A 56,124-nucleotide genomic window follows, 5' to 3' on the forward strand; every position below is an offset into this window, starting at 1 on the left:
CGACTCGCCTTTCGCCATCGACGAAAAGGTGAAGCCGGTCGTGTCGCACACGGAGCCGCCGAGGCGCGCGAACGCCGCGCCGAAACTCACGCGCGTGCGCGTGCTGGCCTCGAAGAACAGATTTGCAAGCACCGCGCCTTCGAGCACGCGCGTGATTTTTTTGCGCCGCGCGATGGGCTGCATCATGTCGGCCGTGCGGAACAGCGCTTCAGCCGAGTCGCGCGAAAACTGGTCGATCGAAAGCAATTGCGGCCGGCCTTCGAAGTCGATGGCCAAATGTGCGCTTTGCGTATATGGGCCACCTTCCGGCAAACCGCCGAGAATCTCGCCGACATAGCGCGCGGCGATCTCCGGCATCGCGCGCGACTCCGGCGATTCGTCCGGCAGCAACCATGTGTCCAACGCACGCCGCGACACGCCGATGCGCGATGCGAACGCGTCGCGCGTCATGTTCAGACGCCGCATCGCATCGCGAAGAATCGTCTGCTGCTGAAGTTCCTGAGTCACCGTCACCGCTCCCGAAATATACGCGGTGCGTATATTAGGTCACTCACCGATCAGATGCAAGACGAGTTCGCGCTGATGCTGCGCCGTCCGGTGCTCGAACACGTAGATGCCCTGCCAAGTGCCGAGCACCATCCGGCCGGCCTCGACGGGAATCGAAAGCTGCACCGTGGTCAGCGCGGTGCGCAGATGCGCGGGCATGTCGTCGGGGCCTTCGGTGTCGTGCACGTAGCGGCCGGGCGCTTCCGGCGCGACCGACTCGAAATAGCGTTCGAGATCCACGCGCACGTCGGGGTCGGCGTTCTCCTGAATCAGCAACGATGCCGACGTATGCCGGCAAAACAGCGTGAGCAAGCCAGTGCGGATGTCCTGAAGGTCGATCCAGTGATCGACGTCGCGGGTGACTTCGTGCAGGCCGCGCGAGCCTGTCGCGACCGTCAGATGGTGGAGTGCCTGTTTCATGTCGGTCTCGGTGCGAGGAATGGGCGGTGCGCCACATCGTGAGTTTACCGGCTTCCCGCGTGGCGTTCGATTCGACGCGATGAACTATGCTGTCTGGACGATGGCTCCACGAAAGGCGCGCACGATGACACGAAACGCGGCTTACGGAACGCTCGCGCTGGCGGCTGTGCTCGCCGCGGCCCCGTACGGGACACACGCCGAAGAAAGGCGCGAGAACCGCGGCAACGATCCGTTTCTGCACGTTTCGAGCGCCATCGCCGATTGCGCCGCTCCGCGCGGCCCGGTCGAAACGCATCAGGAATGGCTCGACGAAGCGCATTACCGCATCGAACGCGGCAATAGCTGCTGGATCGCGGGGCGCTGCCGGCTCGCCAACAGCTACGACTACGACAAGGAAATCGCCGAAAGCGTGACGCGGCGCCTGAATTCGCTCAACGCCTCGCTGCAGTGGCGCGAGAAAACGAGTTTGTGGCTCACGTTGCAGCGCCGCTTCATCTATCTCGACGGCTGCGTGTCGGGCGACTTCGACACGGCGCGCTTCGTGAAAGAGCTCGGCGAAACGGCCGATGTCGAAAAGGTCATCGACCGAACGACGCGCCGGCCGTGATCTCGCAATTGACCTAAGCTAAAAGAGAGACCAAACACGAGGAACCGCCGCGCATATGCGCGTCCGGCTTTCGCCGATGAAAACGAACTTCGCTGACTGGCTGCGCAGACGCGTGCGCCACGCGCTGCTGCTGATGGCGTTCGCCCTCGTGCCGATGAGCGCCGTAGCCGCCGTGGCGGCGCCCGTCGTCGTGATTCCGCTGAAGGGCGCGATCGGGCCGGCGAGCGCGGATTACGTCGTGCGCTCGCTCGCCCGCGCCGCAGACGAGCACGCGCAACTCGTCGTGCTCGAACTCGACACGCCCGGCGGCCTCGATCTCTCGATGCGCTCGATCATTCAGGCGATGCTCGCGTCGCCGGTGCCGGTGGCCGCGTTCATCGCGCCGAGCGGGGCGCGCGCTGCGAGCGCGGGCACGTACATCACGTACGCGAGCCATATCGCCGCGATGGCGCCCGGCACGAATCTGGGCGCGGCGTCGCCGGTGCAGCTTGGCATCGGCGGATCGGAGCGCGAGGGCAAGGCGGCGTCGAACGCAGACGCGCAATCGACCGAAACGCGCAAGCAGATGCAGGACGCCGCCGCCTACATCCGCGGCCTCGCGCAATTGCGCGGACGCAACGTGCAATGGGCCGAGCGCGCGGTGCGCGAGGCGGTCGCGTTATCGGCGACGGAAGCGCTGGAGCAGAAGGTCATCGACGTGACCGCCAACGACGTTCCCGACCTGCTCGCGAAACTCGACGGCCGTCATGTCAAAACCGCGAGCGGCGATCGCGTTCTCGCGACGAAACAGGCGCCGCTCGTCGTGCTGCAACCCGACTGGCGCAGCCGCTTTCTCGCGACGATCACCGACCCGAGCGTCGCGCTCATCCTGATGATGATCGGCATGTACGGCCTCTTCTTCGAGTTCGCGAATCCGGGCATGGTGCTGCCGGGCGTCGCGGGCGCGATCTGCCTGCTCGTCGGATTGTTCGCTTTGCAACTATTGCCGATCAGTTTCGTCGGACTCGGATTGATCGTGCTCGGCATGGGCTTTCTCGTCGCGGAAATGTTTCTGCCGACATTCGGCTCGCTCGGCATCGGCGGAATCATCGCGTTCGCGATCGGCGCGCTCATGCTGATCGATACCGACGTCCCCGGCTTCGGCATTCCGGTCGGGCTCGTTGCCGGGCTCGCGCTCTTCACGGCGCTCTTCGTGTTCACCGTGTCGGGCGTCGCGTTGAAAGCGCGCAAGCGGCCCGTCGTGAGCGGCGGCGAAGCGATGCTCGGCACCATCGGCGTGATGCTGGCGCACGAATCCGGCAGCGGTTGGGCGCGCGTGCAGGGCGAACGCTGGCGCGTGCAGGCGGACGCGCCGCGAGCGTTGCCGCAAGAAGGCGCGCGCGTGCGGGTGATGTCGCGCCACGGTCTCACGCTGACCGTCGAGCCGCTCGAAGGCGAACGCGAGGCGGGCCATTCCTGAACACATCGACAACGAGGCTTGAAAATGGGGCTTACCTTCGGTTTCAGCGGCATTGTCATTGCGTTCGTCATCTTCATCGTCGCGTCGGCGGTGCGTATTTTTCGCGAGTACGAGCGCGGCGTCGTGTTCATGCTCGGGCGCTTCTGGAAGGTGAAAGGGCCGGGGCTCGTGCTCATCATTCCGGTCGTGCAGCAGGTCGTGCGAATGGACTTGCGCACCGTCGTGTTCGACGTGCCGCCGCAGGACGTCATCACGCGCGACAACGTGTCGGTGAAGGTGAATGCGGTCGTGTACTTTCGCGTCGTCGATCCGGAGAAGGCGGTGATTCAGGTCGCGCGTTTTCTCGAAGCGACGAGCCAGCTCGCACAAACCACGTTGCGCGCGATTCTCGGCAAGCACGAGCTCGACGAGTTGCTGTCCGAGCGCGAGCGCCTCAATACCGACATCCAGCGCGTGCTCGATTCGCAGACGGACGCATGGGGCATCAAGGTATCGAACGTCGAGATCAAGGACGTCGACATCAACGAAACGATGATCCGCGCGATCGCCCGCCAGGCCGAAGCGGAGCGCGAGCGGCGCGCGAAGATCATCCATGCGGAAGGCGAGTTGCAGGCATCGGAGAAGCTGCTGCAAGCTGCGCAGATGCTCGCGCAGCAGCCGCAGGCGATGCAGTTGCGCTATCTGCAAACGCTCACGTCGATCGCCGGCGACAAGAACTCGACGATCGTCTTTCCGGTGCCGGTCGATCTCGTGAGTTCCGTCATCGACCGGCTGACCAAAGGCTCGACGCAAACTTAGACGAGAGCAGGGAAGTCGATCACCGTGTCGTTCACGCGGTTCACGAGGTTCGTGAAATTGATGACGCTCATCGCAAACAGCGTGTCGATGACTTGCGCTTCCGAATAGCCCGCTTCGCGCACTTCGGTAAGACGCGCCGCGTCGATCGTGCCGGTCGTGCCCGCGACATGCCGCACGAAGCGCACGAGCGCATCGCGCTTTGCATTGCCGGTCGCTTCGCCCGCGCGAATTTGCTGCGTTTCCTTCTGCGACAGCCCGACCATCTTGCCGACGAGCGTATGCGCGGCGGCACAGTAATCACAGCCCGCGAGTTCGCTGACGGCGAGCTTGATCGCTTCGACATCGGCCTTGTCGAGGCTGCTCTTCGCGAGAATCGCATCGCCGTTGAGCGCTGCGCCGAGCGCGGCCGGGCTATGCGTGCCGATGGTCGCGTAAGCGTTCGGCACCTTGCCCGCGGCCTTCTTGATGGCGGCGAAAAGATCGGCGGTGACGCCCGTTGCTTCGTTGACGTTGATTTGGGAAAGACGTGACATGGTGTGCTCCTTCGTTCGGTGGTTGGCCATGTGGATGGCATGGGTTGAACTTTAGGCGCGTGCGTCTTTCGCGTGAATGCTCGCGCGGCTCGTAAAACCGCGCGATCGTCTCATCGTGCGAATGCGGCGGCTTCGTGCCATGATCGGGGCTTCCGCACGCATCGCGAACGCGCACATGGACTATCTGACGAGCCTGAAGGTGTTTTGCACGGTGGTCGAAGCGAAGAGCTTCGCGCGTGCGGCCGACATACTCGGCTTGTCGCCGCCCGTCGTATCGCGTGCCATCGCCGGCCTCGAAGACCGCCTCGGCAGCCGGCTCTTCAATCGCACGACGCGGCAGATCTCGCTGACGGAAACCGCCGAGCGCTTCTTCGCCGACTGCTCGCGTCTGCTCGACGAATTGCAGGCGATGGAAGAGCGCGCGTCGAACCGCGCGAGCGAAGCGACCGGCCTGTTGCGGCTCGTCTCGCACACGACCGTGATGATGAGCCGCTACGCGCCGCTCGTCGCGAGCTTCAGGCGCGCGCATCCGCATGTGCGCCTCGACGTGACGCTGACGGAGCGACCCATCGATCTCGTCGGCGAAGGCTACGATCTCGCCATCGTGCTGCCTTTCATGCTATCGACCGATACCGCCGTCACGCGCCTGCTGGAAACCATTCCGCTCGTGCTCGTCGCGAGCCCCGCGTATCTCGCGCAACGTCCCGCGCCGCGCCATCCGTCCGAACTCGCCGATCATGTGTTCGTGCCGATGTCGCCGTCGATCCGCAAGCCGGCGCTCACGTTCCGCATCGGCGGCGAGGAACTGCGCGTGCCGCTCAGTCACGACATCACGTCGAACAGTGCGGTGTTCAATCGCGAGATGGCCTTGCAGGGCTTCGGCATCGGCGTGTTGCCGACGGCGCTCGTGGCCGAAGAGGTCGCGTCGGGGCGGCTCGTCACGCTGCTCGACGCCTACGAGCGCGTCGATTCCGCGATCGAAATCCGGATCGCGTACAGCACGCGCGCGCTGTTGCCGGCCAAGGTGCGCGCGTTCGTCGAGCATGCCGTGCGCTTCTGCGCCGACGAGAGCCTGCGTCCCGACGCGCCGGCAAACCGTCTTCGCGCCTTGTAGCACAAGGCTCGGCGCGATTCTTTCCGTCTGCGTCATTCATTCATGCGCGCCGTGACGGTTGACTTGGTGCATATGCACAACTAGTCTTCCGGGCTATGACGGGCAATGGATTCAGGCCTTCCTTCAAACTTAATTGTGCATATGCACTTATCGCAAATGACGACTCCTACGACGAATATTCCTTCGGTAGCGGCGCCGGCGCTCGCGCGGCCCGCGCGCAAGATTCCCTGGATGCTGCTCGCGCTTGGCCTGGTCGGGCTCGTGCTGATCGCGGCGGCCACGTACTGGGCGCTCGTGCTGCGCTTCATTCAGACGACCGACGATGCCTACGTCGGCGGCGATGTCACCGTGCTCGCGCCGAAGGTGAACGGTTTCGTCACCGACGTGCTCGTGCAGGACAATCAGCCCGTTAAGGCGGGGCAAGTGCTGATCCGCCTCGACGCCCGCGATTACGATGCGCGCCTCGCTCAAGCCGACGCCGAATTGTCGGGCGCGCGCGCGGCGGTGGTCGAGTTGCAGGCGAAGGACGCGCTGCAGGCGGCCGTCATCAACCAGCAGCAGGCGGAAGTGCGCGCGTCGTCGGCGGAACTCACGCGCACCGGGCAGGACCGTTCGCGCTATCGCGAACTCGTGAAGGACGATGCGGTGTCGAACCAGATCGTAGAGCGCGCGGACGCGGACTACACGAAGGCGCAGGCGGCGGTGGATCGCAGCGGCGCGTCGCTCGTCGCGGCCAAGCGTCAGTTGAGCGTGATCGAAGCGCAGATCGCCGATGCGCAGGCGCGCGTCGCGACAGCGGAAGCGGCACGTCGTGTCGCGGAGCTGAACGTCGAATACACGACGATCCGCTCGCCGGTCGATGGCTATGTCGGCAATCGCACGGCGCGCGTGGGCGTGCTCGCGAACGTGGGCACATCGCTGCTGACCATCGTTCCGTCGACGGGCCTTTGGGTCGATGCGAACTTCAAGGAAGATCAGTTGAAGAAGATGCGCGCGGGCGACGAAGCCGACGTCGAACTCGACGCATCGAGCGTGCCGCTCACCGGTCACGTCGAAAGTCTCGCGCCCGCGACCGGCGCGACCTTCAGCGTGCTGCCCGCCGAGAACGCGACGGGCAACTTCACGAAGATCGTGCAGCGGGTGCCGGTTCGCATCCGCCTCGATGTGCCGAAGGGCATGGAAACGGTGCTGCGTCCGGGCTTGTCGGCGACGGTGAAGGTGCATCTCGCGAAGCAGTCGAACGGCTGAGGAGCGCGGCGATGACACACACCATTCCTTCCGATCCCGCGAGCCAGCCGATACGGCAACGCGTGTTCGCCTTCGCGCTGATGTGCCTCGGCTTCTTCATGGCGACGCTCGATATCCAGATCGTCGCGTCGTCGCTCAAGGATATCGGCGGCGGATTGTCGGCGAGCCAGGACGAGCTGTCGTGGGTGCAGACGTCGTATCTGATCGCCGAAATTCTGGTCATTCCGATGTCGGGCTGGCTCTCGAAAGTGTTCTCCACGCGCTGGCTGTTCGTCGCATCGGCAATCGGCTTCACGCTCACGAGCATGTTGTGCGGCATGGCGTGGGACATCAATTCGATGATCCTCTTTCGCGGACTGCAAGGCGCGCTCGGCGCCGCGATGATCCCGACCGTCTTCACGACCGCCTTCGTGCTGTTCCCCGGCAAGCAGCGATTGATTGCATCTACAACTATCGGCGCGCTGGCGTCGCTCGCGCCCGCAGTCGGACCGGTGATCGGCGGATGGATCACCGATCAATGGTCGTGGCACTGGCTCTTCTATCTGAACGTGGTGCCGGGTCTCGTCGTCGCGTTGCTCGTGCCGAAGTACGTGCACGTCGACGAGCCCAATGTTTCGCTGCTGAAGAAGGGCGATTACATCGGCATCGTGCTGATGTCGGGCTTTCTCGGCTGTCTGGAATACGTGCTCGAAGAAGGGCCGCGCAAGAACTGGTTCGGCGACGACGTCATCATCGTCTGTGCGTGGATTTCGGGGATCTGCGGCTTCCTGTTCCTCGTGCATGCGTTCACGGCGAAGGATCCGATCGTCGATCTGCGTGCGCTCGCGGTGCGCAACTTCGCGATCGGCAGTCTGCTTTCGTTCGTGACGGGCATCGGCATCTTCGTGTCGGTGTTTCTGACGCCCGTGTTCCTCGCGCGCGTGCGTGGCTTCGATTCGCTGCATACGGGTCTCGCGCTGCTTTCCGTCGGCTGTTTTCAACTGCTTTCCATCGGCGTGTACGGGTTCGCGTCGCGCTTCATCGACATGCGCGTGCTGCTCGCATTCGGTCTGATCTGCTTCGGCGCGGGCTGTTACTTCTATACGCCGCTGACGCACGACTGGGGCTGGCAACAGTTCCTGCTGCCGCAGGCGCTGCGCGGCATCGGCCAGCAATTCGCGGTACCGCCCATCGTGACGATGGCGCTCGGTTCGCTTCCGCCATCGCGGCTCAAATCGGCGAGCGGGCTGTTCAATCTGATGCGCAATCTCGGCGGCGCAATCGGCATCGCGGTGAGCGCGACGATGCTCAACGATCGCCTCAATCTGCATTACCTGCATCTGAACGAGAGCGTGACGATTGGCCGGCCGGTCGTCGACGACATGATCGCGCGCAGTTCGGCGCATCTCGCTTCCGTCGCCGGCGATGCGTTGAACGCGTCGCAAGCGGGGCTGGCATCGCTGCACGCGCTCGTGATGCGCGAGGCGCTCGTGCTGACCTTCGCCGATTGCTTCTACGTGCTCGCGCTGTGTTTCCTCTTCGGCCTGATGACGGTGATGTTCGCCAAGCCGATCACGAGCGCGCCGCCTTCGTCCGACGCGCATTGAAACGGGCCTTATCTGGATGCTTCGATCATGAAGAAACTTCTTGTCGCAATACTTTCCGGCGTGACCGCGCTGACGCTCGCCGCGTGCGCGGTGCAGCCTGCCACGCACGCCGATCTTCCCGCGACGGTCAACGCGACCGCGCCCACGGACTGGAGCGTCGATGTGCCGAGACAGGCCGTCGATCCCGCTGCATGGTGGAATCAGTTCAACGATCCGGTGATGCATGAACTCGTCGCGTCGGTGCTGAACGATAACCTCGATGTTCAAGCCGCCGTCGAGCGCGTGAAGCAGGCGCAAGCGCTCACGACGCAACGCCGCGCGGCCTTGCTCCCGCAACTGGATGCGAGCGCGGGCGGCGCGTACACGCGGCAGAACACGCCGCCGCCGCTCGGCTATGTGAAGCAGGCGGGCTTCGGCCTCGCGCTGAGCTGGACGCCGGACGTGTTCGGCGGCGAGCGGCTGGAACTGCTGGCATCGCAGGCGCAGCTTGTCGGCCGCGAACACGCCGCGGATCAGATCAGGCTCGCGCTCGCCGCGGATACGGCCGCTGCGTATGTCGACCTTCGCTGGGCGCAGGCGGAATCGAAGATCCTGCAAGACAATCTGCAGATTCGCGAACGCGCGTTGAAACTCACGCAACGACGCCTGCAATACGGTCTGTCGACTCAACTCGATGTCGCGCGTGCGCAGAATCAGTTGAGCGACCTGCAATCGCGCATCCCGCGCACGCAATCGACGATCCAGCATCAGCTGAGTCTGATCGCGGTGTATTCGGGCCGCACGCCGGAATCCATCGACAGGCTGATGCTCGCGGATGCGGGCGACGCGCCCGTGATTCCCGTTCCCGCCAGCGGCGCGCCGCAGATGTTGCCGTCCGATGCCTTGTTGCGCCGCCCCGATGTGCTCGTCGCGTATGCGACCGTTCAGCAGCGCGCGGCGGAAGTGGGCGTCGCGCGTGCCGAGCGTTATCCGAAGTTCTCGCTGCGCTTGTCGGATGGCTTGCTCGCCTCATCGTATCTCGGCTTGCCGACGCTGACCGATAACCTCTTTTCCGCCGCGCTCAACGCGACGAGCCCGATCTTCAACGCCGGACGCATCACGGCGGAGATCGAGCAGAACGAGAGCCGGATGCGCGAGTCGGAACTGCATCTGCGTCAGACGATGCTCGAAGCGCTGAAGGATGTCGAGGATACGCGCAGCGATCTCGTCAGCACGACCGAATCGACCGCGCGTCTCACCGAAGCGCTCTCGGCATCCGGTCAATCGCTCACGCTGTCGACGCAGTTGTACAAGGGCGGCGCGGCCAGCTTTCTCGATGTGCTCGACGCGCAACAATCGTATCTGCGCGATGCCGATGCGCTGAATCAATCGAAGCGCGAACACGCGCTTGCCGCGGTGGCGCTTTATCGCTCGCTCGGCGGCGGTTGGAGCGCGACCGGCGACGACGATGCGATCAAGACCGCCAGCGATAAAACGGAGACGCCGAAATGAGTTTGATCGAAGAAACCGCCGCCGGCCTCGACGGTCTCGCGCAATTGCGCAGATTGATCGCAAGCGGGCGCAAGCCGGGCATTCTGGTATCGCTGGATTTCGATTTCATCGAAGTGGAAGCGGGCAGGGCAGTGTTCGCGGGCGTCCCCGGCGATCACGCGTATAACCCGATCGGCACCGTGCACGGCGGCTATGCGGCGACGCTGCTCGATTCCGCGTGCGGCTGCTCGGTGCATTCATGCCTGACCGCGACGCAGGCGTACACGACGCTCGAACTGAAGGTCGCGTATCACAAGGCGCTCACGCGCGACTCGGGCGTGTTGCGCGCGGAAGGACGCGTGCTGTCGATCGGACGGCGCGCCGCGTTCGCCGAAGCGACGCTCAAGGACGCGAGCGGCAGATTGTTCGCATCGGCGACATCTACGTTGCTTGTCATGGAGCGATAAAAAGCCCGGCTTTCCATCGCAGGAAGCCGGGCCGCGAGCAACCGCAAAAGCCGCTTATTTCACGCTTTCCAGCGCCTTTCGCACCGTCGCGAAGATCTGATCGATCTGATCGTCTTCGATGATGAGCGGCGGCGAGAACGCGAGGATATCGCCGGTGTAGCGCACGAGCACGCCCGCCTCGAAGCACTTGACGAACACTTCATACGCGCGCGCGCCGGGTGCGCCTTCGCGCGGATCGAGCTCGATGCCCGCGACGAGGCCAAGATTGCGAATGTCCTTCACGAACGGCGCATCGCGCAGCGCGTGTGCGGCGCTTTCGAACTTCGCGGCCTTCGATGCCGCGCGCTCGAACAGCTTGTCGCGCTGATACAGATCGAGCGTCGCGATGGCCGCTGCGGCCGCGACCGGGTGCGCCGAATAGGTGTAGCCATGGAACAGTTCGATGGCGTTGGCCGCGCCCGCGTTGACGACCGTGTCGTGCACGTTGCGATGCGCGGCGACGGCGCCCATCGGAATGGTCGCGTTGTTGATGGCCTTGGCCATCGTGATGAGGTCGGGCGTTACGCCGAAGTATTCACTGGCCGTCGCTTTACCCAAACGTCCGAAGCCGGTGATGACTTCGTCGAAGATCAGAAGAATGCCGTACTTCGTGCAGATATCGCGCAGCTTTTGCAGATAGCCTTGCGGCGGCACGAGCACGCCTGTCGAACCGGCGAGCGGCTCGACGATCACGGCGGCGATCGTCGACGGATCGTGCAGCGCGATGATGCGCTCGAGGTCATCGGCGAGATGATCGCCCCACGCGGGCTGGCCTTTCGTGAATGCGTTGTGCGCGAGATCGTGCGTATGCGGCAGATGATCGACCGACGGCAGCAGCGCGCCCGAGAACGTCTTGCGATTCGGCGCGATGCCGCCGACCGAAATGCCGCCGAAGCCGACGCCGTGATAGCCGCGCTCACGGCCGATCAGACGCGTGCGCTGGCCTTCGCCGCGCGCGCGGTGATACGCCAGCGCGATCTTGAGCGCCGTATCGACCGACTCGGAGCCCGAGTTCGTGAAGAAGATGCGGTCGAGGCCTTCGGGCATCAGGCTCGCGACTTTGGTCGCCGCTTCGAATGCGAGCGGATGGCCCATCTGGAAGGTCGGCGCGAAATCGAGCGTCGAAAGTGCCTTTTGCACCGCATCGACGATCTCGTCGCGGCAATGGCCTGCGTTCACGCACCACAGTCCGGCCGTGCCGTCGAGCACTTCGCGGCCATCGGTCGAGCGGTAGTACATGCCCTTGGCGCTGTCGAGCATGCGCGGCGCGGCCTTGAACTGGCGATTGGCGGTGAACGGCATCCAGAACGACGAGAGGTCTTCGATCACGGGGCGAGCGGTCATCACGGGGTCTCCTGAAGAAGTACGGCCACTGTATTCCCCGGCAAAATTGCAAGGCATAGACAGTTGCTTCACTGCGCTGCCAACTGTGCTGGCAGAATGCTGCAAACTGTATTGGCCGGCGGACTTTCTCCGCGTTATTCTCGACGCCGTGATCGAACTCAAGCTGGAGCGCGGCGCGCGGCAGGCGCCGACGCTCGTCGAACAAATCGTGCGCGCGTTCTCCTCGGCGATCGAGGAGCAGACGTTGCGCGAGGGCGCGCTTCTGCCATCGGTGCGGCGTCTTGCCGAAGCCGAAAGTCTCAGCACATTCACGGTGACGGAAGCGTATGGCAGGCTCGTGTCGATGGGCCTCGTCACGGCGCGGCGCGGATCGGGTTATCGCGTGGCAATACGCGGGCGCAGCGAGCGCGTGCGCGCCGTCGAATGGCAGCCGCCGAGCCTCACCGCGACGTGGCTTTTGTCGGACGTATTCGCCGATCATTCCGTGCCGATCAAATCGGGCTGCGGCTGGCTGCCGAACGAATGGGTCAACGAGAGCGGTCTGCAGCACGCGTTGCGCGCGGTGAGCCGCGTACCGGCGGCGCGCATCGCGGATTACGGGCATCCGTACGGCTTCGCGCCGCTGCGCGAGCGGATCGCGGAGCAGATGGACCGCCACGGCTTGCCGATCGACGCCGCATCGAACGTGCTGCTGACCGCGGGCGCGACGCAGGCGCTCGATCTCATCGTGCGCACGCTGCTGCGTCCGGGCGATGCGGTCGTCGTCGAAGATCCGGGCTACTGCAATCTGCTGCAGATTCTGCGGCTCGCGGGTTTGCAGGTGCATGGCGTGCCACGCACGGCGGCCGGTGTCGATACCGACGTGTTCGAGCGCATCGTCGTCGAGCATCGACCGAAAGCGGTCTTTCTCAACACGACCTTGCAGAATCCGACGGGCGCGACCTTCGGCATGGCGTCGGCGTTTCGGCTGATGCAGATTGCGGAGCGGCACGGCCTGTGGGTCGTCGAGGACGATGTGAACCGCGAGCTCGCCGCGCCCGGCGCGCCGTTGCTCGCCGCCATGGAAGGGCTCAGCCGCGTGCTCTACGTCGGCGGTTTCGCGAAGACGATCACGCCCGCGTTGCGCTGCGGTTATGTCATCGCCGAGCGCGACGTATTGCGCGAACTGGCGCGCACGAAGATGGCGGTCGGGCTGACGTCATCGGAGGCGACGGAGCGCATCGTCGAGAAAGTGCTGACGGAAGGGCGCTACGCGCGGCATGTCGAATTCGTCGTGGAAAAGCTCAAGGATGCGCATGCGCTCGTCGAAGAACGCATGGATGCGCTGGGCGTCGAATTGTTCCGGCGTCCGCGCGCGGGGCTTTTCCTGTGGGGCGCGTTGCCGATCGATCCGGCGGATGGAAGCGACGTCGCGACACGCGCATTGCAGCACGGCATATGGCTCGCGCCCGGCTCTTATTTCCGTCCGGACGATGCTCAAAGCGCATGTTTTCGATTCAACGTCCCTTATTCCGTGGACGATGCGCTTTGGACATTTCTGGAAAGAACGATAAAAGGCTTTTAAAACGGACACTACAAAGTGAAATCATCGTGTCCGTTAATCGGATATTTATTGCGCCACTTGCGAAGAAGCGGAAGCCGAAACTTGCCCGCGTTGAATCTGCGCGGTGCGTTCCGTATTGCCGAAATCGCCGCGTCCTTGTGCGGCTTCTTCCGCAGCGAAGGTCTGCGCGCTGACGCCATGCTGCGAAGCCGGCGCACCGACATCGGGACGATAATGCGGCGCCGGTCCATAACCGCTTGCAAATGCCGAGCCGGCGAAAAGAGAACTCAATGCAATAGCAAAGCCCACTACGATTCGCTTGTTCACGAGGACGCTCCAACGAAGATATGAGGAGATGCGGTTGTCTGAAGCGACAACTGCAATCGGAGAAGCGAATCGTTGCTACGAAACGCCCCCGACATGTGAACGCAGTGTAGAAGGACTGAGCCTTTTTTTAATCGCACGAAAAGCCAATTGAGTTTTCGTCGATCTCAAACAATGGGATGACGTCAGGGTTTCATACGGAAGCATCGCCCGTTGTCGTGGATGGCGATGTTTCGGCACCGCCTGGTTCCGGCAATGCGGCTTTTGCCGCGCGTTTGCGGGGCGCGCTGCGCTTCACCGCCGGTTTCACTGCCGGTTTCGCCGCGACGGATTTCCTTGCTGCCGGCGCCGCTGCTTTCTTCTTCGCAGCAGTTTTTTTCGCCGCCGCTTTCCTCGCTACAGCCTTCGGTTTGACCGCGTTCTCCGCACTTTCCGCATCGATCAGAAACTTGCTGCGATCCTTCACGTTCGCGATCCATGCGGGCGGGCGCGCCCAGCCGCTCCACGTTTCACCCGTCTTCGGATTGCGATACTTCGCGGGCAGCTTGCCCTTCTTCGCGAGCTTGGTCATCGCTTCGTGACGGCCGGCGGGCGCGGGGTACGCGACCTGCGGCTTGCCCGCGCGTTTGGCCTTCTTGCCGTGACGGTCGATATCCGCGGTCGTGAGGCCGTGCCTTTCCATCAGCGCGCGAATATCGTCGAGTACGGCTTGCGCGCGTTTCGCGATCAGCTTCTCGGTCTGCGCCTGGAGCTTCTTCAACTTCGCCTGCATCTGCTTGAGCGTCGCCATCGTTGTCTCCTTGTTGTCGGTTATGTATGTGAGTCTAGGCGAGAGCGAAGCAAGCGGGATAACCTCGCCGCCCGCGCACGAAGTTATCCGCATTGGATGGATCGTTCGCGGGCAACGTATTCCAAATCACTCGCCGTAGATATCGAAGTCGAAGTACTTCTGTTCGATGCGCTTATACGTGCCATCCTTGATCATCGCGGCGATGGCGCCGTCGAGCTTATCCTTCAGGTCCGTATCTTCCTTGCGCAGGCCGATTGCCGTGCCCGGACCGAAGATCGCACTGTCTTCCAGCGCGCCGCCCGCGAAACCGTAGGGCTTGCCGCGCGGCGTCTCGAGAAAGCCGCGTTCGGCTTGCACCGCGTTTTGCAGGGACGCATCGAGCCGTCCGGCGAGCAGATCCTGATAAACCTGATCCTGATCCGCATAAGACACGACCTTCACGCCTTTCGCGCCCCAATGCACCTTCGCATACGTTTCCTGCATCGAGCCTTGCTCGACGCCGACAGCTTTTCCCGCGAGCGATTCCGCCGTCGGCCGGATGTTCGAATCGCGCTTGGCGACGAGGCGCGTGGGCACGTGAAAGAGCTTGCTGGAGAACGCGATCTGCTTGACGCGCGCGGGCGTCATCGACATCGTGGAGAGCACGCCGTCGAACTTGCGCGATTTGAGGCCGGGAATCATGCCGTCGAATGCATTTTCGACCCATACGCATTTCGCGTTGAGACGCCGGCACAGTTCATTGCCGACATCGATATCGAAGCCGACCAGCGTGCCGTCGGGCGCTTTCGATTCGAAAGGCGGATAACTCGCATCGACGCCGAAGCGGATAGTCGACCACTCTTTTGCATGCGCTCCGATCGATACGGCAAGCATCGAACCCAACAACACCGTTACCAGCCTCTTCACGATAGTCCCTTCTTTCTATGAGTATTCGAATGGTGGCGAATTTAACCGCCGTTGAAGATTATAGAGGCGTGCGCGCAGTGCAAAAGAAAAAGCGGCCGCGAAAAATCGCGGCCGCTCGAGGCAAAACTGATAACTTTTCCGATGCTTAACCCGCGCGTACTTCGACGCGGCGCGGACGCGCTTGCTCGCGACGCGGAATCGTGAGTCTCAGCACGCCATTGCTGAGATTCGCGTCGATCTTCGTCGTGTCGAAGTCTTCGCTCACCGTGAAGGCGCGTACGAAACGCGGCGCGCGCAGTTCGGCATGATGCACGCGCACCGTGCCCGGCACAGGCAATGCTGCTTCGGCTTCGATGGTGAGGCGCGCATCGTGCACCTTCACGTCGAGCTTCTCGCGCGACACGCCGGGCAGATCGGCCCACAGCGTGATGCCATTGCTATCCTCGACGATATCGACCGCGGGTGTGACCGTTGCGCGGCGTGCATTGTCTTCGTTCTTGCGCGCAGCGTCGTTCGTGTTTTGCGCGGCGACTTGAGTGTTCTCGGTCATGATGTGCTTCCTCTTACTGAATGGTGATCGCACGCGGCTTCGATGCTTCGCGCTTGCCGATGGTGATGGACAACGTGCCGTTCTCATAGCGCGCTTCGACCTTGTCCGCGTCCGCGTTTTGCGGCAGTTCGATCACGCGGCGGAAGCTGCCGGTGAAGCGCTCTTTCGCATACGTGCGCGCGCCTTCCACCGTTGCCTGCGCCTTGCGTTCGCCGCTAATGGTGAGCGTGCCTTTATCGACGGTCACATCGAGCGATGCAGGCTCGACGCCCGGCGCGAACGCGACGATATGAATCGCATCGTCCGTGCTGCCGATGTTCAGACGCGGGAAAGCATCCGCGCGGCTCGAACGCATGCTCGAAGGAAGATTGCCGAAGAGCGAGGACATCTGCCGCTGCATGCGGTCCAGTTCAGAGAAAACGTCGCCGCTGAAATAAAAGTCACTCATGGTCCAGTCTCCGATAGTGCGGCCAGCGCGGCCTGCAACAGGAAGTCGAATCGACGACGCGGTTATCGCCGTCAGTGCATCGAAAGTAGGAGCGAAGGCTATCGTTTCAATACCGCCGCCCTATGTTTCAAGCGCAATTTTTTTTCTCCGGGCGGCTCTTGAAAGAAGCCGAAGCGCGCTTACATCCGTCCGAATGCGCTTCTTGCAGGTCGTTCTGCTACCGTCGAATACAGCGCAACTGCTGCTGTTTTTCATCTCATGAAGCCGGCATCATCATCGCGTGAAAGATCGATACGGATTCAGGCGAAGGAGCCGCTCATGGAACTCTTGAAGATGTTGCGCATCGTGCTTTGGAGCTTTTTCGGCGTGCGCAAACGCGCTTCGCACAACGCAGACTTCGCGCAGGTCAGGTTGCCGCTATTGCCGGTCATCGCCGTGATGCTCGCGGGCGCATTCGGCCTGACGCTGCTGACGGTGGCGAAGCTCGCCACGGGCATCGCGCACTGAACGCACGAGCGCGCCGTCCCGCTCTTACAATGGCGATCGGATGATTGCCACGAGCGAGGACGGGAACGATGAAAGTATGCGTTTATGGCGCGGGCGCCATCGGCGGATGGATCGGCGTGAAGCTCGCGCAGGCGGGCTGCGATGTCAGCGTGGTCGCGCGCGGCGCGACGCTCGATGCGCTGAAGACGGAAGGGTTGCGGCTCGTCGAAAAGGACGCCACGCATGTCGTGAAGGTCGCGGCGAGCGCCGAACCCGCTGATCTCGGCGTGCAGGATCTCGTCGTGGTTGCAGTGAAGGCGCCCGCGATGGAATCCGTCGCCGCGCATATCGCGCCGCTGCTGTCGAATGAAACCCCCGTGCTGACCGCGATGAACGGCGTGCCCTGGTGGTTCTGCGACGGCCTTGGCGAACCGTTCACCGGCAAACGTCTTTCGTCCGTCGATCCGCAAGGCAAGATCGCCGCGGCGATTCCGGGCACGCAGACGGTCGGTTGCGTGGTGCACGCGAGTTGCTTCGTAGAAGCGCCGGGCGTCATCCGGCATCATCAGGGCAAGGGGCTGATTCTGGGCGAGGCGACGGGCGCACCGACCGCACGCACCGAATCGCTCGTTTCGCTCTTCTCGAAGGCGGGCTTCGACGCCACGCTCTCCGCGCAGATTCAACGCGACGTCTGGTTCAAGCTATGGGGCAACATGACGATGAACCCCATCAGCGCGATCACCGGCGCGACCACCGACCGCATTCTCAGCGACGATCTCGTGCGCGGCTTCGTCACGAACGTGATGCTCGAAGCGAAGGAAATCGGCGCGCGCTTCGGCATTCCCATCGAACAAAAGCCCGAGGATCGCCACGCCGTGACGCTCAAGCTCGGCGCGATGAAAACGTCGATGTTGCAGGACGTTCAGGCGGGCAAGGCGGTCGAGCTCGATGCGCTCGTCGCGTCCGTGCGCGAGTTGGGCGCGATGACCGGCGTGCCGACGCCGTTCACCGATGCGCTTCTCGGGCTCGCACGCCTGCATGCGCGCACGCTCGGGCTCTATCCGGCCTAAGCCGGCTCACCGCGCCACTCTGCCCGGCGAAGGCAGCACCTTCGCGCACACCCGACATCTTCAGAGGAACCCCATGGAGCAACAGGATCAGCGGGAAACCGCGAGCGAGCTCGTCGCAATGCGCGACATGCTGCGCGAGTTCGTCCGCGAGCGGGACTGGAGCCGCTTTCATTCGCCGAAGAATCTGGCTGCGGCGTTGTCGGTGGAAGCGAGCGAGTTGCTCGAACCGTTCACGTGGCTCGCCACCGGCGACAGAACCGAACTCGACGAATCGAAGCTGCAAGCCATTCGCCACGAAATGGCGGACGTGCTCGCCTATCTCGTGATGCTCGCCGACTCCCTCGACGTCGATCTGCATCGCGCGCTGATCGAGAAGATGGCGCTGAACCGGTCGAAATATCCGGTGCACAAAGTGAAGGGCGACGCGCGCAAGTACACGGAGTACGACGACTGACACCCGGACGAACGCCACTGGCGCACGATGCGCCCGCGCGGTTAAGCTTGGCGTTCAGCCCGTTCCCTTAGAGGATTGTCGATGGACTTTTCGCTTTCTCCGGAGTTGACCGATCTGCAGGCGCGCGTGCGCGCTTTCATCGCTGAAGAGATCGTGCCGTTCGAGCGCGATCCGCGTTGCACGCCGCATGGCCCGAACGAAGCGCTGCGCGCCGAGTTGATCGCGAAAGGGCGCGCGGCGAAGCTGTTGTCGAGCCACGTATCGCCCGAATTCGGCGGCCTGGGCCTGAATCACGTCGCGAAAGCCATTCTGTTCGAGGAGGCGGGCTATTCGCCGCTCGGTCCGGTCGCGCTGAACATCGCCGCGCCCGACGAAGGGAACATGCATCTGCTCGAAGCCATCGCTACGCCGCAGCAAAAGGAGCGCTGGCTGCGTCCGCTCGCGGCGGGCGAGATTCGCTCGTGTTTCTGCATGACCGAGCCGCCGCCGGGTGCGGGCGCCGATCCGGCGATGCTGCAGACCATCGCCGTGCAGGACGGCGACGACTACGTGATCGACGGACGTAAATGGTTCATCACGGGCGCGGAAGGCGCGGCGGTCGCGATCATCATGGCGAAGTTCGCCGACGGTCCCGCGACGATGTTCCTCGCCGATATGTCGAGCCCCGGCATCGTGATCGAGCGCGCGATGGATTCGCTCGATACGTGCTTTCCCGGCGGCCACGGCGTCGTGCGCTTCGAGGGCCTGCGCGTGCCGAAGGAAAACGTATTGGGCGAGCCGGGCGAAGGATTTCGCTACGCGCAGGTGCGGCTATCGCCGGCGCGTCTCACGCACTGCATGCGCTGGCTCGGCGCCGCGCAGCGCGCGCACGATGTCGCGACGGCGCATGCGCGGCAGCGTCAGGCGTTCGGCAAGGCATTGGGCGAGCACGAAGGCGTCGGCTTCATGCTCGCCGATAACGAAATGGATCTGCACGTCACGCGTCTCGCCATCAGGCATTGCGCGTGGGTGCTCGATCAGGGCGTGCTCGGCAAGCACGAATCGAGCATCGCGAAAGTGGTGTCGTCGGAGGCGCTGTGGCGGGTCGTCGACCGCTCGGTGCAGGTGCTCGGCGGGCAGGGCGTCACGCACGAAACCGTCGTCGCGCGGATTTTCGCGGATATGCGCGCGTTCCGTATCTACGACGGTCCGTCGGAAGTGCATCGATGGAGCATCGCGCGGCGCATCCTGCGCGGGCCGAAGCCGCGCGGCGAATCGGCCTGACGAATGCGCGCTTACTGCACGCGGGTTTCGCCGCGAGCCTGCCGTTGCGCGATGATGCGGCTCGCGCGCATCGCGTTGTCCGGGTAGTCCAGCCAGTCGTTCGGATCGTAGCCGACCGAGCGCCACAGCAGAAATTCCTGCCGGACCTGGTCGCGCGTTTTCGGCGCGTTTGGATCGGTGGTTTGCGCCGGCGGTTGCGCGAGCGCGGACGCGGCGCAGCACAAAGCGAGCGCGCCGAGGATGATGCGGGAAATGGATGTCATGACGAATACCTCACACCGCGTAGCACGGCGATTTCATTCTAGGTGACGGAACGAAAACGCGCAGAACACGTTGTTCGCGTTCGGCGCGTCGCGTTTCATATGTCGTGTGCTGACGAACCGCCCTATACTCGATTTCTTCGGGCGGGGCGTTCCGGCGATTCATAGAACCATAGCCTGAGCCAACGAATACACGACAAACAGGCCCAGTCATGAGCACGTCGAGCGTTGCCATCAGCAGCAGTTTTCCGGAGATGGACGAACTGAAAGCGATTCGCATCGCGGGCGGCGCGCGCTTCGCGTGGCACACGATCGGCGAAGTGCGCGCACGCGGGCATATGTTTCCGATCCTGACCGCGGCGATCGGCTCGGACGATCCGCAAGCGCCCGCGATCGGCTTTTTCGGCGGCGTGCATGGGCTCGAATGCATCGGCACGCAACTCGTCCTCGAATACATGCGCGCGCTGTTGCGACGGCTCGAATGGGACGACACGCTGCATCATCAACTGCGCGCGGTGCGGCTCATCTTCATGCCGATCGTCAATCCCGGCGGCATGTTCGCGCGCACCCGCGCGAATCCGAATGGCGTCGATCTGATGCGCAACGCGCCGCAAAGCGCCGAAGGACGCGTGCCGTTTCTCGCGGGCGGACAGCGCATCGGGCCGTGGCTGCCGTGGTATCGCGGCCCGGCCGATGGCCGCATGGAAGTGGAGAGCGCGGCGCTGCTTTCCGTTGTCGAGGAACAGTTGATGTCGCGGCCGTTGAGCTTCGCGCTCGATTGTCATTCGGGCTTCGGCTGGGACGACAGCATCTGGTTTCCCTACGCGCGCACCGAGCGGCAAATGGCGCATCTGCCGGAAATGTTTCTGCTGAAGACGATGTTCGAGGAGTCGTATCCGCATCATGGCTACGCGTTCGAGCCGCAGAGTCATCAATACCTGCTGCACGGCGATCTGTGGGATTTCGCGTATGACCGCTCGCGCGCACCCAACATCTTCCTTCCGATGACGCTCGAACTCGGCTCGTGGCGCTGGATTCGAAAGAATCCGATGCAGCTTTTCTCGCGCCTCGGCATCTTCAATCCGATCAAGGCGCACCGGACGAGGCGCGTGCTGCGGCGTCATCCGAACTTCTTCGATTTCCTCACGCGCGCGGCGTTCTCGTCGCGTCGCTGGCTGCCGAGCGGCGAATTCCGCGAGGACGTGCTGCGGCGCGCGCGCGAGCACTGGCAACGCACGGCCCTGCGATGAGCCAGTGGATCCTTCTGCGCGGCCTCACGCGTGAAGCGCGTCACTGGGGCGCGTTCGATGCGGCGCTCGCCGCGCATGGGCTCGCAGGCGCGGGCGAGCGCGCGATATGCATCGATCTGCCGGGCAATGGCGTCGAACGCGCGCATGGGGCGCCGCTTTCCGTCGTCAGGATGATGGCGTTCGTTCGCGAGCGCGCCGCCGCGCTGAACATACGCATGCCGTGCCGCGTGCTTGCGATGTCGCTCGGCGCGATGGTCGCCACTGCGTGGGCCGAACATCATCCCGACGAGATCGAGCGGCTCGTGCTGATCAACACCAGCATGCGCCCGTTCGCGGGCGTGTCCGAACGCCTGCGTCCCAATGCGTGGCCGATGCTCGCGCGAATCGCGATGACGTGGACGCTGCCCGAGCGATGCGAAACGCTCATCCACGCGCTGACGTGCAATCGTATCGACACGCGTGACGCGGATATCGCGCACTGGGCGCATCTTCGGCGCACGCGTGGCGCGAGCGCGGCGAACGCGCTGCGTCAACTCGCGGCGGCGGCGCGCTTTCGCGCGCGCGTCGATGCACCGCCATGTCCCGTATTGCTGCTATCGTCGGCGGCGGACCGGCTCGTCGATCCGATATGCTCGCTGCGCATCGCGGCGCAATGGCGTGCCTCGCACGCGGTGCATCCGTGGGCGGGCCACGATCTGCCTCACGACGATGCCAACTGGACGTGCGCAGCCATCGCCGCGTGGCTCGACGAGCGCAAGCGCACGCGTGACGTTTCCGTGACGAGTGCATGACACCCATTTGTTTCAAGGTCAATATGAAACCGCCGATCATCAATCTCGATGCGCTCGAACCGCAACCGCTGCCGCCGGAATTCGCGCCGACGGGTGCCGCCGCCGAACGTTACGCGCCGCGCATTGCGCGTATCGGCGGCATGCTCGGCGCGAGGAAGCTCGGCTATAGCCTCATCGTGCTCGAAGCGGGCAAGCGCGCGTTTCCGTTTCATCATCATCGCGTGAACGAGGAGATGTTCTTCGTGGTGGAAGGCGAGGGCGAAGTCCGCATCGGCCAGGAGACGCATGCGATTCGCGCGGGCGACGTCATCGCCTGCCCGCCGGGCGATGCATCGACGGCGCATCAGATCGTCAACACGGGCGCGCAACCGTTGCGCTACCTTGCGGTCAGCACGATGCAATCGCCCGAAGTGGTCGAGTATCCGGATACGGGCCGCCAGGCCGTGCTCGTCGCCGACGAGCCGGGCGTGAAGGGCTTGCGCGCCGTGTTTCGCGCAAGCGATTCGCTGCACTACTGGGACGGCGAATAGAAATGCAGCAGGCACGACGATGGCGAACACCGTCGTCGCTGCCTTCCATGCTTCGTCCATGTAACCGTCACGAATTTCCCGTTAGCGCATGTAACGGACGTGCGTTTCGCGCGACGCATAGGGGAAATCTCGTGTTGCAACGCAGCATCCCATTGCGTATGCTGTTCCTGGCAGGTGGCACAGGCCGCCGCCGCACGCATTCGAGCATCGACACGAACAATCAAACGCCGGCAAGCACAGAGCGTTTCATCGGGCGGGCCGGTAAGCATTACGGTCGTCAGCCTGAGGGAGCCGCACATATGGAACTGACCACATCGTCGCAACCGACGCTGCACGTCTTTCATCAGGAAGGAGGGTGGCATTGGGGCATCACCGTCGAGCGAGCGGCGGGAGGCGGAATGAAGGTCGTCGCGTATAGCGACGAAGGCTTCGGATCCGAGGAAGAGGCACGCGAGGACGGCGAACACGTCCTGCGCTCGGAAGACTGGCGCTCGCGCCAGAGTTTCAGCCGCAGCGAGCGGCGTCAAGGGTATTCCTGATCGGGGGCGGCACACGCTCGCCCCCGTTATCGTCCCACCGTTCTTTTTTCCCCTCGTTGCACCCACGCCTCGCTGCATCTTTCGCCTGCACCGGAAACGCGCGACACTGAACGCATCCGCATTCCGACAAGGCGCGTCCCATGCCGTCCGTTCCCTGTCCCTCGCACGCGACACCCGACGATCCCCGTTTCGCAATACGCCGCATGACGCCGCGCGATGTCGACATCGCGCTCGAATGGGCCGCGACCGAAGGATGGAATCCCGGTCTCGACGACGCCCGCTCGTTCTTCGCCGCCGATCCGCACGGATTTTTCGTCGGCACGTGGGACGGCGCGCCGGTCGGCTGCATCTCGGCGGTCGCATACGGCGATGCGTTCGGTTTCGTCGGCCTCTATATCGTGGTTCCGGAATGGCGCGGCAAGGGCTTCGGTATGCGCTTGTGGAACGAAGGCATGGCGTATCTCGGCGCGCGCACTATCGGGCTCGACGGCGTGCTCGCGCAGCAGCCCAACTATCGGAAATCCGGCTTCGTGCTGGCGTATCGCAACGTGCGCTATGAAGGCATCGCATCGGCGGATGAAGATCCTGCCGATGGAGCCACGATCACCGATGCGCTGAACATCCCCTTCGCGCGGCTTCTCGATTACGACACCCGCGTGTTCGCGTGCGAGCGCACCGCGTTCCTGCGAGCGTGGCTGTCGCAACCGCAGGCGCACGCGCGCGCACTCGCCGCGCTCGATGGCGACGCGGTGAGCGGCCTCGCCGTGATCCGGCGTTGCGGCGCGGGCCACAAGATCGGTCCGCTCTTCGCCGACGATCTGAGCACGGCGCGCGCGCTGTATCGTGGGCTCGTTTCCGTGCTGCCCGGCGAGACCGTGTTCCTCGACGTGCCCGAAATCAATCCTGCGGCGGTGGCGCTCGCGGTCGAACACGACATGACGAGCGTCTTCGAAACGGCGCGCATGTACACGCGTGCGGCCCCGGACGTGCCGCTCGCGCGTGTCTTCGGTGTAACGACCTTCGAGCTCGGCTGAGAACGCCAAAGACCGGTCAGGCCGGCGGCGTGCCGTCGTGAAAGAAGGTCTTCAGTTGCGAGCGCAGTTCGGGCGAATCCGTGTGCTGATGGACGGCGACGGCATGCTGCACGGCCGCTTCCATCAACTCGTCCTCGCTGTCGGCGGACAGGACGACGCTGCATTTCACGTCGCTCGGGCACTCGCGACAATCGATGTACTTGCGTGTCATGGCATCCTCCTCGCATGAGACGCTGAATCCAGTATAGGCGGCGCGCCGCGTCACGGTGACGAGGTTTGCGCGCGCGCGCACACTCCGGTAACGTGTGACGTCTGTGCCACGCGCGAGCCCGCTCATGAGCCACGATCATCCGCACCATCACGACCACGACCACGATCACGATCACGCCGGCAGTGAATTGCCGGAGATGGACCTGCGCGTGCGCGCGCTCGAATCGCTGCTGGTCGAAAAAGGGTATATCGATCCGCGAGCGCTAGACGTCTTCATCGAAACCTACGAGCACAAGGTCGGGCCGCGCAATGGCGCGCGCGTCGTCGCGAAGGCGTGGAGCGATCCCGCGTTTCGCACATGGCTTTTGGACGATGCCACCGCCGCCATCGCCTCGCTCGGTTTCACCGGCCGGCAAGGCGAGCACATGGTCGCGCTCGAGAACACGGAGGACGTACATAACATGGTCGTCTGCACGCTGTGCTCGTGCTACCCGTGGTCGGTACTCGGGCTGCCGCCGGTCTGGTACAAGTCGGCGCCGTATCGCTCGCGTGCGGTGATCGATCCGCGCGGCGTGCTGCGGGATTTCGGCGTCGAATTGCCGGAACAGGTCGAGTTGCGCGTATGGGATTCGACCGCCGAAGTGCGCTATCTCGTCGTGCCGATGCGTCCCGCCGACACCGATCATCTCGACGAAGACGCGCTCGCCGATCTCGTCACACGCGATTCGATGATCGGCACGGGCGTCGCGCTCGCGCCGTCGCAGGCAACGGGAGCATCGGCATGAACGCGGCGCACGACATGGGCGGCATGCAGGCGTTCGGCCCCATCGAAATCGATGCCTGCGACGCGCCGGGCGCATCGCCGTTTCACGCGGAATGGGAGCGCCGCGTGCTGGCCGTCACGCTCGCGATGGGCGCGACGGGCCAATGGAACATCGACACGTCCCGTGCCGCGCGCGAAAGCCTGCCGCCCGCGCAGTATCTCGGCAGCAGCTATTACGAAATCTGGTTCGAAGGCTTGAAGAAACTCTTGACGGCGAAGGGACTCGCGAGCGCCGATGAGATCGCGAGCGGCCGTTCGCAATCCGCCGCGAAGCCGAACGTGCGCGTGCTGAAAGCGGAGGACGTAAGCGCCGCGCTGTTGCGCGGTGCGCCGGTCGATCGTCCGGCTGCGTCGGCGGCGCGCTTTTCCATCGGTGATGAAGTCCGCACGAAACTGATGAATCCGCCGACGCACACGCGTCTGCCGCGCTATTGCCGCGGCAAGCTCGGGCGCGTCGTCGCGGTGCGCGGCACGCACGTCTTTCCCGATGAAAACGCGCTCGGTCACGGCGAGCATCCGCAATGGCTCTACACCGTGCGTTTCGAGGCGAAAGACTTGTGGGGCGCGGACACGACCGCGTCGTCGGTGTGTGTCGATTGCTGGGAGCCGTATCTCGAATGACCTCGACCGACGCTAAATCGAAGCTGAAAGAACTGCGCGCCGCGTTGCCCGAACTGCCTTTCGACGGCGACGGTCCCGTGTTTCGCGCGCCGTGGGAAGCGCAGGCGTTCGCGATGACGCTCGCGTTGCACGAGCGCGGCGTGTTCTCCTGGAAGGAGTGGGCGCACGCATTGAGCATCGCGATCGAGGACGCGCAGGCGGCGGGCGATCCCGATCACGGCGACACGTATTACGCGCATTGGCTCAGCGCGCTCGAACGCCTCACTGCCGAAAAGGGATGCGTGAGCGACGCGATGCTTGCGCAGCGGCGCGACGAATGGGACGAGGCCGCGCGCGCCACGCCGCATGGCCAGCCGATCGTGCTTGCGCGCGCATTGCCCGCCGCGACGCTCGATGCGTATCGCGCGGCGATCTATCGGATCGAAGCGCAGCCGGACATCGACATGAAGATCGGCGTCGCGAATCGCGATGTCGTTGCCTTGCTCGAAAAGCATGGCGTCGCAAGCGCGGTGTTCGTCACGGCGTTCAATCCGTTCGGTCATGTGCTCACGCCGCAAGAAAATGCGCTGCGCCAGCGGGCGCTGATCGAACGCGTCGGACAGATGGGATTGCAGGCGCTGGCGGGCGCGGGCGTCGATCCGCAGCATGTCTGGGTGGCCGAAGCGAGCCTCTTCGCGCTCGGCGCGACCCGCGACACCGCCGATACGCTGATGACGCAATTCGCGCAGAACGCCGTCGTGTATGTCGACCGCGCGGGCGTGCCGGAATTGCTGCTGCATCCGGATCATCGCTGAAACTAACCAACAGGAGAAACCCATGCCGCTCGTTCGCATCGATCTGCAGAAAGGCAAGGACAGCGCGTATCGCACGACTATCGGCGATGTCGTGTACGACGCGATGCGCTCGACACTCGACGTGCCCGAGAACGATCGCTTTCAGATCGTCGCGGAGCACGGCGCGACGGACTTCATCGTCGATCGCACGTATCTCGGCATCAGCCGCACGGACGATTGCGTCGTGATCCAGGTCACGCTCAACGAAGGCCGCGACCTCGCGAAAAAGAGCGCGTTCTACAAGGCGGTCGCCGATGGCTTGCACGAACGTCTCAAGCTGCGGCGCGAGGATGTTTTCATCAGCCTCGTCGAAGTGAAGAAGGAGAACTGGTCCTTCGGCAACGGCGAGGCGCAGTACGCTCCCAAATGACCGAAGCAACGATTCCCTTCGATGTCCGCCCGATGCCGCTTCCCGACCACGCGCCCGGTGACGTGCGCGTGTGGCTGCTTCATATCGATTTTTCGATGCCGCTCGACAGCGCCGTCTACGCCGTGATGAACGCGGATGAACGCGCGCGCGCCGCGCGTTTTCTGCGTCACGCGGATGGCGCGCGTTTCGGCGCGGTGCGTTGCGCGCTGCGACATCTGCTCGCGGCCGAAACGGGCGACGATCCCGCGCGTCTCGCGTTCGATGCCGTCGATCGCGGCAGGCCGTTTCTCGTTCGCCGGAACGCGCCGGATTTCAACGTGTCGCATTCGGGCGGCTATGGCTTGATCGCGATGTCGCGAGAAAGGCGCGTGGGCGCCGATATCGAGGAAGCGCGCGCGACGTTCGATTGGCGCGATCTCGCGCCCGCGGTGCTCGGGGATATCGACCGGCGCGAAATCGAAGCCTTGCCCGACGATGCCGCCCGAAACCGCGCGTTCTTCGACTGCTGGACGGCGAAAGAGGCGGTGCTGAAGGCGCACGGCGATGGCATCGGCAGCACGGATGTCGCGATGCACGGCTTTTCGGTTCTTCCGCGCAGGGACGTTCGCTATGCGGTGACGCGCGGCGCGGGCGCGTTCGACGCTATATCGCTCACCGCGCCCGACGGATACGCTGCCGCGCTAGCCTGGTCCTATTGATGCGCCGCAGCGACGCTCACGCCACTTTCGTGCGCAGCAAGTCGCGATGCGTGAGATAAAGCCGCAAGTCGAATTCGATCTGATGGTAGCCGGGCTGCATCAACTCGCACAGGCGATAGAAGGCCTTGTTGTGATCGCTTTCCTTCAGATGCGCGAGTTCATGCACGACGATCATCCGAAGAAACTCGGGCGCGGTGTCCCTGAAAAGCGACGCAATGCGGATTTCCTTCTTCGCCTTGAGCTTCGCGCCCTGCACGCGCGAGATGGCGGTGTGCAGGCCGAGCGCGTGACGCAGCACGTCGAGCTTGCTGTCGTAGAAGACTTTGTCGATTGCAGGCGCGACGCGCAGGAATTCCTGCTTCAGATCTGAGCAATATTCATAGAGCGCGCGATCGGACTGTACGGCGTGCCTGTTCGGATAGCGCGCGTCGAGATACGAACCCAGTTGTTGCTGGGCGATCAGTCGGCGAACCTTGTCCTGCAGCACGTTCGGGTAGGCGCTCAGGTATTTCAGGTGTTGCATGACGGCCAAATTCGATAAAAATGCCTGCGTGCGCAGGCGGGCGTGGGACGCATCGGGCAGCGTCCGCAGCGTGATTTGCGCAGCGATTCAGCAATCATTTTAGTCAACGCCGCGCGGCCTCGCCGACGCCGTTCGCACAAGCGTGTTTCGACGCACGCAATTGCGTAAGTTTATGTTTCAGGCCGGTTTCGACCCCAGCGACCGTGCGAACATGCGCCCTCTTCGGGCAAGGGCGACAAAGGCGGTTTCTTCATGGCATCGAGCAAGGCTCATCATGCGACGGGATGGGCGGCAGGCATCATCGCGGCGGCGATCGTGACGCATCCGGCCACGGCGGGCGGCGCGAACATGCTCGCGGGCGTTTTCGCGCTGCTCGCGGGCGTCGCCGGGGCGACCGCGCCGGACTGGCTCGAAGTCGCGTGGTGGACGCGCGCGCGCAAGCTCTGGATCACGCATCGCACGCTCACGCACTGGGGCATCGGCTGGGTTGCGCTGCTCGCGCTTTCGTATCACTTTCTCGGCCGGCATCCGGCGGCGCCCGTCGCGTTCGGCTTCGCGTGCGGCGGGCTCATGCATCTCTTCGCGGACTGGCCGAACCCGCTCGGCGTGCCTTGGATCGCCGCGCGCCATTCGCTCAATCTATGGACGAGCGGCCATTGCGATCTGATCATCGTCGCGGCTGCGTGGGCTGCAGCGCTTTTCGTCGTCGACGATGTCTGGTTTCATCATGTCTATGGCCGCATGCTGCTGAACGCACTACATATCTAGCACGACATCGCGAGGAGTCACGTTCTCATGCAACCGAATCCCATGCGCAACCGCTTCGCTTACTTCCTTGCCGCCTTTGTCGCGATGCTCGCGCTCGGCGGCTGCGCGGGCTTCTTCAATCGCGACGCGATGCGCGTGAGCGTCGCGGGCATCGAGCCGCTCGAAGGGCAAGGGCTGGAGATGCGTTTCGCCGTGAAGCTGCGCATTCAGAACCCGAACGACGCGCCGATCGACTTCGATGGCGTCGCGCTCGATCTCGATCTCAACGGCCGCGCATTCGCGAGCGGCGTCAGCGATCAGCGCGGAACGGTGCCGCGTTTCGGCGAAACGGTGCTGTCCGTGCCGGTGACGGTATCGGCATTCTCGATGGCGCGCCAGGCGTTCGGCTTCGCGAGCGGCGACACCGTCAGCAAGGTGTCGTACGCGGTGCGCGGCAAACTCGCGGGCGGCGCGTTCGGCGGCGCGCGCTTCGCCGACAGCGGTTATGTCGATCTGCCGGGCATGGGCGCGCCCGGCTACTAGGGCGCGGACGGCTCCCACGGATCGTAAGGCACGACGCGATCCGCCTCGTTGGCGTCGTTGCGGGCGATCACGGCGCGCGCTGCTTGCGTCGCGCTCAGATTGACCGGCTGATGCGGCACGCCCGGCGGAATGAATACGAAGTCGCCCGGCTCGTTGATGACCGATTCCGCCAGTCCCGGCCCATAGCGCGTCTCGATGCGTCCTTCGAGTATGTAGATGCCGGTCTCGTAGCCAACGTGGATGTGCGGCTCGCCGCGTCCGCCCGGCGGCACGACGACGATATGCATCGCGAGTCCGCGCGTGCCCGCCGTCTTCGCCGACAGCCCGATGAAATACGGCAGATGCTGAACCGTCGCGAGTTGCTCTTTCGGACGCACCGTGACGACCGTCTGCTGCGCTGTCTCTTCAGTGAAATCCTGCATGGCGATGCCTCCGTGAGCCGCTCTTCAGCTATCGACAATAGTCGAAAGCCGATGTCGCGCAAAGGTCATGCGATGCGGCTAACGTAGCCGGAATGCGCGCACCGTCTTTGTGCAACCGCACATGCCCGACCCGCGAGCGATGCGCCGGGGCGGCGCATAATCTCCTTGATTCGAAGCGCGAGCCGCAATCGCACCGCAACCGAAAGCCTCGGGAGGACACCATGCTGGTCAAGAACGAAGCGCGGGTCGAACATCTCATCAACGATCTTCTCGAGTTCGCGAGAGGGCGATTGCCGGAGCCAAGCTTCAAGGTCATCGAGCCGCTGCTTCGCTATTACTACGAGCAGGTCGATGTCGAGGATATCGCGAGCCGCGATGTCGCCGATCTCTACGGCGCCGCGATGGCGCACTGGCAGACCGCGCAGAAGTTCGTGCCGGGGCGCGAGGTGCTGCGCGTCTACAACCCGAATCTGGAGCAGCACGGCTGGCATTCGGATCACACGGTCGTCGAGATCGTCAACGACGACATGCCGTTTCTCGTCGATTCGGTGACGATGGAACTCAACCGCCTGGGGCTCGCGCTGCATTCGGCGATTCATCCGGTGTTTCGCGTCTGGCGCGCGAGCAAGGGCGCGCATACGGGCGAGATCGAGCGCATCGGTCAGGGTCATGCCGAAGCGGGCGACGGCAACTCCGAGCTCGAATCGTTCATCCATTTCGAAGTCAATCGCTGCGGCGACGGCGAGCGTCTCGACGAAGTGCGCGAGAACATCGCGCGCGTGCTCGGCGACGTGCGCGCGGCGGTCGAAGACTGGCCGAAAGTCACCGAGGCCGCGCGTGTAGCGATAGACGATCTGAAGGCGCGCGATACGACGCCCGACGGCATCGAGTCCCGCGCGTTCCTCGAATGGATGGTCGCCGATCACTTCACGTTCCTCGGCTGCCGCGATTACGAACTCGTCGAGCATGAAGGCGGCTTCGCGCTGCGCGGCGTGGCCGGCTCGGGCCTCGGCATTTTGCGCGAAACCTTGCGCGCGCCGTCCGACGGGGACGTGACGCCGCTGCCGCCGGGCGCGGCCGCGATCATCGAAGGCGCGGCGCCGATCTTTCTGACGAAGGCGAATTCGCGCGCGACGGTGCATCGGCCGGGCTATCTCGACTATGTCGGCGTGAAGCGCACGTCGCCGGATGGCAAGGTGATCGGCGAACGGCGCTTCCTCGGTCTCTATACGTCGACGGCGTATCTCGTGCCCACGTCCGAGATCCCGATCGTGCGCCGCAAATGCGCGAACATCGTGCGGCGCGCGGGCTTTCTCGCGAAGGGGCATCTGGCGAAGTCGCTTATCACGGTGCTCGAACAATATCCGCGCGACGAACTGTTCCAGGCCGATGAAGACGTGCTCTTCGATATCGCCATCGGCGTGCTGCGTTTGCAGGAACATCAGCGCACGCGGCTTTTCGTGCGGCGCGACCGCTTCGACCGCTTCGTGTCATGCCTCGTCTTCGTGCCGCGCGACAAGTTCAACACCGACTTGCGCCGCCGCATCAGCCGTGTGTTGATGGAAGCGTTCAACGGCAAGAGCATCGAGTTCACGCCGCTCCTGTCCGAATCGCCGCTCGCGCGCATTCATATCGTCGTGCGTGCGGACAGAGGCGCGATGCCCGAAGTCGATACCCGCGAACTCGAAGCGCGCGTCGTGCAGGTCGCGCGCCGCTGGCAGGACGATCTCGCCGATGCGCTCATCGACAGTCACGGCGAGGAAGCGGGCAACCGGCTCCTGCAGCGTTATGCCGATTCGTTCCCGGCGGGTTATCGCGAGGACTATCCGGCGCGCACGGCGGTGCGCGACATCGAATTGATCGAGGCGACGCATACGCGGCCCGGCGGCTTGTCGATGAGCCTGTACCGGCCGATCGAAGCCGGACGCCGCGCGTTTCGCTTCAAGGTGTATCGCGTCGGCGATCCGATCGCGCTGTCGCACAGCCTGCCGATGCTGGAGCATCTCGGCGTGCGTGTCGATGAAGAGCGGCCGTATCTGATCGAGCCGACCGGCGCGCCGAATGCGTGGATCCACGATTTCGGGCTGGAGTTGCAGGACGACGTGGAATTCGATATCGATCGCGTGAAGCCGCTCTTCGAAAACGCGTTCGCGAGCGTGTGGTCGGGCGAGATCGAGAACGACGACTACAACCGTCTCGTTCTGCGCGCGGAGTTCGGCGCGCGCGACGTGACGATCATGCGCGCCTATGCGAAATATCTGCGGCAGGTTGGCTCGACCTTCAGCGATGCGTATATCGAGCGCGCGCTGATCGGCAATCCGCTGATCGCGAAGAAGCTGCTGCAACTCTTCATGGTGCGTTTCGATCCGGCGCGCGGCGGCTCGGCGGAAGATCGCGACAAGGCCGCCGAACGCGTGCTCGCCGATATCGAAGCCGCGCTCGACAAGGTGCCGAATCTCGACGAAGACCGCATCCTGCGTCAGTTTCTGGGCGTCATCACGGCGACGGTGCGAACCAATCATTTCCATCGCGATGCGCAAGGCCAGCCGCGTCCGTATGTGTCATTCAAGCTCGATCCGTCGAAAGTGCCGGGCTTGCCCGAGCCGAAGCCGATGTTCGAAATCTGGGTCTATGCGCCGCGCGTCGAGGGCGTGCATTTGCGCGGCGGACGCGTTGCGCGCGGCGGGCTGCGCTGGTCGGACCGGCGCGAGGATTTCCGCACCGAAGTGCTCGGCCTCATGAAAGCGCAGATGGTGAAGAACACGGTAATCGTGCCGGTCGGATCGAAAGGCGGCTTTGTCGTGAAGAATCCGCCGCCCGTATCGGATCGGGAAGCGTTTCTCAATGAAGGCGTCGCGTGTTATCAGATGTTCCTGCGCGGCCTGCTCGACGTGACCGACAACCGCACGCCCGATGGCATCGTGCCGCCGCCCGATGTCGTGCGCCACGATCCCGACGATCCGTATCTCGTCGTCGCCGCCGACAAGGGCACGGCCACGTTCTCCGACTACGCGAACGCGATCGCGCACGAATACGGCTTCTGGCTCGACGATGCCTTCGCGTCCGGCGGGTCGGTCGGCTACGACCACAAGAAGATGGGCATCACGGCGCGCGGTGCGTGGGAATCGGTGAAGCGGCATTTCCGCGAGATGAACTTCGATACGCAGACGACCGATTTCACCGTGGTCGGCATCGGCGACATGTCCGGCGACGTCTTCGGCAACGGCATGCTGCTGTCGCGCCATATCAGGCTGATTGCGGCGTTCGATCATCGGCATGTGTTTCTCGATCCGACGCCCGATGCGGCCACGAGCTTCGATGAGCGCGCGCGTCTTTTCGCGCTGCCGCGCTCCAGCTGGGCCGACTACGATCCCGCATTGATCTCGACGGGCGGCGGCGTCTATCCGCGCACGGCGAAGTCGATTCCGATCTCGCCGCAAGTGCAGGCGGCGCTCGGCATCAGCGCATCGGTGCTCGCGCCGAACGAACTGATCCGCGCGATCCTGCTGGCCGAGGCGGATCTGCTCTATAACGGCGGCGTCGGGACGTATGTGAAGTCGAGCGCGGAGACGCATCAGCAAGTCGGCGATCGAACGAATGATGGCGTGCGCGTGAACGGCGCGGAACTGCGCGTGAAGGTCGTCGCGGAAGGCGGCAATCTCGGGCTCACGCAACTGGGGCGCATCGAGTTCGCGCAGAAGGGCGGCCGCATCAATACGGATGCCATCGATAACTCGGCGGGCGTCGACTGTTCGGATCACGAGGTCAACATCAAGATTCTGCTCGGCCTCGTCGTCGCGGATGGCGAGATGACCGAGAAGCAACGCAACGCGCTGCTCGCCGAAATGACCGATGAAGTCGGCCTGCTCGTGCTGAAGGACAACTATGCGCAGACGCAGGCGCTGTCGATCGCAAAGCGCCATGTCGCCGAAACGCTCGACGCCGAAGCCCGCATGATGCGCTTCCTCGAACGCGCCGGGCGCCTGAAGCGGCGTATCGAGTTCCTGCCGAACGACGACGACATCAACGAGCGCGCGGCGGCGAAGTCGGGGCTGACGTCGCCAGAACGCGCGGTGCTGCTCGCGTACGGCAAGATGTGGCTCTACGACGAACTGCTCGAATCGGACGTGCCCGAAGACGCGCTCGTCGCGGACATGCTGCCCGAGTATTTCCCGAAGCCCTTGCAGCAGCGCTATAGCGAGACGATGCAGCGCCATCCGCTGAAGCGCGAGATTCTCGCGACGCATCTGACGAACGCGCTCGTGAATCGTGTGGGCTGTACGTTCGTGCATCGGCTGATGGAAGAGACCGATGCGCGCCCGAGCGATATCGTGCGCGCGGCGCTGATGTCGCGCGATGTCTTCGATCTCGACGATTTGTGGCGCAGCATCGACGGACTCGACAACATCGTCGCGGATGAAGTGCAGGCGCGCATGTTCGTCGATGTCGTGCGTCTGCTCGACGATACGTCGCTGTGGTTCCTGCGTCATCTGAAGCACAACGGATCGGGCTCGAACGAGGCGAAGGGTTTGCTCGCGCGTTGCCGCGAGGCGGCGCTTCGACTCGCGCCGCAACTGCCGGCGCTCTTGCCCGCGACGCAGCTCGACGCGTGGTACGCGCGGCGGCGCGATCTGGAGGATGCGGGCGTCGAGAGCAGTCTCGCGGCGCGCGTCGCGAGCGGCGAGATCGCGACCGCCGTGCTCGACAGCGCGGAAGTGGCGGCGTGTTCCGGGCGCGGCCTGGAACTGGTGGCGAGCGTGTATTTCGGCATCGGCACGTTGCTCGATTATCGCGGCATCGCCGAACGGGCGATGGCACTGCCGATCACGACGCACTGGGACTTGCTCGCGCGCGCGGCGGCGCTGGAAGAGCTCGCGCGATTGAAGCGCGCGCTGACGGTGAGCGCGCTCGAACAGTCGCGCGGCATCGATGCGCCGGATGTGATCGTCGAGAGCTGGCGCGCGAAACGGCAGGACGCGCTGGATCGGTACACGCGCTTGCTGGCCGAATTGCGGGCGAGCGGCGGCGCGAGTTTATCGATGCTGCTGGTGGTCGTGAGGGAGATGGCGGTGCTGGAGAGAGCGTAGGGACCGTGGGGATTGGCGGCCTTTTATCAATTCTCAACAAATCGTCTCAGGCGTTCCCCTCGGCACTCATTTTTAGGAACTGTCCTTCTTTTTGAAAGATTTGAATTGCCAAATAATTGTCGATTTTTCGAAAGCACCTGTCTGACGGCAGGTGTTTTCAAGATTCGACGTTTTGGAGGCAATTCATGAGCGTTATCAAAGGGCGCCTGGCGATCGCGGTTGCGGTCGCGTCCGTTGCAGTTTTGTTTGGCGGTTGCGCGACCGAGGCGTCGCACTCGGTTGCGGTTCCCGCCGTCGCGAGTTCCCAGAAGCCGTTCGCGGGCAAGCCCGTGCCCGTCGCCATCGGCAAGTTCGACAATCGCTCGAATTACATGCGTGGCGTGTTCTCGGATGGCGTCGATCGCCTCGGCAGTCAGGCGAAGACCATCCTCGCCACGGCCTTGCAGCAAAGCCGACGCTTCACCGTGCTGGATCGCGACAACCTTGGCGAAACGAAACAGGAAGCCGGGTTCGCGAACAAGGCGCAGTCGATTCGAGGCGCGAATTACATCATCACCGGCGACGTGACGGAGTTCGGCCGCAAGGATGTCGGCGATCAGCAATTGTTCGGCATTCTCGGACGCGGGAAGACTCAGGTGGCCTATGCGAAGGTCAGCCTCAATATCGTCGATATCGCCACGTCCGAGATCGTGACGTCGAGCCAGGGCGCCGGTGAATTCAGTTTGTCGAGCCGCGAAGTGATTGGCTTCGGCGGAACGTCGAGCTATGACTCCACGCTCAATGGCAAGGTGCTCGATCTTGCGATCAGCGAAGCGGTCAATCACCTGGCCGAACAAGTCGATGCCGGCGCCCTGCCGGCCGCAAAGTAATTCCACTCGTTTTCATCCGAACAACAACATGATCGTCAAGATTCACAAACTGACCGGCTTCGCGCTGCCGGTCGCGGTGGCGTGCTCGCTGCTGACGGGTTGCGCAACACAGACCACGTCGCTTTATCAATGGGACGGCTATCAGCCGCAGGTCTACGAATACTTCAAGGGACAAACGAGTCCGTCCGACCAGATCGCCGCACTCGAAGCGGCCCGCGAGAAGGTCTTCGCAAAGGACAAGACATTGCCTCCGGGCTTTCGCGCGCATCTCGGCATGTTGTACGCGACCGTGGGCAAGGGCGCCGAGGCTCGTCAGCAATTGACCGAGGAAAAGGAGCGCTTTCCCGAGTCGTCTACGTATATGGATTTTCTGTTGAGCAAACTTCAGTAAGCACCGACCATGACTTTCAATATTTCCCGCAAACTCATCGCGGTGCTGTCGATCCTCTTGACGATGACCGCATGCGCTTCGCGCTCGCCGAGCCAGACGGACTACACGGCGTTCCGCAACAGCAAGCCGCGTTCGATTCTCGTTCTTCCGCCTGTCAACGACTCGAAGGATGTCGGCGCGACCTACGGCATGCTGTCCCAGATGACGATGCCGCTCGCCGAGGGCGGTTACTACGTCGTGCCGGTCGCCGAGATGGAAGAGACCTTCAGGCACAACGGTCTGACGACTGCAAACGACATTCAGGACGTTTCGGCGGCGAAGCTGCGCAGCATTTTCGGCGCGGACGCAGCGTTGTACACGAAGATCACCGCATACGGCTCGTCGTATCAAGTGGTCGCGAGCACGACTCAGGTCACGGCCGCGGCGAAGCTCGTCGATCTGCGCTCAGGCGAAACGCTTTGGAGCGGTTCGGCCACGGCGAATGGCAAGGAGGTCGGCACGAACGTGAGCGTCGGGTCCGGTCTCATTGGCGCGCTTGCGCAAGCTGCTGTCACGCATGTCGTGAATGTCACCAGCGACAAGTCATGGGCCGTTGCGGGACTCACTAGTCAGCGCTTGCTGGCAACGGGTGGATCGAACGGTCTGCTGTATGGGCCACGCTCGCCGAAATACGGAACGGACTGACCGGGACATAACGCGAGAAGCGACAACGCGCCGAATCATCGGCGCGTTTTTTTTCGCCGATTAAACCGTCGTTTCCTTAATAGATGATCGTTAAATAAGGAATACACAGCAAAGCCATGAAGCACTGTATCCACTCGCTCGCCGCATCGGCAACTTTGTCCGATACATGCTAGATCGCATGCACGATTTAACTGCTCGGGCACTTTACATCGCGTAAATCAAGGCATTAAATCAACAGGCGGGCCGAAGCGTCCGCTTGTTGCAATTCATCCCCGTTCTCGTGATTTCTCCGACGTGCATCCGATCGACATGCCACGCACGATCCGATGGCGGGTTCCTTGCGCTTTCGCGTACCAACTGGCAGGGTCGGACACGTCGCGGCGCTTCATATAGCAGCGAGGTCTCACAATGAGCAACATTTCAGGCGAAGCGATCGACACCCTCAAGGCGTCGGTGCGAGGCAGGCTCATCACACCGTCGGATTCCGATTACGACGAAGCGCGCAAGGTCTGGAACGCGACTATCGACAGGCGCCCCGCGCTCATCGTGCGTTGCGCCGGCGCGGCCGACGTCATCGCCGCGCTAGCGTTCGCGCGCGAGCAGGGCGTACTCGTTTCGATTCGCGGCGGATCGCACAACATCGCGGGCAGCGCAGTCAGCGACGACGCCTTGATGATCGATCTCTCCGCGCTGAAGTCCGTGCGTATCGATCCGCAAGCGAAGCGCGCCTATGTCGAGCCCGGCGCGCTGCTCTCCGACTTCGATCACGAAGCGCAGGCATTCGGCCTCGCGACACCGCTCGGCATCAACTCGACGACGGGCGTCGCCGGTCTCACGCTCGGTGGCGGCTTCGGCTGGATCAGCCGCAAGTTCGGCGTGACAGTCGACAATCTCGTCGCAGCGGAGATCGTCACGGCCGACGGCACCTGGCGCCGCGTGAGCGCGGACAGCGAGCCCGATCTCTTCTGGGCATTGCGCGGCGGCGGCGGCAACTTCGGCGTCGTGACGCTCTTCGAATATCAGCTGCATGAAGTCGGTCCGCAGATATACGGCGGCCTCGTCGTCTTTCCGCTCGAACAGGCGAATGAGGTTCTGCCGAAGTATCGCGAGTTCGTCGCGCAATGTCCCGACGAGCTCACCGTGTGGGCCGTGCTGCGTCTCGCGCCGCCGCTGCCGTTTCTTCCCGAGGACGCGCACGGCAAGCCCGTGGTCGTGTTGGCGAGTTGCTATGTCGGCCCGGTCGAAAACGGCGAAAGGGCGCTCGCGCCCGTACGCAGCTTCGGCACGCCCTATGGCGAACATCTCGGCGCGATGCCGTTCGCAGCATGGCAGAAGGCATTCGATCCGCTGCTCACGCCGGGTGAGCGCAACTACTGGAAATCGCACAACTTCGCGAGTCTGAACGACGCAACCTTCGACATCCTGACGAATGCGGTGAAGTCGCTTCCGTCGACGCAGTGCGAGGTCTTCATCGGCGCGATGGGCGGGCAGACGAATCGCGTGCCGGTCGATGCAACCGCTTATGCGAATCGCGATTCGATCTACACGATCAACATTCACGGCCGCTGGAGCGAGGCCGCGGACGACGAGAAGTGCACGAAGTGGGCGCGCGACATGTTCTCCGCGATGACGCCGCATGCAATCGGCAGCGTCTACGTGAACTTCATGACGGGAGAAGAAGGAGACCGTGTGAGAGCGGCGTATGGTCCGAATTACGAGCGGCTCGCCGAAGTGAAGCGGCGCTACGATCCGGATAACCTGTTCCGCAGCAATCAGAACATCACGCCGGCGGCGTGACGGCAGGTGCGTCGTGTTTCGCGATGAAACACGACGCACCGCAAGCGTCGTTCAGGGCCGGTTCAGTTGACGGCCGATATCGCGCGTGCCGAACTTCGACGCGTCGTTATCGGCTTCTTCGTAGACGAGCTTGAGCGTTTCGACGCTCAGATATTGACGCAAGAGGCCCAAAAATCTTGGCTCGACCGCGAGACGCAGCCGGTCGAATCGTTGATGCAAGCGGCTCCGTTCGAGATAATCCGCGACGGCCCGCGCGAACTTCTCACGATCCATTTCTGCCGTTTCGGTCGCGCGCGGCGCGGGGTTCCTGAGGTCCTCGACTTGCCGCAAATCCAGCTTCAATCCCTGCGTTTCGAAGATCCGGGCACGGCTGCCGTCGGCGGCGAGAACCCAGGTGATGGCGGTCATGATGCTCCTCCTGTTCGCCAGCCCAAGCGGGCTCCCGCCATTGTGCGCCTAATCTTCGTTTAGCGGCTTCGTTGGCGCCCCGCATTCGTTTTCGCGGCGCAGCAACGCGCGCGCGAATGTGCATCAAGGCAGCATCGAACCGCTCGCTGCGAAGCGCGTGTGGAACGAAAACGCCTGATCGAGACGATGCGGCGTATGTCCGCCGAGCGCTGCTGCATCGCGGTAATAGTCGCGCAAAAGATCGCGATAGAGCGGATGCGCGCAGTGCTCGATCACGCTCATCGCGCGTTCGCGTGGCGCGAGGCCGGTGAGGTTGGCGAGCCCGCGTTCGGTCACGACGATATCGACATCGTGCTCGTTGTGGTCGCAATGGGGCACCATCGGCACGATGCTCGAGATACGGCCGTCCTTCGCGACCGATTTCGTCGCGAACACCGCATACGCCGCATTGCGCGCGAAGTCGCCCGAGCCGCCGATGCCGTTCATCATGTGCGTGCCGCCGACGTGCGTCGAATTCACGTTGCCGTAGATGTCGGCTTCGAGCGCCGTGTTGATCGCGATGAGACCGAGACGCCGAATCACTTCAGGATGATTGCTCACTTCCTGCGGCCGCAGCACGAGCCGGTCGCGATAGCGTTCGATCTCGTTGAACACTTTCTCCTGCCGTTGCGCGGACAGCGTGATCGACGCGCCCGATGCGAACGTCGCCTTGCCTGAGTCGAGCAGATCGAAGGTCGAGTCTTGCAGCACTTCGGAATAGATCGTCAGCGCTTCGAACGGCGACGCCGCGAACCCCGACAGCACAGCGTTCGCAATGGTGCCGATGCCGGCCTGCAACGGCGGCAACTGTTTCGGCAGACGCCCGCGCGAGACTTCATGCTGAAAGAACTCGATGAGATGACCGGCGATCAACGCCGTGTCCTGGTCGGCGGGCAACACGGTGGATGCGCTGTCCGGCTTGTCGGTGATGACGATCGCGGCGATCTTCTCGATCGGAATCTCGATGGCGGCCGCGCCGATCCGGTCATGCGGGCGCACGATCGGCAGCGCTTCGCGCGCGGGACGGCGCTCGGGAATCCAGATGTCGTGCAGGCCTTCGAGCGAGAGCGGCTGCGCCAGATTGATCTCGACGATCACGCGTTCGGCGAGGATCGCGAAGCTCGCGGTATTGCCGACCGAGGTCGTCGGCACGATGCCGCCGCTCTCGGTGATCGCGGCTGCTTCGACGATCGCGAGGTCGAGCTTGCCGAGGCGATTCGCGCGCAGCAGTTCGACCGTCTCCGACAGGTGTTGATCGACGAACATTACGTCGCCGCGGTTGATCGCGCGGCGCAAGGTCGTGTCGACCTGAAACGGCAGGCGTCGCGCAATCGCACCGGCTTCGGTCAGGATGCGGTCCGTGTCATGACCGAGCGATGCGCCCGTCATGAGCGTGATACGCAACGGTTCGTCTTCCTCGCGGGCGCGGCGCGCGATTTCGAGCGGCACGGCTTTCGCGTCACCCGCGCGCGTAAAGCCGCTTGCGCCGACGATCATACCGTCGCGAACGAGTTGAGCCGCTTCGGCGGCCGTGGTGATTTTTCCGCGCAACGCGGCACAGCGAATACGATCTTCGTACATCGACGTCTATCTTCAAGAGCTTCGTTTAACCGAAGGCGATTATAGGTAGCGCGGTTTGCCGTCGAAATCGCAACGTTGAAAGACATTGTTCCAATGCCGTGCGACATTGCGCTTTGTCCAAATCGATGCACGCGAGCGCGTTCGCACGCGCCATGAAAGTGCGGCAAAAGAGCGCGCTGGCGAAAAATCGATTCGACTATAAGACGCGCGACGCCGTGGATTAATCGCCGGACCAGGAAGTCAGCTTTGCATGGCGAGGAAGGATGCGTTCAGCGATGCGCGTCGAAGGGCGCATCCGGATCCACCAGCGCCGTGCGGACGAAGTGCAGGCACGCGAGCACGCGCTGCACCTCGCGCCGCGCGTTGCGTTCGTCGCGCGTGCGTTCGAGCATGTCTTCTGCGATCACGATCGACGCGACGACCGAAGCTATCGCGCGACGCAGCGTCCGGCTATCCGGCGTGCGGAACAGCACGGCGATATCGCGCAGCACACGCGCGAGCGACGTGCTCCACGCGATGCGCAATGCATCGGGAAAGCACGCCGTATGCAGCGCGCGGGAGTCGCGCCGAAGATCGATCATCGCTTGTCCGACTTCGAGCGTGACGAGCATCCACAAAAGCGCATGCCGATGTTCACGCGAGCGTCGCGTGAGCAAGGCGCGCAATTGCGACATCAGATCGTGCGTGCCCGAATGGAAGCGCTCGCCGAGTCCCGCGAGCTTGCCTTCGCATGCGAGCGCCGCTTGCGCGCGCAATTGCGCGAGCGTCTTGCCGACGAGCCAACGCGTGCGTGGCGGCACGATGACCGCGCACGCGATGGCCGCGCCGAGCATCGCGACGAGAACGGCAACGCCGTTGTTCAGCAACAGGCCCGGATCGTAGACGATGCGATTGTCGGGCGCGGCGAGCAGGCAGAAGAACACGCAGAAGCCGATGCCATAGCCCGCGCTCGACGGACGCATCGCGAGAAAAGCGCCTGCCGCGAGCGGCGGCGCGAGCATCGCGCACAGGAGCGCCAGGCCGTCGATCGCCGGATACACGCGACACAGATATGCATATCCGATGACGATCGCGAGCGCCGCACCCGCGGCCATCTGCGCGATGAATTTCGAAGGCCGCGCCAATGCCGACGACAACGCGCACGCGAGCGTCGCGCCGATGACGGCGTAGCCTCCGCTCGGCCACGCCGTCACGATCCAGAACCAGGCCGTCGCCGCGATCACGATGCCTGTACGCATGAAGGTCGCGACGACGACGAAGCGGCTGGTCCGCGCGTCGTATCGCGGCGCCGCGCGATGGTTCGGAATCGACAGATAGCGAATCGTATCGGCGATGAAGCGATACAGCAGCTCCGCCGATGTCGTGAAATCGAGTTGCGTCGCGTGATCGGTGTGAGGGAGCGCGCGTTGTGCATCGCGCAGGCGTTTCGGCAGCGTCGCTTTGTAGCGCTCCAGATGTTCCTTCAGCGCTTCGCGTTCGAAGATCTGCGCAAGCTCTTCGAAGAAGGGCGCGAGTGCATCGCTCGCGCGCAGGCGCTTCATCGATTGATCGAGCGCATGCAGGCGCGCGCATGCGTTCATGAAGGCGCTGTTCAGTTGCGCCAGCTTGCCGTTGCCCTGACGCATCGCGGGCGACTCATACGTGGCGAAACCACGCGTCGCTTCGAAGCCGACGATCTCATCGACGAAATCGGCGAAGCGGCGTTCGCGCGCGATACGCGAAAGACGTCCGCGCAATACGTCGGCGGCGAATGCGGCGAAACGCATCCGGCGCGCATCGAGCGACTGCGTGAGCGTCGCGCTCGCATGACGCGGAAACACGAGCGCGCTCACCACGCTCGAACACACGATGCCGAGCATCACTTCCGCACCGCGCGTGAGCGTTGCGATGAGCAGGCTGTTCGGATCGGTGACGGCGGGAATGCCGATCAGCGCAGCCGTATAGCCCGCGAGCACGAAGCCATACCAGCGAAAGTGCCGGTAACGCACGGCGAGCGCGGTGCACGCCGCGACCCATATCGTCAGCGCGAGCGCATGGAGCTCGGGCTGTTGCACGAACACGGCGCCGAGCGCGAGCGCGGCGATCATGCCGAGCGCCGTGCCCGCGAAACGATAGACGCTCTTCGCGAGCACCATGCCGGAGAACGGCTGCATCAGGACGAAGGTGGTCGTCATCGCGACGCGCGGCTGCGGCAATTCCAGCCGCATCGCGATGCTCATCGCGATGAACGCGGCCAGCAAGGTCTTCGCGAGATGCAGCCAGACGTGGCCATCGGTGACGAGCCAGTCGCGCATCGACAGGCGTGCTTGCTGGAGCGACATGCTGACCGCCGATAGTCCTCTCGTCATGAAGGCGCCGATTGTAGGCAAGCGGACCGGGCGGATTAATGTGCAAATCAGGGAACATTCTTTCCTGATTCAACAACAATCGATCGCGCGCCAAGGCGGACAATAGCGCTTCCGAAGTGAATGTGACGGTTTGATGGACACCCTACAGAACATGCGGGTTTTCACTCGCGTGATCGAAGCCGGCAGCTTCACGGCTGCGGCTCAGTCGATGAACTCGACGACCGGCGCGATGTCGCGCGCCGTATCCGAACTCGAAGCCCATTTGCGCACGCGCCTGATGAACCGCTCCACGCGGCGTCTCGCGCTGACATCGGCGGGCGAGCGTTATCTGAAGCGCGTGCGGCAGATTCTCGCCGATATCGACGGCGCCGAAGAAGAAGCAAGCTGCGCGTATGAGCATCCGACGGGCACGTTGCGCATGTCCAGTTTCGCGAGCGTCGGACAACATTACATATTGCCTGCGATCGCGCGATATCGCGCGCTCTATCCCGATGTGAAAGTCGAACTCACGCTATCGCAGCGCATGCCCGATCTCTTCGAAGGCAGCAGCGACGTAGCGGTGGTGTCGGCGGGCGCGCTGTCGGATTCCGAAGTGATTTCGCACAAGCTGGGCGAGACCTTCAGCATTCTGTGCGCGTCGCCGGAATACATACGTTCGCGCGGCGCGCCCGACGTGCCCGCCGATCTCGCGCAACACGATTGCCTCACGCTGCAGACGCCCGCGTTTCCCGCGCGCGAGTGGACGCTCGAAGGGCCGGAAGGCCGCGAGACGATGCAGATCAGCGGAACGGTGCAGGTGAACATCGCGGAATCGCTCGTCGTCGCGATTCGCGAAGGCATGGGCATCGGCATGTTGCCGCTCTATGCTGCGATCGAAGGCTTGCGCAATGGCTCGCTCGTGCGCGTGCTGCCGCAGCACACGCTGCAGCGCACGAATCTCTATGCGCTCTATGCGTCGCGCAAGTTCGTCGATGCGAAGACGCGTACGTGGGTCGAATTCCTGCGCGCGCATCTTCCCGACGTGATCGCGCGCGATGAAGCGTTGCTCGCGGAAGTGGGCCGAACGCCATCGAAGGTTCTGCGCGCCGCGTGAATCACGTATCGCTCCACATGCGCAACAGGTTGTGATAGCAGCCGACGAGCGTGCGTTTCGCGCTTTCGTCGCCGTTGGTCGCATTCAGGCGTTGAATGGAGTTGTCGAGATCGAAGAGCAGCGCGCGTTGCGCATCGTCGCGCACGAGGCTTTGCGCCCAGAAGAAACTCGACACGCGTGCGCCGCGCGTGACGGGCCGCACCTGATGCAGGCTCGTCGCGGGATAGACGATCGCATGTCCCGCGGGCAGCTTCACTTCCTGCACGCCGTACGTGTCTTCGATGATGAGCTCGCCGCCGTCGTATTCGTCGGGCGGCGTGAGAAAGAGCGTGATCGATACATCGGTACGCACGCGCGCGCCATGCCCCGGCACGATGCGGATCGCGCCATCGACATGACTGCCGAAATGCATGCCGCCTTCATAGCGATTGAAAAGCGGCGGATACACGCGATTGGGCAGCACCGCGCTGATGAAAAGCGGATGACGCTCCAGCACGCCGACGAGCGCGTCGCCGAGTTCGAGCGCGATCGGCGAGCCTTCCGCGATCTGCATGTTGCGCTTGACCGGCGCGCCCTGATAGCCCGCGGTCGCGCGGCCATCGACCCAGGAGTCGCTTGCTTCGAGACGCGCGCGCATTGCGGCGGCGTCCTCGGGGGAGAGCACGTTCGGTATCGAGAGGATCATTGTTATTGCCTTCGCGAGCGCGCGCCATGAGTCGCATGGCGCGCGCATTCGCATCACATCACATCAACGGAAGCGGTAATTCAACGTCGCGATGAACGTGCGGCCGAGACCCGGCACCGCGCGTCCGCCATCGGACGGAATCAGGGCGTCGTAGTACTTCTTGTCGAACAGGTTCTGCACGTTGAACTGGATATCGTAGCGCTTCTGATGATATGCGGCCATCGCGTCCCAGCGCACGTAGCCGCCCGCTTGAACGAGATTGTTGTTCGCCGCGTAGCGCGACGATACATACGAAGGCCCGCCGCCGATCTGCCATACGGGCGTGAAGTCGTACGTCGTCCACAGCGTCAACATGTGCTTCGGCGTGTTGGCGGGCGTGTTGCCTTGCGTGCCGTCGAATGCCTTCAGGATGGTGCCATCCATGTACGTGTAGCCGCCGAACATCTGCCATTGCCGCGTGATGTGGCCGGCGATGCCGAGCTGATAGCCGCGCACGCGCACGTCGCCATCGAGTGAATAGCTGCCGTCCGAAGCGAGCGTGCGCGCATTGGTCTTCTCGATGTTGAAGAGCGATTGCGTGATCGACAGGCCGCCGTTCAGCAGATCCCACTTCGAGCCGATTTCATAGGACTTGTTGTGCTCGGGCGGCAGGTTTTGCTGGCCGTTGGTGAGCGTGAGCGCTTCGAGCGACGGATCGAACGACGTGCCGTAAGAGACGTAGTACGACTGCCAGTCCGTCGGCTGCCATACGACGCCTGTGCGCACGCTCGTGAAATAGTTCGTCTGTGTCGCGTAGCCGGGCTGATTGATCGAGTTGTTGATCGCCGCTTCATAGCGGTCCCAGCGCACGCCGCCGATCCACTTCCAGTGCTCGCCGATCGAGATGGTGTCGTTCAAATAGACGCCGATGCCGTTCGCGCTCGACTCCGCGAGATTGGTCGCCACTTCGCGATAGTTCGCCGGACGCGGCACATACGCCGGATCCACGAGCGGCACGATGGCGAGCGTGTTCGACGGCAGACCCGGCGTGGTCGCCGTGAAGGTCTGGTTGCTATACGTTTCGTGACTCAGATCGACGCCCGCGAGCATGTCGTGCTTCAAGGGGCCGGTCGCGAACTTGCCTTGAACGTCGGTCGTGTTGTAGACCGAGTGATCGTTGATGGTGCGGTCCTTGCCTTGCAGACGCACGAAGAGCGACGAGAGCGGCAGCGTCGTGTAATTGCCGTTCGAGAGCGCGGGCGACGTGCCGAGCGGGCCCGTCAGCACGGCCGCCGCGTTGGTCGCGCGCGCTTCGGTGCTGTAGTGGCTGAACTGCGTCTGGTTGCGCAGCGTGAACATGTCGTCGAAGCGATGTTCGATGCGCGCGTTCACCGTCTGCACATCCTGAATCGTGCGGTCGTCGGTGAAGCCGTAGAAGGTCTTCGTATCGACGGGCGCGGGATGGCCGTTCAACGGCGGAATGCCGTAGTCGGGCTGATCGCGGTTGTGCTGGATCAGCGCCGACAACGTCACCTGCGTCGGCGTGCCGATGCCGAATTTCACTTCGGGCGCGATGCCGTAGTCCTTGTTGATCATCTCGTCGCGCGTCGAGCCCATCGACTGGCCGAACGCGTTGATGCGGAACGCGGAGGTATCCGTCATCGGCTGATTGATATCGACCGTCGTGCGATAGCGGTCGTGCGTGCCGGCTTGCAGCGAGACATCGGCGCGCGGATTCAGCGTCGGCTGCTTGCTGACCTGATTGATGACGCCGCCCGTCGAACCGCGCCCGAAGTACAGCGACGACGGCCCGTACAGCACGTCGATCGATTCCAGATTGAACGTATCGCGATAGTACTGGCCGCGATCGCGGAAGCCGTCGAGATAGATGTCGGTGCGCGCCGAGAAGCCGCGCAGGTTGATGTTGTTGCCGATCTGGCCGCCTTCGGCCGCGCCGAGCGTGACGCCGGGCACGTTGCGCAGCGCATCGGAGAAAGAGCTCACGGCCTGCGATTGCAGCACCGCCTTCGGCACCACGACGACGGCTTGCGGAATGTCGCGCAGCGCGGTCGGCACCTTTGCGCCGACGCTCGACATCTCCGGCTGGAAGTCGGGCGCGTCGGCCTGACCCGTCACCTTGACGGCGGGCAGGGTCGCGGTTTCGGGTGCGGCGGCGGAGGGCGTGTCTTGCGGTGCGGCTTGTGCGGATTGCGGGGCGGTCTGGGCGTAAAGCGGCGCGGCCATGGGCACGGCGGCAATAGTCACCAATGCCGCAGCAAGCGGCGTCTTTCTCAACATGTCGTTTTCCCGATGCTTGTTAGTGAAATTCAAATCGGCAGCGAAGCGGGTTTTCGACTGCCGACGTTGACCGATCCGAGATCGAGGCGAAGGCGGGCGACGTCGTCGAGAAAGAACCGGCGGCGGCGCCCTGAGAGCGCACGTCGCGCTCGACGGGCTTCATTGAGTCAACCTATCAGCGCGATGGTGTTAAATGCGAATCAGTATCATTACATGTCTCAGAAACATTTGGAAATATCCTAGTTTCGCGACGGGTCTTTTTGCCCCTTTTTGTGACGGCGGCGCAACGTAAGATTCTGTAAGGTTGGCTTTGGCGCTTGGGCGGCGCCGCTGAAGGCTTGCTGGACGGGATCGAGCGGGCGAGCAGCAGGCGATGAAGAACGACGCTACGACGAAGCGCTTCAGAACCCCGCGACGCCCGATGTAACGAGCGAGTAAGGTCCGCTCGTCAATTGCTGTCTGAGAAACTCGATGCACACGCGAATCTTCGCCGAATGCGACGAGCGCGCCGACGTCACCGCCCACACGTCCGCGCGCTGCCGATAAGCCGGCAGAACGGGCACGAGACGGCCGTTTTGAAGACTGCCGGCGGCGTCCCAGATCGAGCACATCACGATGCCGAAACCTTCCTCGGCCCACTGCCGCACGATGTCGCTGTGGTTCGAAGCAATCGGCCCGGTCACTTTGACGCTTTCCTCGCCGTTCGGCCCGGCGAGCCGCCAGACGCCGAAACGCTGATCGCGCCCGCGAAACAGCAGGCAATCGTGATGCGCCAGTTCGGCCAGCGTTCTAGGCGTGCCGCGCCGTTCGAGATACGCGGGCGCGGCGGCGAGCACGCGAAAACTGTCGACGATCTTGTGCGCGATCAGATGCGGCTCCAGCACTTCGCCGACGGGAATGTCGATATCGAAGTTCTCGCCGACGAGATCGACGCGCCGGTCGAGCAGTTCGAGCCAGATTTCCAGCCCCGGATGGCGACGCCGTAGCAAGGTGAGCGCGGGCGAAACATGCTCGCGCCCGAGCCGCAGACTCGTGCCGATCCGCAAGACGCCGCGCGGATCGTCGAGGCCGGCGAAGGCGTCGGCCATGCCCTGGACGTCGTCGAGAATCTTTTGCGCCCATTGGAACGCCGCTTCACCGTCGCTCGTGATGGACACGCGGCGCGTCGTGCGCGTGAAGAGCCTGACGCCGAGACTCGTCTCCAGCATCGCAATGCGCTTGCTGACGTGCGCCGGCGAGATGCCGGTCTCGGTCGCGGCGGCGATGAAGCTCGAACGCCGCGCGACGATGCAGAACAACTGCAAGTCGCGCAGGAATTGGTCGTTGTTCGCGACGAGCGCGCTTTGCGTTTTCATTCGAACGATGTTGGCCCGCTTGCGGCAGTGGATCAAGCCTAGCCGCAAGCGCGGCGCACGCGCAAGAACATCAGTTCGACAGCGACAGATACGGCGAGCTGAACGCCTGCGGCGGAAACACCGGCTGCGCGCCGCCCTGACGCGTGAAGCTGTAGCGCACATAAACGGCGGCGAGCCACTCGCGATACTGATACGCGTTGCCGAACGATGCCGTCGCGCCGAACGCGAGTTGTGGCGCGAGCTGGTATTCGCCCGTCGCGCTGAGCGAATACGACACGCCCGTCTTGCTCTGGCCGGGATAGATCGCGCCCGCATCCGGCGTCGCGCCGGAACTCGCGGCTCGCGCCTGATACGTGCCGTTCGTCGGGAAATAGTCCGACGCGTCCTGCCGATAATGCTGCACGCCGATCGAACCCTTCAGGTCGTACGTGAAAAGCCCCGTGCGTCCCATGTATTCGACCGGGAAGTTCAGGATCACGTACTGCTGCGGGCTGAAGTAGCCGCCTTGGCCATACGTGAAGTACGACAGGTTCTTGTCGTAGTGCATCAGCGTGGTGTTGGCGCCGACGGTCAGCGTCTGGTCGGCATCCTTGATGAGACGCGTGTAGATGCCGCCGCCGCCCTTCACCGCGTTGTTGGTCGCGACCTGATTGCCGTCGAGGAACTGATACGCCGCGTTCACGTAGACGCCGCTCGTGCCGTCGTCCCAGCCGAGGTCGGCGCGCGCGCCCGTCGATGTCACGCCGCCCCATTCGAGGTTCGCGCCCTGATCGCGCGCGCCGGCGTACGAAAGCAGGCTGTCGGTGACGGCGCGGCGGGCGACGGCGAGCGAATACGACACCTTGTCGGTGATCGCGTTCTGATACTGCAATCCGCCGACGACATTGGTCTCGCGAAAGCCGAGCGGCGTCGTGCCGACATCGCCCTTGAAGTTGCGGTTCTCGTAGCCGAGCGAGAGCCCGACGCCCGTCGCCGTCTGCGAGCCGTAGTTGTTGGTCGGCGGCGTGGCGGTCGCGCCGAGGCCGGAGCCGAAGCGCGCGAGCGTGTTCGGCTCGCTGCTCGCGGTGCCGGCGTCGAGCGTGACGGGCGTCGCGCGCACGATGACGTGGCCGTTGTCGGCCTTGATGCGGCCTTCGATGGGCGCTTCGATATCGGTCAGGTTCGAGAGGCCGTCCTCGCCGTCGCGGCTGCGGAAGATGAGGCCGCCGGAAATCGTGCTCGCCTGCTCGCGATTGATCTGCGCGAGTTCCTCCGCGACGCCCGCCGTCTGCGAATTCGCGACCGGCGCCGGAACGCCGCCCGTGCTCATCGCCGCGGCTGCGGCGGCGCGCTGCGCGGGTTGCGCCTGCGACGGGTAATAAGGCTGCGCGTAGCCCGCGGGCGGCTGCGGGATGTACTGCTGCTGCGCGTACTGCGGCGGCGCGTATGGCTGCGGCGCGTACTGTTGCGGCTGCTGGTAATAAGGCTGCTGCTGCGGCGGCGGCGCGCCGTAGGCGTACGGATCGGCGGGACGCGTCGTCGCGGTCTTGGGCGATGACGCCGGCTTCCTCTTCGAGCTGGCGGGCAGCGGCGCGTTGTACGCATTGGCTTGCGCCTCGCGCGCGCCGGGCGACATCGGCCAGGGCTCGGCATACGGATCCTGCGCGGCGTAAGGCTGCTGCTGATACGGCTGCTGTTGATACTGCGGCGGCTGCGGATAAGCCGGCTGATACCCGCCATCCTGTCCCGGATACGGCTGCAACGGCGCGCCCGATTGACCCGAGCCATACGCGTCGGGTCCGTAGCCGCCGCTCGGCATCGGACGCGGCGCGGCGTTGGGCATCGTCATCGGAGCGGAGGACGGCGCGACGTAAGGCACGGAATACGGCGCGGGCTGAGGAGGCGGCAGATAGTTCGGCACGGGCTGCGAATAACCTTGAGGAAGGGCCTGACGATAAGACGCGTCCGATGCGAGCGCCGGGTTCGACGCCGTATCGACGGCCGTCTTGCCTTCGAACGGATTGGTGCCGGGCAGCGGATTCGAGCCGACACGGCTCATCGCGGTTTCCCAGCCGGGCGGGACATTGCCGCGTCCCTGCGCCGACGCCGCCGGCGCGGGCGTATTCGCGGCGACGAGCGAGCGTTGCAGGAACTGCGCGGCGAGATCGAGCTTGCCTTGCGCGCGATACATCCGGCCGATCGCGGCGAGCACGCCCGGATCGTTCGGCGCGGCTTCGTACGCCTGATTCGCGTAGGTCTGAGCGAGCTTGAAATCGCGCACGCCGCTCGCCGCCGACATCGCCGCCGTCTGCAAGCCGATATCGTCCGGACGGCGCGACAGCGCTTTTTGATAGCACGAGAGCGCGTTGCGGTCATCGCCCGCCGATGTGTACATGCGGCCGAGCGCCGCCTGCAGGTCGGCGTTGTCGGGCATCGCGGCGAGCCACGGCGCGATCACGTCGTAGGCGGCGGCGAGATCGCCTTGCCGGCGCACGACATCCGCACGCGCGATGACGATGCCCACGTTCAGATTGTTGAAGTCCGCGCGCTGCTGCGTCGTGAGCGGCATCGATTGCAGGCGGCGCATCACCGAGCCGAGCTCGGCTTCCTGCTGCGTCGCCGACAGAATGCCCGCGTATTGCAGCAGAAGACCGGTGTCGTTCGGCGCATTGGCGATGGCGCCGCGCACGAGCGACAACGCCCGCGCCGGATCGCCCGCCTTGACGTAGGCCGATGCCACCGCGCCCATCAATTCCGCATTGCCCGCCGCAACGGGTTCCGCGCGGCGCAGAATCGCGAACGCCTGCTGACGCTGACCGGACGCAGCGGCGCGCGTCGCGAGATCGGCCTGCTGATGCACCCACAGGCGATGTTGCAGCGCGGTCATCGCCGGCGTGCGTTGCGCGGCCGGAATGCGGTCGAGTTGCGCGAGCCCGGCCGGCCAGTCCTGCGTTTCGGCGGAGAGCAGCGCGCTCGCGTAGAGCGCGTCGGTCATGTCGGGATGCGTGGCGAGCAGGCCGTCCATCATGCTGCGCGCATTGCCGACCGCGCCCTGACGCACGTAGATGCGCGCGAGATCGAGCCGCAGCCACGGATCGTCGGGATTGTTGAGCAGCGCGTCTTCGAAGAGACTGCGCGCCGCACCGAGATCGCCGCGTGCTTCCGCCGCGCGCGCCTGTGCCGCCTGCGCTTCGCCGCGCAGCTTGTTGATGCCGCCGGCCTTCGCCTGCTGTTCCGTGTTCAGCCGATTGGCGAACTCGAGCGCTTCGTCGCCGCGCCCTTGCGCGGCCAGTGCGCCGACGAGTCCGCGAATCGCATCGGGATTGTCGGCCTGGCGGCGCAGCGCCATGCGATACGCCGCTTCCGCGCCGCGCGGGTCGCCGTTCGCGAGCAGCATTTCGCCGAGCAGCACTTGCGCGGTGACTTCGGACGGATCGGTTGCGATCGCGCGTTCGAACAGCGCCTTCGCTTGCGCGATCTGGCCGTTGCTGCGCGCGCCGATGGCATCGCTCGTATAGGTCCAGTAGGTCGCGCTCGTGAGCGCGTCTTTCCAGCGCGCCGCATTGCCGGCCCGCGACGCGCGTTCGAGATACGTGCGCGCTTCGGAAAAACGCTCCTGCTTCAACGACGCGACGCCCATGCCGCCGAGCGCATCGGCGTCGTTCGGATTGCTCGCCAGCACCGACGAAAAACGCGCGCGCGCCGTCACGAGATCGCCGCGATCGAGCGCGGTGAAACCTTCCGCGACGGTCCGTCCGCGCGCATCGACGGCGGCGTCGGCCTGCGAGCGCTCGCGTGCCGATTTGTCCTGCTGCACCATCGAATCGAAGCGCGCTTTGACGGCGGCGTCATCGGGCGCGACTTGCAGATACGCCTGATAAAGCGGCGCATCCGATGCGCGCGCGCCGAGCCACAAGAGCGCCTGCCGCCAGCTTTTTTTCGCGTCGGCGCCCACAGCGCTGTCGCCCGACAACTTCGCGAGCCGCGCGATGCCGTCGCGCCGCGTCGTATCGCGATACGTCAGATGCTGCGCATAGGCGAGCTGATAGCGCGGCTCGTCGGGATTCTCGCGCGCCAGTTGTTCGAGGCCGCGCCGCGCTTCGTCCCAGCCCTGCGGCGTGGCGGCGAGCGCCTGGTAATACTCCAGCTGAAGTCCGGGCGTCGCGGGCTTGCCGTCGATCGCGCGCTTGTATTCCTGCACCGCCGATGCGCTTTGTCCGCTTTGCGCGAGACGCCGCGCGTCGTTCACGGTCTGATCGCGCGAACTGGTTTCGCCAAGCCGCCGGCCGAGTTCGTCGATGTTCGGATAACTCGGCGCGACCTGGCGCAACTGCGCGAGATACTGCTGCGCGCCGCTGCCGTCCTTGCGATCGGCGAGCACCATGCCCATGCCGAAAAGCGCATCGGGCTGCTTCGGATTGATGCGCAGCACTTTCTGCCACGCCTGTTCCGCGAGATCGCCGCGCTTGTGCGCCTGCCAGTATTTGCCTTGATCGATGAGCACGTTCAGCGGATCGGCGGCGGCCTGCGCGAAGGCCATCGCCGGTGCGGCGCAGATCAGCGCCGCGATCACGCGTTTTCTGGTCTGGATCAGCATGCGCTTCTCCAGTTCGGCACGAGACGGCCGTTTTCATCGAAGCGATATCGACCGTCGATGAAACCGCCGCCAAAGAGACCGAGCACGCGATCGTAATAGACCGGCTCGCGTCCCGCGCCCGGCGGCGCGGTCAGCGCTTCGAGATGCGCGCGCGCGAGGCCCAGGCCGCGTTCGTCGTTGAGCGCCTTGAAGTACGGCGCGAGCGCGGCCCAGTAAGACAGCGGACCTTCGCCCGTCGCCGCGCCGGTCGTCACGTTGACCTTTTCCGGCGGAAAGCCCGCCTGCGCGACGCTCTGGCGCATGCCGCCGAGCGCATCGAGCCACGGACGCGCGAGCGGATCGCCCGGTGACGTCATGCCGGCCCACAGATAGACGCGGATCGCGTCGTAGCTGCCGACATCGCCGTTCTTCGGATCGACGACGAACCGGCCGTTCTGATACGCGGCCCAGTCCGGCGCGTAGCCGCGCGGCGACGTCACCTTGATCGTCTTCGCGGCGCTCTGCGCGAGCTTCGTCCACGGGCCGTCGGGCATGTCGTGCGCGAGCCCGCGCAAAACCGGCAGCGGCAGATAGCTCGGATTCAGCCGCGTCACGTCGCCGATGCGAAAGCCTTGCGGACCGGGCAGAAGCATCGGTCCGAGGCCGGGCAGGTCGACGGTTTCCTGCTTCACGATCTGCGTCGCGAGCGCGTAGGCGAGCTTCGTGTACGCCGGTTCCTTCCACAGGCGACCGGCCTGGAAGAGGTCGTACGCGATCCACACATCCGAGTCCGACGCCGAATTCGGGTCCATCACGCCGAACGAGCCGTCCGGTTTCTTGCCCCATTGCCATGCGGGCAGACGCACGTTATTCGAATCGAACTGATTGGCCGACAAGTTCGTGCGCGTCCAGCCGAGCACCCGGTCGAAGGTCGCGCGGTCGTTGGCGACGAGCGCGAAGAACAGCGCGTAGGACTGGCCTTCGGAGGTCGTCTGCTGCGCTTCGGTCGAACGGTCGATCACGCGGCCATCGGCCTGAACGACGCGCTCCACGAACAGCCGATACGCGGACCAGTCGCATTGCTGCGCCGCGTTTGCGCCCGTCACGGACGCGGCAATCGTTGCACCAGCGAAAATCTTGGCGGTCGATACCCGCATATCAGTCCCTCAGGCGCCGCGCGGCGATCGAGCGCAGCGTACGGTAGAACAGGGCCGCGATGATGAGCGCGGCGAGCACGCCGGCGAGCACCAGCAGAATCGGATGCGACGACAGCGCCCAGCGCATGTAATGCATCGGCGAAAGATGGCCGACGTAGTACGCCTCGCCGTTCGACGTGACCGTCACCGTGCGGCCGTGGATCACGGCCATCGCGCCTTGAATCGACGGCAGCAGGTCGTTGTCGAGCAGCGCCGCGGAAAGATCGGCGTCGGACTGGCCCGCCGCGCTGATGAGCGCCACCGCGCTGCGCCCGCTCTTGAGCGGCGATTCGAAGCCGGTCAGAAGCGCATCGCCGTTCGAGCTGACGAGCGACAAATCCGCGCGCGCGGGCGAGCGTTCCGGGCCTTGCTCGCCATGCCACCAGTCGACGAGCTTGAACGCGACATCGGAAAGCTGGAACGTGCGCGCGTCGCCGTCGCCGGAAAAGGGCATCTGCTTCGCCCAGCGTTGCAGCAGCGGCTGGCGTCCGGGCGAACCGAGGATCAGCAGATCCTTGTCGGCGAAGCGGTCGACGTCGTTCGCGCTCGTGACCGTCACGCCCGTCACCGGATAACCCGTCGATGCGCCCATGCGGCCCATTTCGAGCAGATACAGGCTGTAGTCGGCCGAGTTCGGCTCGTTCGGCAGCACGACCGCCGTCTGCGAAAGATCGGCCATGCGCGTGAACGGGAAGCCGCCGTTGGCGAACGCGGCCAGATCGGGCAGCGCCATGTAGTGCGGGAAACCGGAGAGATCGATGGTCGAATTCGGATCGACCGCGCCGACGACGTTATCGAGCACGCGGCCCTGGCATTCGCCCGTCTTGGGGATGTCGTAATAGAAATGCAGACGCAGTTGCGCGCGCGGCGTGATGAGCAGCGGCGGCAGATAAATCTCGCGGCGCGCGGCGACCGTCTTGTCCGGCATCACGCGGCTGAAGTAGTGACCGAGGTCGAACGTCGATGTCGATACGGCCGGAATGCGCAGCGACTGCACGAAGCCATTGTTGACGCTGATATTGAGCGACGAGCGATCCGGCGCGGGCCGCACCGTGTAGCGATAGCCGAGATCGACGGGCACGCCCTTCGTCTGCCACATGAAGAGATCGGGCGGCACGCGCAGATTCACGCGCACGGCATCGGCGTCGTAGCCGTAGGCGGTCAGGTCGCGCGCTTCCGCGAGCTCGCCGAAGCGCACGGGGCGGTCGGTCGGCAGCCAGTTGGGGGCATCGTACGGGCGGCGCGGCTGAAGGTCGTTGAACTGCGTGATCGTCGCGCTCGTGCCGGACAGCGTGTTCTGTCCGACGCCAAGGGCCTTCGCGGCGGTCTTCAGCTCGTTGTCGTCGCGGCCGAGCACGAGCAAGAGACGCCCGCGCGCGTTCGCATCGCGTTCGACGAGCGCGATCGTCGGACCGGAGACAGCCGGAATGTCGACGCCCGCGATCTTCGCATCGCCGATGGCGAACACCACGGCATTGCCCGACAGCGGCACGTTGTCCGTCTGCGCCGGAAAGATCGCGCCGCGATAGCCCGCGAGCGAGCCGAAGTACGACGCGACCATGCCGGCGGCTTCGAGCGTCGGCAGGCTCGGCTTGCCCGCGAACACGAAAGGCAGTTCGAGGCGGCGCACGTCGCGCCGGTCGAAGAACGGAGTCGGCAGCGCGGCGAGATCGGGCTTGTTCGCGATCGACGCATACGTGAGATCGAGCGAACTCGCGTTGCTGACGCTCGCCCAGAGCGTCGAGTTCGACGGATCCTCGCACTGCTGCGTGTAGTGGCCGATCAACTGCACGTTGAGGTGATTGAACTCGGTGATGAAGCGCGGATCGATCGCCACGTCGCGCGCGACCAGCGTGCCGGCCTGTTCTTTCGGCACCGGCAGCGTCGCGGCCACTTCGCCGTTGATGAGCACCTTCAACTGCGAAATCGACGGCAACAGCGACGGCGAATAGCTATAGATCAGATGCAGGATCGCGCCGGTCACGACTTCGTCGCCGCGCACCGAAAACGCGATGCCGTTCTGGCCATCGGTGCCGCGCAGTTGCAGCGGATCGAGCGCGCCGTAATCGGCGAAGGTCAGCGTCTGACGGCGGCCGCCCG

Annotated in this window: 53 protein-coding genes (2 of these 53 running past the window's edge); 31 read left to right on the top strand and 22 right to left on the bottom strand. The window is 64.2% G+C overall.

What is annotated here, in order from left to right; genetic code table 11:
- Both QCE58_RS25010 and QCE58_RS25015 read right to left on the bottom strand, forming a co-directional pair.
- On the bottom strand, positions 1-507 hold the beginning of the coding sequence (locus tag QCE58_RS25010; protein WP_409014153.1) for an aspartate carbamoyltransferase. 777 nt of this gene lie to the left of the window's left edge; only the first 507 of its 1,284 coding nucleotides appear in the window; the start codon lies at positions 505-507; its stop codon lies off the left edge, out of view.
- 39 nt (positions 508-546) lie between these two features.
- A complete protein-coding gene (locus QCE58_RS25015) occupies positions 547-966 on the bottom strand; it encodes a secondary thiamine-phosphate synthase enzyme YjbQ (protein ID WP_008353705.1) in 420 nt (139 codons plus the stop codon).
- 124 nt (positions 967-1,090) lie between these two features.
- On the opposite strand from QCE58_RS25015, the gene QCE58_RS25020 reads away from it, so the two are divergent.
- From QCE58_RS25020 to QCE58_RS25030, 3 genes are all read left to right on the top strand, one after another.
- Positions 1,091-1,573, top strand: coding sequence for a BON domain-containing protein (locus QCE58_RS25020; protein ID WP_250460265.1), 483 nt, complete (start codon positions 1,091-1,093; stop codon positions 1,571-1,573).
- A 76-nt stretch (positions 1,574-1,649) separates the two neighbouring features.
- A complete protein-coding gene (locus QCE58_RS25025) occupies positions 1,650-3,032 on the top strand; it encodes an NfeD family protein (protein ID WP_409014154.1) in 1,383 nt (460 codons plus the stop codon).
- 24 nt (positions 3,033-3,056) lie between these two features.
- Positions 3,057-3,830: a slipin family protein gene (locus QCE58_RS25030; protein WP_175979171.1), complete on the top strand. Its 774-nt coding sequence runs from the start codon at positions 3,057-3,059 to the stop codon at positions 3,828-3,830.
- Here QCE58_RS25030 and QCE58_RS25035 read toward each other — a convergent pair.
- Positions 3,827-4,363 (bottom strand): carboxymuconolactone decarboxylase family protein, encoded by a 537-nt coding sequence (locus QCE58_RS25035; protein WP_008353697.1) that lies wholly within the window; start codon positions 4,361-4,363, stop codon positions 3,827-3,829. The genes QCE58_RS25030 and QCE58_RS25035 overlap by 4 nt on opposite strands.
- Positions 4,364-4,538: 175 nt before the next feature.
- On the opposite strand from QCE58_RS25035, the gene QCE58_RS25040 reads away from it, so the two are divergent.
- The 5 genes from QCE58_RS25040 to QCE58_RS25060 all read left to right on the top strand — a co-directional run bounded on the left by QCE58_RS25040 (position 4,539) and on the right by QCE58_RS25060 (position 10,248).
- Positions 4,539-5,477: a LysR family transcriptional regulator gene (locus QCE58_RS25040; protein WP_250521593.1), complete on the top strand. Its 939-nt coding sequence runs from the start codon at positions 4,539-4,541 to the stop codon at positions 5,475-5,477.
- A gap of 156 nt (positions 5,478-5,633) precedes the next feature.
- Entirely contained in the window at positions 5,634-6,725 is a 1,092-nt protein-coding gene (locus tag QCE58_RS25045) for an HlyD family secretion protein (protein ID WP_008353695.1), read from the top strand.
- A gap of 11 nt (positions 6,726-6,736) precedes the next feature.
- The gene (locus tag QCE58_RS25050; protein ID WP_175979173.1) at positions 6,737-8,311 is read left to right on the top strand and encodes a DHA2 family efflux MFS transporter permease subunit; all 1,575 of its coding nucleotides are present in this window, start codon (positions 6,737-6,739) and stop codon (positions 8,309-8,311) included.
- A gap of 27 nt (positions 8,312-8,338) precedes the next feature.
- A complete protein-coding gene (locus QCE58_RS25055) occupies positions 8,339-9,802 on the top strand; it encodes an efflux transporter outer membrane subunit (RefSeq protein WP_175979174.1) in 1,464 nt (487 codons plus the stop codon).
- A complete protein-coding gene (locus QCE58_RS25060) occupies positions 9,799-10,248 on the top strand; it encodes a PaaI family thioesterase (protein WP_008353692.1) in 450 nt (149 codons plus the stop codon). The genes QCE58_RS25055 and QCE58_RS25060 overlap by 4 nt, the downstream gene beginning before the upstream one ends.
- A 54-nt stretch (positions 10,249-10,302) precedes the next feature.
- Here the strand turns inward: QCE58_RS25060 and QCE58_RS25065 are convergent, their stop codons facing one another.
- A complete protein-coding gene (locus tag QCE58_RS25065) occupies positions 10,303-11,631 on the bottom strand; it encodes an aspartate aminotransferase family protein (RefSeq protein WP_250440489.1) in 1,329 nt (442 codons plus the stop codon).
- Between the two features lie 148 nt (positions 11,632-11,779).
- On the opposite strand from QCE58_RS25065, the gene QCE58_RS25070 reads away from it, so the two are divergent.
- Positions 11,780-13,195 (top strand): PLP-dependent aminotransferase family protein, encoded by a 1,416-nt coding sequence (locus tag QCE58_RS25070; RefSeq protein ID WP_175979176.1) that lies wholly within the window; start codon positions 11,780-11,782, stop codon positions 13,193-13,195.
- Between the two features lie 45 nt (positions 13,196-13,240).
- On the opposite strand, the gene QCE58_RS25075 is transcribed toward QCE58_RS25070, so the two are convergent.
- From QCE58_RS25075 to QCE58_RS25095, 5 genes are all read right to left on the bottom strand, one after another.
- A complete protein-coding gene (locus QCE58_RS25075) occupies positions 13,241-13,501 on the bottom strand; it encodes a hypothetical protein (RefSeq protein ID WP_250521585.1) in 261 nt (86 codons plus the stop codon).
- Positions 13,502-13,691: 190 nt separating this feature from the next.
- Positions 13,692-14,288, bottom strand: coding sequence for an H-NS histone family protein (locus tag QCE58_RS25080; protein ID WP_250521586.1), 597 nt, complete (start codon positions 14,286-14,288; stop codon positions 13,692-13,694).
- Positions 14,289-14,414: 126 nt separating this feature from the next.
- On the bottom strand, positions 14,415-15,161 hold the full coding sequence (locus QCE58_RS25085; RefSeq protein ID WP_284502549.1) for an ABC transporter substrate-binding protein: 747 nt from the start codon (positions 15,159-15,161) through the stop codon (positions 14,415-14,417).
- Positions 15,162-15,339: 178 nt separating this feature from the next.
- Positions 15,340-15,744 (bottom strand): Hsp20/alpha crystallin family protein, encoded by a 405-nt coding sequence (locus QCE58_RS25090; RefSeq protein ID WP_250435622.1) that lies wholly within the window; start codon positions 15,742-15,744, stop codon positions 15,340-15,342.
- A 13-nt stretch (positions 15,745-15,757) separates the two neighbouring features.
- A complete protein-coding gene (locus QCE58_RS25095; RefSeq protein ID WP_008353683.1) occupies positions 15,758-16,192 on the bottom strand; it encodes an Hsp20/alpha crystallin family protein in 435 nt (144 codons plus the stop codon).
- A gap of 318 nt (positions 16,193-16,510) precedes the next feature.
- Between QCE58_RS25095 and QCE58_RS25100 the strand changes: the two genes are divergently transcribed.
- The 4 genes from QCE58_RS25100 to QCE58_RS25115 all read left to right on the top strand — a co-directional run bounded on the left by QCE58_RS25100 (position 16,511) and on the right by QCE58_RS25115 (position 19,465).
- Complete coding sequence (locus tag QCE58_RS25100; RefSeq protein WP_008353682.1) at positions 16,511-16,699, top strand: DUF2970 domain-containing protein; 189 nt, start codon at positions 16,511-16,513, stop codon at positions 16,697-16,699.
- Between the two features lie 68 nt (positions 16,700-16,767).
- A complete protein-coding gene (locus tag QCE58_RS25105) occupies positions 16,768-17,748 on the top strand; it encodes a 2-dehydropantoate 2-reductase (RefSeq protein WP_008353681.1) in 981 nt (326 codons plus the stop codon).
- Between the two features lie 73 nt (positions 17,749-17,821).
- Positions 17,822-18,202 carry a nucleotide pyrophosphohydrolase gene (locus tag QCE58_RS25110; RefSeq protein WP_250440494.1) on the top strand — a complete coding sequence of 127 codons (381 nt, stop codon included), beginning with the start codon at positions 17,822-17,824 and terminating at the stop codon, positions 18,200-18,202.
- 81 nt (positions 18,203-18,283) lie between these two features.
- Positions 18,284-19,465 carry an acyl-CoA dehydrogenase family protein gene (locus QCE58_RS25115; protein ID WP_250521588.1) on the top strand — a complete coding sequence of 394 codons (1,182 nt, stop codon included), beginning with the start codon at positions 18,284-18,286 and terminating at the stop codon, positions 19,463-19,465.
- 11 nt (positions 19,466-19,476) lie between these two features.
- On the opposite strand, the gene QCE58_RS25120 is transcribed toward QCE58_RS25115, so the two are convergent.
- Positions 19,477-19,728 (bottom strand): DUF4148 domain-containing protein, encoded by a 252-nt coding sequence (locus QCE58_RS25120; protein ID WP_033537146.1) that lies wholly within the window; start codon positions 19,726-19,728, stop codon positions 19,477-19,479.
- A gap of 209 nt (positions 19,729-19,937) precedes the next feature.
- On the opposite strand from QCE58_RS25120, the gene QCE58_RS25125 reads away from it, so the two are divergent.
- From QCE58_RS25125 to QCE58_RS25145, 5 genes are all read left to right on the top strand, one after another.
- Entirely contained in the window at positions 19,938-20,975 is a 1,038-nt protein-coding gene (locus tag QCE58_RS25125; RefSeq protein ID WP_250521589.1) for a M14 family zinc carboxypeptidase, read from the top strand.
- On the top strand, positions 20,972-21,766 hold the full coding sequence (locus QCE58_RS25130) for an alpha/beta fold hydrolase (protein WP_250435627.1): 795 nt from the start codon (positions 20,972-20,974) through the stop codon (positions 21,764-21,766). The genes QCE58_RS25125 and QCE58_RS25130 overlap by 4 nt, the downstream gene beginning before the upstream one ends.
- Before the next feature lie 23 nt (positions 21,767-21,789).
- Positions 21,790-22,296 (top strand): cupin domain-containing protein, encoded by a 507-nt coding sequence (locus QCE58_RS25135; RefSeq protein WP_033537144.1) that lies wholly within the window; start codon positions 21,790-21,792, stop codon positions 22,294-22,296.
- Positions 22,297-22,595: 299 nt separating this feature from the next.
- Positions 22,596-22,835 carry a hypothetical protein gene (locus QCE58_RS25140; RefSeq protein WP_008353671.1) on the top strand — a complete coding sequence of 80 codons (240 nt, stop codon included), beginning with the start codon at positions 22,596-22,598 and terminating at the stop codon, positions 22,833-22,835.
- A 140-nt stretch (positions 22,836-22,975) separates the two neighbouring features.
- Positions 22,976-23,869, top strand: a complete 894-nt coding sequence (locus QCE58_RS25145) for a GNAT family N-acetyltransferase (protein WP_409014157.1) — start codon at positions 22,976-22,978, stop codon at positions 23,867-23,869.
- A gap of 16 nt (positions 23,870-23,885) precedes the next feature.
- Here QCE58_RS25145 and QCE58_RS25150 read toward each other — a convergent pair whose 3' ends face one another.
- A complete protein-coding gene (locus QCE58_RS25150) occupies positions 23,886-24,080 on the bottom strand; it encodes a DUF1059 domain-containing protein (RefSeq protein WP_008353669.1) in 195 nt (64 codons plus the stop codon).
- Between the two features lie 124 nt (positions 24,081-24,204).
- Here QCE58_RS25150 and nthA point away from each other — a divergent pair, with 124 nt between their 5' ends.
- The 5 genes from nthA to QCE58_RS25175 are packed head-to-tail and all read left to right on the top strand — an operon-like array spanning position 24,205 to position 27,424.
- Positions 24,205-24,864: a nitrile hydratase subunit alpha gene (nthA, locus tag QCE58_RS25155; protein ID WP_008353668.1), complete on the top strand. Its 660-nt coding sequence runs from the start codon at positions 24,205-24,207 to the stop codon at positions 24,862-24,864.
- A complete protein-coding gene (nthB, locus tag QCE58_RS25160) occupies positions 24,861-25,523 on the top strand; it encodes a nitrile hydratase subunit beta (protein WP_008353667.1) in 663 nt (220 codons plus the stop codon). Before nthA ends, nthB begins: the two co-directional genes overlap by 4 nt.
- Positions 25,520-26,317 carry a nitrile hydratase accessory protein gene (locus QCE58_RS25165; RefSeq protein WP_309780486.1) on the top strand — a complete coding sequence of 266 codons (798 nt, stop codon included), beginning with the start codon at positions 25,520-25,522 and terminating at the stop codon, positions 26,315-26,317. Before nthB ends, QCE58_RS25165 begins: the two co-directional genes overlap by 4 nt.
- Before the next feature lie 22 nt (positions 26,318-26,339).
- On the top strand, positions 26,340-26,726 hold the full coding sequence (locus QCE58_RS25170) for a tautomerase family protein (protein WP_008353665.1): 387 nt from the start codon (positions 26,340-26,342) through the stop codon (positions 26,724-26,726).
- The gene (locus QCE58_RS25175; protein WP_250521590.1) at positions 26,723-27,424 is read left to right on the top strand and encodes a 4'-phosphopantetheinyl transferase superfamily protein; all 702 of its coding nucleotides are present in this window, start codon (positions 26,723-26,725) and stop codon (positions 27,422-27,424) included. Before QCE58_RS25170 ends, QCE58_RS25175 begins: the two co-directional genes overlap by 4 nt.
- A gap of 16 nt (positions 27,425-27,440) precedes the next feature.
- Here the strand turns inward: QCE58_RS25175 and QCE58_RS25180 are convergent, their stop codons facing one another.
- The gene (locus QCE58_RS25180) at positions 27,441-27,947 is read right to left on the bottom strand and encodes a M48 family metallopeptidase (RefSeq protein ID WP_008353662.1); all 507 of its coding nucleotides are present in this window, start codon (positions 27,945-27,947) and stop codon (positions 27,441-27,443) included.
- A gap of 252 nt (positions 27,948-28,199) precedes the next feature.
- On the opposite strand from QCE58_RS25180, the gene QCE58_RS25185 reads away from it, so the two are divergent.
- Complete coding sequence (locus tag QCE58_RS25185; protein WP_008353661.1) at positions 28,200-28,715, top strand: metal-dependent hydrolase; 516 nt, start codon at positions 28,200-28,202, stop codon at positions 28,713-28,715.
- A 27-nt stretch (positions 28,716-28,742) separates the two neighbouring features.
- Positions 28,743-29,237 (top strand): LEA type 2 family protein, encoded by a 495-nt coding sequence (locus tag QCE58_RS25190; RefSeq protein WP_250440502.1) that lies wholly within the window; start codon positions 28,743-28,745, stop codon positions 29,235-29,237.
- Here QCE58_RS25190 and QCE58_RS25195 read toward each other — a convergent pair.
- On the bottom strand, positions 29,234-29,659 hold the full coding sequence (locus QCE58_RS25195; protein ID WP_008353659.1) for a cupin domain-containing protein: 426 nt from the start codon (positions 29,657-29,659) through the stop codon (positions 29,234-29,236). The genes QCE58_RS25190 and QCE58_RS25195 overlap by 4 nt on opposite strands.
- A gap of 221 nt (positions 29,660-29,880) precedes the next feature.
- On the opposite strand from QCE58_RS25195, the gene QCE58_RS25200 reads away from it, so the two are divergent.
- The 5 genes from QCE58_RS25200 (at position 29,881) to QCE58_RS25220 (ending at position 38,487) form a co-directional block, all read left to right on the top strand.
- Complete coding sequence (locus QCE58_RS25200; RefSeq protein WP_250521591.1) at positions 29,881-34,746, top strand: NAD-glutamate dehydrogenase; 4,866 nt, start codon at positions 29,881-29,883, stop codon at positions 34,744-34,746.
- Positions 34,747-34,931: 185 nt separating this feature from the next.
- Positions 34,932-35,615, top strand: a complete 684-nt coding sequence (locus QCE58_RS25205; RefSeq protein ID WP_175979191.1) for a CsgG/HfaB family protein — start codon at positions 34,932-34,934, stop codon at positions 35,613-35,615.
- A 28-nt stretch (positions 35,616-35,643) separates the two neighbouring features.
- A complete protein-coding gene (locus QCE58_RS25210; RefSeq protein ID WP_008353656.1) occupies positions 35,644-36,006 on the top strand; it encodes a DUF4810 domain-containing protein in 363 nt (120 codons plus the stop codon).
- Between the two features lie 9 nt (positions 36,007-36,015).
- A complete protein-coding gene (locus tag QCE58_RS25215; protein ID WP_250460241.1) occupies positions 36,016-36,690 on the top strand; it encodes a DUF799 domain-containing protein in 675 nt (224 codons plus the stop codon).
- A 408-nt stretch (positions 36,691-37,098) separates the two neighbouring features.
- A complete protein-coding gene (locus tag QCE58_RS25220) occupies positions 37,099-38,487 on the top strand; it encodes an FAD-binding oxidoreductase (protein WP_250435635.1) in 1,389 nt (462 codons plus the stop codon).
- Between the two features lie 51 nt (positions 38,488-38,538).
- On the opposite strand, the gene QCE58_RS25225 is transcribed toward QCE58_RS25220, so the two are convergent.
- The 3 genes from QCE58_RS25225 to QCE58_RS25235 form a co-directional block, all read right to left on the bottom strand.
- The gene (locus tag QCE58_RS25225) at positions 38,539-38,895 is read right to left on the bottom strand and encodes a host attachment protein (RefSeq protein WP_250460406.1); all 357 of its coding nucleotides are present in this window, start codon (positions 38,893-38,895) and stop codon (positions 38,539-38,541) included.
- Between the two features lie 123 nt (positions 38,896-39,018).
- Positions 39,019-40,515, bottom strand: coding sequence for an acetyl-CoA hydrolase/transferase family protein (locus QCE58_RS25230; protein ID WP_175979195.1), 1,497 nt, complete (start codon positions 40,513-40,515; stop codon positions 39,019-39,021).
- A 269-nt stretch (positions 40,516-40,784) separates the two neighbouring features.
- Positions 40,785-42,836, bottom strand: coding sequence for an FUSC family protein (locus QCE58_RS25235; RefSeq protein ID WP_250521596.1), 2,052 nt, complete (start codon positions 42,834-42,836; stop codon positions 40,785-40,787).
- A gap of 160 nt (positions 42,837-42,996) precedes the next feature.
- Here QCE58_RS25235 and QCE58_RS25240 point away from each other — a divergent pair, with 160 nt between their 5' ends.
- Positions 42,997-43,956 carry a LysR family transcriptional regulator gene (locus QCE58_RS25240; protein ID WP_033537142.1) on the top strand — a complete coding sequence of 320 codons (960 nt, stop codon included), beginning with the start codon at positions 42,997-42,999 and terminating at the stop codon, positions 43,954-43,956.
- Between the two features lies 1 nt (position 43,957).
- Here QCE58_RS25240 and QCE58_RS25245 read toward each other — a convergent pair whose 3' ends face one another.
- The 6 genes from QCE58_RS25245 to bcsB all read right to left on the bottom strand — a co-directional run.
- Positions 43,958-44,641 carry a Fe2+-dependent dioxygenase gene (locus tag QCE58_RS25245; RefSeq protein WP_008353646.1) on the bottom strand — a complete coding sequence of 228 codons (684 nt, stop codon included), beginning with the start codon at positions 44,639-44,641 and terminating at the stop codon, positions 43,958-43,960.
- A gap of 63 nt (positions 44,642-44,704) precedes the next feature.
- Positions 44,705-46,918, bottom strand: a complete 2,214-nt coding sequence (locus tag QCE58_RS25250; RefSeq protein WP_175979196.1) for a TonB-dependent siderophore receptor — start codon at positions 46,916-46,918, stop codon at positions 44,705-44,707.
- A gap of 401 nt (positions 46,919-47,319) precedes the next feature.
- Positions 47,320-48,273, bottom strand: a complete 954-nt coding sequence (locus QCE58_RS25255) for a LysR family transcriptional regulator (protein WP_250521597.1) — start codon at positions 48,271-48,273, stop codon at positions 47,320-47,322.
- 70 nt (positions 48,274-48,343) lie between these two features.
- Positions 48,344-52,849, bottom strand: a complete 4,506-nt coding sequence (locus QCE58_RS25260) for a cellulose synthase subunit BcsC-related outer membrane protein (RefSeq protein ID WP_250521598.1) — start codon at positions 52,847-52,849, stop codon at positions 48,344-48,346.
- Positions 52,843-53,985: a cellulose synthase complex periplasmic endoglucanase BcsZ gene (gene bcsZ / locus QCE58_RS25265; RefSeq protein WP_175979199.1), complete on the bottom strand. Its 1,143-nt coding sequence runs from the start codon at positions 53,983-53,985 to the stop codon at positions 52,843-52,845. Before bcsZ ends, QCE58_RS25260 begins: the two co-directional genes overlap by 7 nt.
- A 1-nt stretch (position 53,986) precedes the next feature.
- Positions 53,987-56,124, bottom strand: partial view of a cellulose biosynthesis cyclic di-GMP-binding regulatory protein BcsB gene (gene bcsB / locus QCE58_RS25270; protein ID WP_250521599.1) — the 3' portion only. The gene runs 352 nt beyond the window's last position; the window shows 2,138 of its 2,490 coding nt (coding positions 353-2,490); its start codon lies off the right edge, out of view; its stop codon occupies positions 53,987-53,989.

It is taken from the genome of Caballeronia sp. LZ028, assembly GCF_031451415.1.
GTDB lineage: Bacteria > Pseudomonadota > Gammaproteobacteria > Burkholderiales > Burkholderiaceae > Caballeronia > Caballeronia zhejiangensis.

Excerpts from the sequence above, each read along its gene's own strand:
- QCE58_RS25015 (WP_008353705.1), bottom strand. The coding sequence starts at position 966 with ATGAAACAGGCACTCCACCATCTGACGGTCGCGACAGGCTCGCGCGGC.
- QCE58_RS25020 (WP_250460265.1), top strand. The coding sequence starts at position 1,091 with ATGACACGAAACGCGGCTTACGGAACGCTCGCGCTGGCGGCTGTGCTC.
- QCE58_RS25025 (WP_409014154.1), top strand. The coding sequence starts at position 1,650 with ATGAAAACGAACTTCGCTGACTGGCTGCGCAGACGCGTGCGCCACGCG.
- QCE58_RS25030 (WP_175979171.1), top strand. The coding sequence starts at position 3,057 with ATGGGGCTTACCTTCGGTTTCAGCGGCATTGTCATTGCGTTCGTCATC.
- QCE58_RS25035 (WP_008353697.1), bottom strand. The coding sequence starts at position 4,363 with ATGTCACGTCTTTCCCAAATCAACGTCAACGAAGCAACGGGCGTCACC.
- QCE58_RS25040 (WP_250521593.1), top strand. The coding sequence starts at position 4,539 with ATGGACTATCTGACGAGCCTGAAGGTGTTTTGCACGGTGGTCGAAGCG.
- QCE58_RS25045 (WP_008353695.1), top strand. The coding sequence starts at position 5,634 with ATGACGACTCCTACGACGAATATTCCTTCGGTAGCGGCGCCGGCGCTC.
- QCE58_RS25050 (WP_175979173.1), top strand. The coding sequence starts at position 6,737 with ATGACACACACCATTCCTTCCGATCCCGCGAGCCAGCCGATACGGCAA.
- QCE58_RS25055 (WP_175979174.1), top strand. The coding sequence starts at position 8,339 with ATGAAGAAACTTCTTGTCGCAATACTTTCCGGCGTGACCGCGCTGACG.
- QCE58_RS25060 (WP_008353692.1), top strand. The coding sequence starts at position 9,799 with ATGAGTTTGATCGAAGAAACCGCCGCCGGCCTCGACGGTCTCGCGCAA.
- QCE58_RS25065 (WP_250440489.1), bottom strand. The coding sequence starts at position 11,631 with ATGACCGCTCGCCCCGTGATCGAAGACCTCTCGTCGTTCTGGATGCCG.
- QCE58_RS25080 (WP_250521586.1), bottom strand. The coding sequence starts at position 14,288 with ATGGCGACGCTCAAGCAGATGCAGGCGAAGTTGAAGAAGCTCCAGGCG.
- QCE58_RS25085 (WP_284502549.1), bottom strand. The coding sequence starts at position 15,161 with ATGCTTGCCGTATCGATCGGAGCGCATGCAAAAGAGTGGTCGACTATC.
- QCE58_RS25090 (WP_250435622.1), bottom strand. The coding sequence starts at position 15,744 with ATGACCGAGAACACTCAAGTCGCCGCGCAAAACACGAACGACGCTGCG.
- QCE58_RS25095 (WP_008353683.1), bottom strand. The coding sequence starts at position 16,192 with ATGAGTGACTTTTATTTCAGCGGCGACGTTTTCTCTGAACTGGACCGC.
- QCE58_RS25100 (WP_008353682.1), top strand. The coding sequence starts at position 16,511 with ATGGAACTCTTGAAGATGTTGCGCATCGTGCTTTGGAGCTTTTTCGGC.
- QCE58_RS25105 (WP_008353681.1), top strand. The coding sequence starts at position 16,768 with ATGAAAGTATGCGTTTATGGCGCGGGCGCCATCGGCGGATGGATCGGC.
- QCE58_RS25110 (WP_250440494.1), top strand. The coding sequence starts at position 17,822 with ATGGAGCAACAGGATCAGCGGGAAACCGCGAGCGAGCTCGTCGCAATG.
- QCE58_RS25115 (WP_250521588.1), top strand. The coding sequence starts at position 18,284 with ATGGACTTTTCGCTTTCTCCGGAGTTGACCGATCTGCAGGCGCGCGTG.
- QCE58_RS25120 (WP_033537146.1), bottom strand. The coding sequence starts at position 19,728 with ATGACATCCATTTCCCGCATCATCCTCGGCGCGCTCGCTTTGTGCTGC.
- QCE58_RS25125 (WP_250521589.1), top strand. The coding sequence starts at position 19,938 with ATGAGCACGTCGAGCGTTGCCATCAGCAGCAGTTTTCCGGAGATGGAC.
- QCE58_RS25130 (WP_250435627.1), top strand. The coding sequence starts at position 20,972 with ATGAGCCAGTGGATCCTTCTGCGCGGCCTCACGCGTGAAGCGCGTCAC.
- QCE58_RS25135 (WP_033537144.1), top strand. The coding sequence starts at position 21,790 with ATGAAACCGCCGATCATCAATCTCGATGCGCTCGAACCGCAACCGCTG.
- QCE58_RS25140 (WP_008353671.1), top strand. The coding sequence starts at position 22,596 with ATGGAACTGACCACATCGTCGCAACCGACGCTGCACGTCTTTCATCAG.
- QCE58_RS25145 (WP_409014157.1), top strand. The coding sequence starts at position 22,976 with ATGCCGTCCGTTCCCTGTCCCTCGCACGCGACACCCGACGATCCCCGT.
- QCE58_RS25150 (WP_008353669.1), bottom strand. The coding sequence starts at position 24,080 with ATGACACGCAAGTACATCGATTGTCGCGAGTGCCCGAGCGACGTGAAA.
- nthA (WP_008353668.1), top strand. The coding sequence starts at position 24,205 with ATGAGCCACGATCATCCGCACCATCACGACCACGACCACGATCACGAT.
- nthB (WP_008353667.1), top strand. The coding sequence starts at position 24,861 with ATGAACGCGGCGCACGACATGGGCGGCATGCAGGCGTTCGGCCCCATC.
- QCE58_RS25165 (WP_309780486.1), top strand. The coding sequence starts at position 25,520 with ATGACCTCGACCGACGCTAAATCGAAGCTGAAAGAACTGCGCGCCGCG.
- QCE58_RS25170 (WP_008353665.1), top strand. The coding sequence starts at position 26,340 with ATGCCGCTCGTTCGCATCGATCTGCAGAAAGGCAAGGACAGCGCGTAT.
- QCE58_RS25175 (WP_250521590.1), top strand. The coding sequence starts at position 26,723 with ATGACCGAAGCAACGATTCCCTTCGATGTCCGCCCGATGCCGCTTCCC.
- QCE58_RS25180 (WP_008353662.1), bottom strand. The coding sequence starts at position 27,947 with ATGCAACACCTGAAATACCTGAGCGCCTACCCGAACGTGCTGCAGGAC.
- QCE58_RS25185 (WP_008353661.1), top strand. The coding sequence starts at position 28,200 with ATGGCATCGAGCAAGGCTCATCATGCGACGGGATGGGCGGCAGGCATC.
- QCE58_RS25190 (WP_250440502.1), top strand. The coding sequence starts at position 28,743 with ATGCAACCGAATCCCATGCGCAACCGCTTCGCTTACTTCCTTGCCGCC.
- QCE58_RS25195 (WP_008353659.1), bottom strand. The coding sequence starts at position 29,659 with ATGCAGGATTTCACTGAAGAGACAGCGCAGCAGACGGTCGTCACGGTG.
- QCE58_RS25200 (WP_250521591.1), top strand. The coding sequence starts at position 29,881 with ATGCTGGTCAAGAACGAAGCGCGGGTCGAACATCTCATCAACGATCTT.
- QCE58_RS25205 (WP_175979191.1), top strand. The coding sequence starts at position 34,932 with ATGAGCGTTATCAAAGGGCGCCTGGCGATCGCGGTTGCGGTCGCGTCC.
- QCE58_RS25210 (WP_008353656.1), top strand. The coding sequence starts at position 35,644 with ATGATCGTCAAGATTCACAAACTGACCGGCTTCGCGCTGCCGGTCGCG.
- QCE58_RS25215 (WP_250460241.1), top strand. The coding sequence starts at position 36,016 with ATGACTTTCAATATTTCCCGCAAACTCATCGCGGTGCTGTCGATCCTC.
- QCE58_RS25220 (WP_250435635.1), top strand. The coding sequence starts at position 37,099 with ATGAGCAACATTTCAGGCGAAGCGATCGACACCCTCAAGGCGTCGGTG.
- QCE58_RS25225 (WP_250460406.1), bottom strand. The coding sequence starts at position 38,895 with ATGACCGCCATCACCTGGGTTCTCGCCGCCGACGGCAGCCGTGCCCGG.
- QCE58_RS25230 (WP_175979195.1), bottom strand. The coding sequence starts at position 40,515 with ATGTACGAAGATCGTATTCGCTGTGCCGCGTTGCGCGGAAAAATCACC.
- QCE58_RS25235 (WP_250521596.1), bottom strand. The coding sequence starts at position 42,836 with ATGTCGCTCCAGCAAGCACGCCTGTCGATGCGCGACTGGCTCGTCACC.
- QCE58_RS25240 (WP_033537142.1), top strand. The coding sequence starts at position 42,997 with ATGGACACCCTACAGAACATGCGGGTTTTCACTCGCGTGATCGAAGCC.
- QCE58_RS25245 (WP_008353646.1), bottom strand. The coding sequence starts at position 44,641 with ATGATCCTCTCGATACCGAACGTGCTCTCCCCCGAGGACGCCGCCGCA.
- QCE58_RS25250 (WP_175979196.1), bottom strand. The coding sequence starts at position 46,918 with ATGTTGAGAAAGACGCCGCTTGCTGCGGCATTGGTGACTATTGCCGCC.
- QCE58_RS25255 (WP_250521597.1), bottom strand. The coding sequence starts at position 48,273 with ATGAAAACGCAAAGCGCGCTCGTCGCGAACAACGACCAATTCCTGCGC.
- QCE58_RS25260 (WP_250521598.1), bottom strand. The coding sequence starts at position 52,849 with ATGCTGATCCAGACCAGAAAACGCGTGATCGCGGCGCTGATCTGCGCC.
- bcsZ (WP_175979199.1), bottom strand. The coding sequence starts at position 53,985 with ATGCGGGTATCGACCGCCAAGATTTTCGCTGGTGCAACGATTGCCGCG.